Annotated in this window: 55 protein-coding genes (2 of these 55 cut by a window edge); 35 read left to right on the forward strand and 20 right to left on the reverse strand. The window is 69.0% G+C overall.

Translation table 11 applies throughout. The features are described 5' to 3' along the window. Positions 1 to 768: the 3' portion of a DMT family transporter gene (locus DYS74_RS09150; RefSeq protein ID WP_121533069.1), read on the forward strand. The gene continues 114 nt to the left of window position 1, outside the view; only the last 768 of its 882 coding nucleotides appear in the window; the start codon falls outside the window, past its left edge; its stop codon occupies positions 766 to 768. On the opposite strand, the gene DYS74_RS09155 is transcribed toward DYS74_RS09150, so the two are convergent. Beyond that, positions 765 to 1,475: an NUDIX hydrolase gene (locus DYS74_RS09155; protein ID WP_121533071.1), complete on the reverse strand. Its 711-nt coding sequence runs from the start codon at positions 1,473 to 1,475 to the stop codon at positions 765 to 767. The genes DYS74_RS09150 and DYS74_RS09155 overlap by 4 nt on opposite strands. Further along, on the reverse strand, positions 1,468 to 1,866 hold the full coding sequence (locus DYS74_RS09160; protein WP_121533073.1) for a DUF983 domain-containing protein: 399 nt from the start codon (positions 1,864 to 1,866) through the stop codon (positions 1,468 to 1,470). Before DYS74_RS09160 ends, DYS74_RS09155 begins: the two co-directional genes overlap by 8 nt. 190 nt (positions 1,867 to 2,056) lie before the next feature. Between DYS74_RS09160 and DYS74_RS09165 the strand changes: the two genes are divergently transcribed. The 4 genes from DYS74_RS09165 to DYS74_RS09180 all read left to right on the forward strand — a co-directional run bounded on the left by DYS74_RS09165 (position 2,057) and on the right by DYS74_RS09180 (position 4,510). After that, positions 2,057 to 2,899 (forward strand): EF-hand domain-containing protein, encoded by an 843-nt coding sequence (locus DYS74_RS09165; RefSeq protein WP_121533075.1) that lies wholly within the window; start codon positions 2,057 to 2,059, stop codon positions 2,897 to 2,899. Positions 2,900 to 2,989: 90 nt separating this feature from the next. Beyond that, positions 2,990 to 3,574, forward strand: a complete 585-nt coding sequence (locus DYS74_RS09170) for an RNA polymerase sigma factor (RefSeq protein ID WP_121533077.1) — start codon at positions 2,990 to 2,992, stop codon at positions 3,572 to 3,574. After that, on the forward strand, positions 3,567 to 3,950 hold the full coding sequence (locus DYS74_RS09175) for a dihydroorotate dehydrogenase (protein WP_147435482.1): 384 nt from the start codon (positions 3,567 to 3,569) through the stop codon (positions 3,948 to 3,950). Before DYS74_RS09170 ends, DYS74_RS09175 begins: the two co-directional genes overlap by 8 nt. Before the next feature lie 17 nt (positions 3,951 to 3,967). Beyond that, positions 3,968 to 4,510 (forward strand): periplasmic heavy metal sensor, encoded by a 543-nt coding sequence (locus DYS74_RS09180; RefSeq protein WP_183077490.1) that lies wholly within the window; start codon positions 3,968 to 3,970, stop codon positions 4,508 to 4,510. Between the two features lie 5 nt (positions 4,511 to 4,515). On the opposite strand, the gene DYS74_RS09185 is transcribed toward DYS74_RS09180, so the two are convergent. Continuing rightward, positions 4,516 to 5,928, reverse strand: coding sequence for a diguanylate cyclase (locus DYS74_RS09185; RefSeq protein ID WP_121533083.1), 1,413 nt, complete (start codon positions 5,926 to 5,928; stop codon positions 4,516 to 4,518). A gap of 93 nt (positions 5,929 to 6,021) precedes the next feature. Between DYS74_RS09185 and DYS74_RS09190 the strand changes: the two genes are divergently transcribed. The 7 genes from DYS74_RS09190 to dacB all read left to right on the forward strand — a co-directional run bounded on the left by DYS74_RS09190 (position 6,022) and on the right by dacB (position 12,677). Continuing rightward, the gene (locus DYS74_RS09190; RefSeq protein ID WP_121533085.1) at positions 6,022 to 6,300 is read left to right on the forward strand and encodes a DUF3572 domain-containing protein; all 279 of its coding nucleotides are present in this window, start codon (positions 6,022 to 6,024) and stop codon (positions 6,298 to 6,300) included. Between the two features lie 7 nt (positions 6,301 to 6,307). Then, a complete protein-coding gene (locus DYS74_RS09195; RefSeq protein ID WP_121533087.1) occupies positions 6,308 to 7,009 on the forward strand; it encodes an HAD family hydrolase in 702 nt (233 codons plus the stop codon). An 83-nt stretch (positions 7,010 to 7,092) separates the two neighbouring features. Continuing rightward, the gene (locus DYS74_RS09200; protein WP_121533089.1) at positions 7,093 to 8,817 is read left to right on the forward strand and encodes a DUF4153 domain-containing protein; all 1,725 of its coding nucleotides are present in this window, start codon (positions 7,093 to 7,095) and stop codon (positions 8,815 to 8,817) included. Between the two features lie 63 nt (positions 8,818 to 8,880). Further along, complete coding sequence (locus tag DYS74_RS09205) at positions 8,881 to 9,471, forward strand: heme NO-binding domain-containing protein (RefSeq protein WP_121533091.1); 591 nt, start codon at positions 8,881 to 8,883, stop codon at positions 9,469 to 9,471. Then, positions 9,468 to 10,502 carry a GGDEF domain-containing protein gene (locus tag DYS74_RS09210; RefSeq protein ID WP_245965247.1) on the forward strand — a complete coding sequence of 345 codons (1,035 nt, stop codon included), beginning with the start codon at positions 9,468 to 9,470 and terminating at the stop codon, positions 10,500 to 10,502. Before DYS74_RS09205 ends, DYS74_RS09210 begins: the two co-directional genes overlap by 4 nt. A 60-nt stretch (positions 10,503 to 10,562) precedes the next feature. Continuing rightward, the gene (locus tag DYS74_RS09215) at positions 10,563 to 11,171 is read left to right on the forward strand and encodes a nicotinate-nucleotide adenylyltransferase (protein WP_121533095.1); all 609 of its coding nucleotides are present in this window, start codon (positions 10,563 to 10,565) and stop codon (positions 11,169 to 11,171) included. A 90-nt stretch (positions 11,172 to 11,261) separates the two neighbouring features. Further along, a complete protein-coding gene (gene dacB / locus DYS74_RS09220) occupies positions 11,262 to 12,677 on the forward strand; it encodes a D-alanyl-D-alanine carboxypeptidase/D-alanyl-D-alanine endopeptidase (protein ID WP_245965248.1) in 1,416 nt (471 codons plus the stop codon). Here dacB and DYS74_RS09225 read toward each other — a convergent pair whose 3' ends face one another. Beyond that, positions 12,678 to 13,577 carry a type IV pili methyl-accepting chemotaxis transducer N-terminal domain-containing protein gene (locus DYS74_RS09225; protein WP_121533099.1) on the reverse strand — a complete coding sequence of 300 codons (900 nt, stop codon included), beginning with the start codon at positions 13,575 to 13,577 and terminating at the stop codon, positions 12,678 to 12,680. Between the two features lie 111 nt (positions 13,578 to 13,688). Further along, on the reverse strand, positions 13,689 to 14,111 hold the full coding sequence (locus DYS74_RS09230; protein ID WP_121533101.1) for a tellurite resistance TerB family protein: 423 nt from the start codon (positions 14,109 to 14,111) through the stop codon (positions 13,689 to 13,691). Positions 14,112 to 14,214: 103 nt separating this feature from the next. On the opposite strand from DYS74_RS09230, the gene DYS74_RS09235 reads away from it, so the two are divergent. Then, positions 14,215 to 15,825, forward strand: coding sequence for a lysine--tRNA ligase (locus DYS74_RS09235; RefSeq protein WP_121533103.1), 1,611 nt, complete (start codon positions 14,215 to 14,217; stop codon positions 15,823 to 15,825). A 33-nt stretch (positions 15,826 to 15,858) separates the two neighbouring features. On the opposite strand, the gene DYS74_RS09240 is transcribed toward DYS74_RS09235, so the two are convergent. Continuing rightward, entirely contained in the window at positions 15,859 to 16,773 is a 915-nt protein-coding gene (locus DYS74_RS09240) for a CHAD domain-containing protein (protein ID WP_183077491.1), read from the reverse strand. Between the two features lie 201 nt (positions 16,774 to 16,974). Here DYS74_RS09240 and DYS74_RS09245 point away from each other — a divergent pair, with 201 nt between their 5' ends. Further along, positions 16,975 to 19,263: a glycosyl hydrolase family 28-related protein gene (locus tag DYS74_RS09245; protein WP_121533107.1), complete on the forward strand. Its 2,289-nt coding sequence runs from the start codon at positions 16,975 to 16,977 to the stop codon at positions 19,261 to 19,263. A gap of 44 nt (positions 19,264 to 19,307) precedes the next feature. On the opposite strand, the gene DYS74_RS09250 is transcribed toward DYS74_RS09245, so the two are convergent. Next, on the reverse strand, positions 19,308 to 19,811 hold the full coding sequence (locus tag DYS74_RS09250; protein WP_394342951.1) for a HugZ family pyridoxamine 5'-phosphate oxidase: 504 nt from the start codon (positions 19,809 to 19,811) through the stop codon (positions 19,308 to 19,310). Between the two features lie 120 nt (positions 19,812 to 19,931). Between DYS74_RS09250 and DYS74_RS09255 the strand changes: the two genes are divergently transcribed. The 8 genes from DYS74_RS09255 (at position 19,932) to DYS74_RS09290 (ending at position 31,164) form a co-directional block, all read left to right on the forward strand. Further along, complete coding sequence (locus DYS74_RS09255) at positions 19,932 to 21,527, forward strand: SulP family inorganic anion transporter (RefSeq protein ID WP_220668838.1); 1,596 nt, start codon at positions 19,932 to 19,934, stop codon at positions 21,525 to 21,527. 392 nt (positions 21,528 to 21,919) lie between these two features. After that, complete coding sequence (gene acs / locus DYS74_RS09260; RefSeq protein ID WP_245965252.1) at positions 21,920 to 23,854, forward strand: acetate--CoA ligase; 1,935 nt, start codon at positions 21,920 to 21,922, stop codon at positions 23,852 to 23,854. A gap of 3 nt (positions 23,855 to 23,857) precedes the next feature. Then, positions 23,858 to 24,547, forward strand: coding sequence for an adenylate kinase (locus DYS74_RS09265; protein WP_121533113.1), 690 nt, complete (start codon positions 23,858 to 23,860; stop codon positions 24,545 to 24,547). Between the two features lie 206 nt (positions 24,548 to 24,753). Next, positions 24,754 to 25,062, forward strand: a complete 309-nt coding sequence (locus DYS74_RS09270) for a DUF485 domain-containing protein (RefSeq protein WP_121533115.1) — start codon at positions 24,754 to 24,756, stop codon at positions 25,060 to 25,062. Continuing rightward, on the forward strand, positions 25,059 to 26,792 hold the full coding sequence (locus DYS74_RS09275) for a cation acetate symporter (protein ID WP_121533117.1): 1,734 nt from the start codon (positions 25,059 to 25,061) through the stop codon (positions 26,790 to 26,792). Before DYS74_RS09270 ends, DYS74_RS09275 begins: the two co-directional genes overlap by 4 nt. A 58-nt stretch (positions 26,793 to 26,850) precedes the next feature. Then, entirely contained in the window at positions 26,851 to 28,677 is a 1,827-nt protein-coding gene (locus tag DYS74_RS09280; RefSeq protein ID WP_121533119.1) for a DUF294 nucleotidyltransferase-like domain-containing protein, read from the forward strand. Between the two features lie 13 nt (positions 28,678 to 28,690). Beyond that, positions 28,691 to 29,086, forward strand: coding sequence for a response regulator transcription factor (locus DYS74_RS09285; RefSeq protein ID WP_121533121.1), 396 nt, complete (start codon positions 28,691 to 28,693; stop codon positions 29,084 to 29,086). Further along, on the forward strand, positions 29,083 to 31,164 hold the full coding sequence (locus tag DYS74_RS09290) for a 3'-5' exonuclease (RefSeq protein WP_121533123.1): 2,082 nt from the start codon (positions 29,083 to 29,085) through the stop codon (positions 31,162 to 31,164). Before DYS74_RS09285 ends, DYS74_RS09290 begins: the two co-directional genes overlap by 4 nt. A gap of 146 nt (positions 31,165 to 31,310) precedes the next feature. Here the strand turns inward: DYS74_RS09290 and arsC are convergent, their stop codons facing one another. From arsC to DYS74_RS09305, 3 genes are read right to left on the reverse strand one after another with little or no spacing between them, the layout of a single operon-like run. After that, on the reverse strand, positions 31,311 to 31,652 hold the full coding sequence (gene arsC / locus DYS74_RS09295; protein WP_121533125.1) for an arsenate reductase (glutaredoxin): 342 nt from the start codon (positions 31,650 to 31,652) through the stop codon (positions 31,311 to 31,313). Continuing rightward, positions 31,643 to 32,701, reverse strand: a complete 1,059-nt coding sequence (locus tag DYS74_RS09300) for a quinone-dependent dihydroorotate dehydrogenase (RefSeq protein ID WP_121533127.1) — start codon at positions 32,699 to 32,701, stop codon at positions 31,643 to 31,645. Before DYS74_RS09300 ends, arsC begins: the two co-directional genes overlap by 10 nt. Beyond that, positions 32,698 to 33,036, reverse strand: coding sequence for a DUF952 domain-containing protein (locus tag DYS74_RS09305; protein WP_121533129.1), 339 nt, complete (start codon positions 33,034 to 33,036; stop codon positions 32,698 to 32,700). The genes DYS74_RS09300 and DYS74_RS09305 overlap by 4 nt, the downstream gene beginning before the upstream one ends. A gap of 171 nt (positions 33,037 to 33,207) precedes the next feature. On the opposite strand from DYS74_RS09305, the gene DYS74_RS09310 reads away from it, so the two are divergent. Next, positions 33,208 to 34,776 (forward strand): bifunctional metallophosphatase/5'-nucleotidase, encoded by a 1,569-nt coding sequence (locus DYS74_RS09310; RefSeq protein WP_121533131.1) that lies wholly within the window; start codon positions 33,208 to 33,210, stop codon positions 34,774 to 34,776. 142 nt (positions 34,777 to 34,918) lie between these two features. Further along, on the forward strand, positions 34,919 to 36,181 hold the full coding sequence (locus tag DYS74_RS09315) for a glycerate kinase type-2 family protein (protein WP_121533133.1): 1,263 nt from the start codon (positions 34,919 to 34,921) through the stop codon (positions 36,179 to 36,181). Here DYS74_RS09315 and DYS74_RS09320 read toward each other — a convergent pair whose 3' ends face one another. From DYS74_RS09320 to puuE, 3 genes are all read right to left on the reverse strand, one after another. Then, the gene (locus DYS74_RS09320; RefSeq protein ID WP_121533135.1) at positions 36,182 to 36,673 is read right to left on the reverse strand and encodes an ureidoglycolate lyase; all 492 of its coding nucleotides are present in this window, start codon (positions 36,671 to 36,673) and stop codon (positions 36,182 to 36,184) included. Between the two features lie 104 nt (positions 36,674 to 36,777). Next, entirely contained in the window at positions 36,778 to 37,608 is an 831-nt protein-coding gene (locus DYS74_RS09325; protein ID WP_121533136.1) for a bifunctional allantoicase/(S)-ureidoglycine aminohydrolase, read from the reverse strand. Beyond that, on the reverse strand, positions 37,605 to 39,020 hold the full coding sequence (gene puuE / locus DYS74_RS09330) for an allantoinase PuuE (RefSeq protein ID WP_121533138.1): 1,416 nt from the start codon (positions 39,018 to 39,020) through the stop codon (positions 37,605 to 37,607). Before puuE ends, DYS74_RS09325 begins: the two co-directional genes overlap by 4 nt. 114 nt (positions 39,021 to 39,134) lie before the next feature. Here puuE and uraH point away from each other — a divergent pair, with 114 nt between their 5' ends. From uraH to DYS74_RS09365, 7 genes are all read left to right on the forward strand, one after another. After that, entirely contained in the window at positions 39,135 to 39,491 is a 357-nt protein-coding gene (gene uraH, locus DYS74_RS09335; RefSeq protein ID WP_121533140.1) for a hydroxyisourate hydrolase, read from the forward strand. Positions 39,492 to 39,628: 137 nt separating this feature from the next. Then, positions 39,629 to 40,861, forward strand: a complete 1,233-nt coding sequence (locus DYS74_RS09340; protein WP_121533367.1) for a urate hydroxylase PuuD — start codon at positions 39,629 to 39,631, stop codon at positions 40,859 to 40,861. A gap of 194 nt (positions 40,862 to 41,055) precedes the next feature. Beyond that, entirely contained in the window at positions 41,056 to 41,685 is a 630-nt protein-coding gene (locus DYS74_RS09345; RefSeq protein WP_121533142.1) for an ATP-dependent Clp protease proteolytic subunit, read from the forward strand. Between the two features lie 113 nt (positions 41,686 to 41,798). Beyond that, complete coding sequence (gene clpX, locus DYS74_RS09350) at positions 41,799 to 43,067, forward strand: ATP-dependent Clp protease ATP-binding subunit ClpX (protein ID WP_121533144.1); 1,269 nt, start codon at positions 41,799 to 41,801, stop codon at positions 43,065 to 43,067. A 95-nt stretch (positions 43,068 to 43,162) separates the two neighbouring features. Next, positions 43,163 to 43,543, forward strand: a complete 381-nt coding sequence (locus DYS74_RS09355) for an NADH:ubiquinone oxidoreductase subunit NDUFA12 (protein WP_121533146.1) — start codon at positions 43,163 to 43,165, stop codon at positions 43,541 to 43,543. Positions 43,544 to 43,579: 36 nt separating this feature from the next. Then, the gene (mlaD, locus tag DYS74_RS09360; RefSeq protein WP_121533148.1) at positions 43,580 to 44,080 is read left to right on the forward strand and encodes an outer membrane lipid asymmetry maintenance protein MlaD; all 501 of its coding nucleotides are present in this window, start codon (positions 43,580 to 43,582) and stop codon (positions 44,078 to 44,080) included. Further along, complete coding sequence (locus DYS74_RS09365; RefSeq protein WP_121533150.1) at positions 44,077 to 44,454, forward strand: DUF2155 domain-containing protein; 378 nt, start codon at positions 44,077 to 44,079, stop codon at positions 44,452 to 44,454. Before mlaD ends, DYS74_RS09365 begins: the two co-directional genes overlap by 4 nt. Here the strand turns inward: DYS74_RS09365 and aat are convergent. The 3 genes from aat to accB all read right to left on the reverse strand — a co-directional run bounded on the left by aat (position 44,418) and on the right by accB (position 47,020). Beyond that, positions 44,418 to 45,056 (reverse strand): leucyl/phenylalanyl-tRNA--protein transferase, encoded by a 639-nt coding sequence (aat, locus tag DYS74_RS09370; protein WP_121533152.1) that lies wholly within the window; start codon positions 45,054 to 45,056, stop codon positions 44,418 to 44,420. The genes DYS74_RS09365 and aat overlap by 37 nt on opposite strands. Before the next feature lie 115 nt (positions 45,057 to 45,171). After that, a complete protein-coding gene (accC, locus tag DYS74_RS09375; protein WP_121533154.1) occupies positions 45,172 to 46,518 on the reverse strand; it encodes an acetyl-CoA carboxylase biotin carboxylase subunit in 1,347 nt (448 codons plus the stop codon). A 10-nt stretch (positions 46,519 to 46,528) separates the two neighbouring features. Then, complete coding sequence (accB, locus tag DYS74_RS09380; protein WP_121533156.1) at positions 46,529 to 47,020, reverse strand: acetyl-CoA carboxylase biotin carboxyl carrier protein; 492 nt, start codon at positions 47,018 to 47,020, stop codon at positions 46,529 to 46,531. 291 nt (positions 47,021 to 47,311) lie between these two features. On the opposite strand from accB, the gene DYS74_RS09385 reads away from it, so the two are divergent. Both DYS74_RS09385 and preA read left to right on the forward strand, forming a co-directional pair. Continuing rightward, positions 47,312 to 48,649, forward strand: a complete 1,338-nt coding sequence (locus tag DYS74_RS09385; protein ID WP_121533158.1) for an NAD(P)-dependent oxidoreductase — start codon at positions 47,312 to 47,314, stop codon at positions 48,647 to 48,649. 3 nt (positions 48,650 to 48,652) lie between these two features. Continuing rightward, entirely contained in the window at positions 48,653 to 49,972 is a 1,320-nt protein-coding gene (gene preA / locus DYS74_RS09390; protein ID WP_121533160.1) for an NAD-dependent dihydropyrimidine dehydrogenase subunit PreA, read from the forward strand. 6 nt (positions 49,973 to 49,978) lie between these two features. Here the strand turns inward: preA and DYS74_RS09395 are convergent, their stop codons facing one another. From DYS74_RS09395 to DYS74_RS09410, 4 genes are all read right to left on the reverse strand, one after another. Next, on the reverse strand, positions 49,979 to 50,578 hold the full coding sequence (locus DYS74_RS09395; protein WP_147435484.1) for a hypothetical protein: 600 nt from the start codon (positions 50,576 to 50,578) through the stop codon (positions 49,979 to 49,981). A gap of 105 nt (positions 50,579 to 50,683) precedes the next feature. After that, a complete protein-coding gene (locus tag DYS74_RS09400) occupies positions 50,684 to 51,295 on the reverse strand; it encodes a TetR family transcriptional regulator C-terminal domain-containing protein (RefSeq protein ID WP_121533369.1) in 612 nt (203 codons plus the stop codon). 142 nt (positions 51,296 to 51,437) lie between these two features. Next, positions 51,438 to 52,010: a DoxX family protein gene (locus tag DYS74_RS09405; RefSeq protein WP_121533164.1), complete on the reverse strand. Its 573-nt coding sequence runs from the start codon at positions 52,008 to 52,010 to the stop codon at positions 51,438 to 51,440. A gap of 150 nt (positions 52,011 to 52,160) precedes the next feature. Next, positions 52,161 to 52,742 (reverse strand): TetR/AcrR family transcriptional regulator, encoded by a 582-nt coding sequence (locus tag DYS74_RS09410; protein WP_121533166.1) that lies wholly within the window; start codon positions 52,740 to 52,742, stop codon positions 52,161 to 52,163. Positions 52,743 to 52,944: 202 nt separating this feature from the next. Between DYS74_RS09410 and DYS74_RS09415 the strand changes: the two genes are divergently transcribed. Together DYS74_RS09415 and hydA are read left to right on the forward strand one after the other, a co-directional pair. Beyond that, complete coding sequence (locus DYS74_RS09415) at positions 52,945 to 54,195, forward strand: Zn-dependent hydrolase (protein WP_121533168.1); 1,251 nt, start codon at positions 52,945 to 52,947, stop codon at positions 54,193 to 54,195. 80 nt (positions 54,196 to 54,275) lie between these two features. Then, positions 54,276 to 55,206, forward strand: partial view of a dihydropyrimidinase gene (gene hydA / locus DYS74_RS09420; protein WP_121533170.1) — the 5' portion only. It continues 524 nt past the right edge of the window; 931 of the gene's 1,455 nt are visible here — the first part of the coding sequence; the start codon lies at positions 54,276 to 54,278; the stop codon falls past the right edge of the window.

Consider the following 55,206-nt stretch of genomic DNA (forward strand, 5'->3'; position numbering starts at 1 on the left):
TTTCTCTTCGGGGCGCCGATCGCGGTCACCGCGGCGGTGCTGACGCTTGCGCTGAGCGGGCCGGTGCCACTGCCGGGCGGCCGCTTTGCCGCCTTCGTCGCGCTTGGCGGCGCGGCGCAGGTGGCGGGCACCTTCCTGACCGTGGCGCTGTTCCAGCTTCGCAACTTCGCCGTCGGCGTCGCCTTCACCAAGACCGAGACGGTGCAGGTCGCGCTGTTCTCGGCGCTGATCCTGGGCGAGGGGGTGAGCGGGCCCGGCTGGCTTGCCATCGCCATCGGTCTTGGCGGCGTGCTGCTGCTGTCGCGCGCGCCGAAGGGCGGGTTCTCGCCGCGCGCCACGGTCTATGGCATCCTGGCGGGCGGGCTCTTTGGCCTCAGCTCGATTTTCTACCGCGGCGCGACGCTCGAGCTGATGCCGGCGGGGGTCTTTGCCCGCGCCGTCGTCACGCTCGCCTGCGTCACCACGGTGCAGGCGCTTGGCATGGCGCTCTATCTGCGGCTGCGCGAACCCGGAGAGCTGGGGCGCGTGGTCGGCGCATGGCACCGCACGATCTGGGTGGGGGTGACGGGCGTTGCGGGCTCGGCCGGCTGGTTCACCGCCTTCGCGCTGCAAAACGCCGCCTATGTGCGCGCCTTCGGCCAGGTCGAGATCGTCTTCACCCTGCTCGTCTCGGCGCTGGTCTTCCGCGAGCGGCTGAGCGCGCGCGAGGGCGCGGGGATCGCCCTCGTCATCGGCTCGCTGCTGCTTCTGGTGCTGACGGGCCGCTAGTCGAGGCGCGCAAAGACCGAACGCGGCCCGCGGTTGTCGAAGAACGGCACCGCGAGCGGCGCCCGGCCGCCCGCGGTCTCGGTCAGATGCGCCTGCACCTCGGCCAGCACCACCTCGGTGATGAAGGGCAGATTCAGCTGCCGCGCCTCGGCCATCGGCACCCAGTGCAGGTGGCTCAGCTCGTCGCAGGCGCGCGAGAAATCGTCGGGGTCCGAGGCGATCTGCGCCGCATCGACGAGGAAGAAGCGCGCGTCGAAGCGGCGGGGCCGGCCGGGCGGGGTGATCGCGCGGAAGACGAAGCTCAGCGCCGCGGCCGAGGGCAGGTGCCCGGTCTCGGCAAAGCCCTGCCAGTCGGCGGGCACATCGCCGCTCCAGCGCCCCGGCGTGCCGAGGACGAGGCCGGTCTCTTCCCAAAGCTCGCGGATCGCGGCGACGGCGAGCGCCGGGCCGATGTCCGCGGGGGCATTCAGCGCCAGCCGGCGCGCCGAGGTCTCGGGCAGCGGCCGGGCCAGCGGGATGGAGGCATCGCCACGGTCGAGCGCGCCGCCCGGGAAGACGTATTTCGACGGCATGAAGGCAGCCCCTGCGCCGCGCATCCCCATCAGCACCGCGGGACCGCCCGGCGCGTCGCGGCGCACGACCAGCACCGTTGCCGCATCGCGCAGCGCGCTCTTGTCGATCGTCTGTTGCGGAGCCGCCTCAGTCATGGCGCAACTCTCCCTCTCCGAACCCGTGCATCCGCCGCGACCACTGGATCGCGACCATCATTCCCTTCATCCGCGGCAGGAGCGCGAGCGACAGCGCCACGCAGCCGGTGGCGAAGATCGCGATCATCACCAGCGGCTGCGGCCGGAAGGCGATGAAGGCCCACAGGATCGCGGGCGCCATCAGGTGCCCGACGATCAGGATCGTCAGATAGGCCGGCCCGTCATCGGCGCGCTGTGCGGTGAAATCCTCGCCGCAGGCGGGGCAGGCGGGGCGCACCGTCAGGTATCCCGACAGCAGCCGCCCCTCTCCGCAGGCCGGGCAGCGGCACATCAGCCCCCGCGCGATCGAACGGCCAAGCGGCCGGTCGTCTTCCTCGACAAAGGTCTCCATCGCGCGTCCTCCCCTCCGCGTTTTCTCCGTTATCGGCTGAAAGCGGCGTGCGGGGAAGCGCGAATGTCGGTGCCCCGTCGCGGCGCGCGTGGTCACGGATGCGCGAGCGGCGACGGAACTGCGGGGCTGTGGCGTTTGTCTGATATCGGCGGCCGGGACAGAGGGCCGCACGCGAACGCAGGAGAGAGCGATGAAACCGATGTTCAAGACGACGATCCTTGCCGGGCTTCTCGCCGGTGTGGCGCTTGGTGCCGCGGTGCCGGTCATGGCCCAGCAGTCGCCCGTGCCGCAGGCCCAGGTGCAGAACGGCACCGGCCCGGTCGGGCAGGGCCCGATGGGCCAGGGCAATGGCAATGGCCCGATGATGGGCAACGGCCCGATGGGGCAGGGTGGCCAGATGGGCGCGGGGCCGATGGGCAACGGCCCGATGATGACCGATGACGCTCCGCTGGGCGGCGCCTGGCCGCGCATCGATCTGAAGCAGTTCGACGCGAATGGCGACGGCAAGATCAGCCTCGACGAGATCCAGTCGGGCCGCAAGGCCGAGGCCGCGGCGCTCGATGCGAACGGCGACGGCAAGCTCAGCGCCGACGAGCTGGTGGCGGGCGAGATGCGCCGGATCCAGACCGGTGTCGAGGCCCGGGTGAAGGCGCGGATCGCCGCGCTCGATACCGATGGCGACGGGATGCTCTCGGCCGCGGAACTGGCGATGCCGCCGGCGCCCTCGAAGATGTTCGAGCGGCTCGACGCCAACAATGACGGCGTGCTCAGCGAGGACGAGCTCGCGGCGGCGGGGCCGCGGATGCAGCCCGGCATGATGCAGCAGGGCCCGGGCCAGATGGGGTCGCAGGGCGAGCGCATGGGCCGCATGGGTGGGCATGACTGTGATCTGCGCGGCGGTCGCGGCGATCGTGGCGGCATGATGGGCGCGCAGGGCGGTCCGCGTGACGGCAGCGGCCCGCGCTGGATGCAGCAGCAGGGCCAGGGCCCGCAGGGCAATGCTCCGGCGGCTCCGGCGCCCGAGGGCAACTGAGCCACAAGACCCCGGCTCCGGGCAGATCCCGGGGCCGGAGGCCTGTCGGAAATTGCACAGGTCATGGTTTCACGCTAGGCGTGGGGAAGCATGAACATGGCACTCGACGCGCTGGATGATGTCTCGGACGAGACCTTGCTGGTCCTCTATGGCAACGGGGACCGGGCGGCTGCGCGTGTGCTGACGTTGCGGATGGGGCCGCTTGCCTTCCGGGTCGCGCAGCGGATGCTGGGCGACCGGGCCGAGGCCGAGGATCTGGCACAGGAAGCCCTGTTGCGGCTGTGGAAGATCGCCCCCGAGTGGCGGACGGGCGAGGCGAAGGTCACGACCTGGCTGTACCGGGTGGTGACCAACCTCGCCACCGACCGGCTGCGCCGGCGCCGGGGCATCGGCCTTGAGGAGGCGCCGGAGGTGCCCGACGGGGCGGCCTCGGCGGTCGAGCAGATGATCGACGGGGATCGCGCCGCGGCGCTCGAGGCGGCGCTCGCGCAGCTGCCGGCGCGGCAGCGCCAGGCGGTGGTGCTGCGCCATCTCGAAGGATTGTCGAATCCCGAGATCGCGACAGCGATGGAAATCGGCGTGGAGGCCGTAGAAAGCTTGACGGCCCGTGGAAAGCGGGCGCTGGCGGCGATCCTGGCCGGCCGGCGAGAGGAACTGGGGTATGGCCATGACTGAGATGCGGAAGGACGACGACACGGCGCTGGATCTCTTCTTCGCCGAGGCGCGGCAGAGCGCGCCAGAGCCTTCGGCGGCGTTCCTGGGCCGGATTCTGACGGATGCCGAGGCGGTGCAGGCGGGCTTTCTCGCCGTGCCGGCGCAGCCCGCGGTGACGCGGGGGGCGCGCTTCGGGGTGCTGGGCACGGTGCTGGCGCTGTTCGGCGGCTGGGGCGGTCTTGGCGGCATGGCGACGGCGGCGGTGGCGGGCGTTTGGATCGGCTTTGCCGGGTCGGACACGCTGGCGCAGGTCGCGGGCTTCTCGGCGACGACCGAGGCCGCGACGGCAAGCGCGCTGCTCGCCGATGGCGATATCCTTGCCCTGGCGGCGGAATGAGGGGCGAGGAGGGCGCGATGATGGAAACCAACACCCAAGCGGGCGGGCCGAAGCTGGCGATGAAGGGCTGGGTCAAGGCGGTCTTCGTCCTTTCGGTCACGCTGAACCTGCTGGTGGCCGGGGTTGTCGTCGGCGGCTTCCTGGGCACCGAGCGGCACCCGCCGCGGCCGCCCGCGGGCGACGTGACGCTCGGGCCCCTGGGCGACGCCTTCTCGCGCGAGGACCGCGACGCGATGCGCCGCGCGGCCGAGCGCTCGGGCACCGATTTCGGCTCCATGCGCACCGCCTTCCGCGCCGACATGGACCGGCTGATCGCGGCGCTGAGCGCCGATCCCTGGGACGAGACGGCGGTGCGCAATGAGCTTGCCGGGATGCGGGCGCGCACGCTGCGGCGGATGGAGCTGGGCGAGCAGGTGATGCTCGAACGGCTCGAGACGATGACGGCCGAGGACCGCAAGGCCTATGCCGCGCGGCTGCGCGACCGCACCGACCGGATGGACCGCCGCATCGGCAAGCCCGATGGCCGGCCGCTGCCGCCGCCGCTGCCGCCCGAAGACTGAAGCGGTCAGGCCGCGGCGTCGCGGCGGAAGACGCTGACCTGGTTGCGCCCGCCGGCCTTCGATCCGAGAAGGGCCCGGTCGGCGCGCGAGATCAGCGCCTCGACCGGGGCGCTGTCGGACAGCGGATCGCAGGGCGCCAGCCCGATCGAGGCGGTGATCCGCACCGCACGGCCCTGGGCCTCGGGTTCGGGGAGTGCGATCGGCGCCTCGGAGATGGCGTGACACAGCCGCTCGGCCGCGGCCTGCGCCGCCTCGGGGGCGGTGTCGGGCAGCGCCACAAGGAACTCCTCGCCCCCGATGCGGGCGAGCAGGTCGACCTGGCGCAGCTGGGCGCGCAGCCGCTGCGCCACCTCGACCAGAACCGCATCCCCCGCCGCATGCCCCCAGGTGTCGTTGACCGCCTTGAAGCGGTCGAGGTCGAGCGCCATCACCGCGAAGGGGCGACCCGTCGCCTGGGCGCGATCGGCCATCCGCGCCAGTTGCGACATCGCGTAGCGGCGGTTGTGCAGCCCGGTGAGCGGGTCGGTCATCGCCAGCCGCAGCCCGTCGGTCAGGTGATCGCGCAGCCGCTCGTGCCGGCGCTTGCGGGCGAGCGCGCGGTCGATCCGCAGCGCCGCCTCCTGCGCCGCGAAGGGCGCGCCCATCACCTCGGGCACGAGGTCCGAGGCGCCGAGGTCGAGCGCCATCGCCGCGCTGTCGCGCGCCCCCTCGGGCAGGGCGATGCAGATCACCGCCTCGCGCGAGCGGCTGCGCGAGCGCAGCTCGGACATCAGCCGCAGGCCGTCGCCCGGCCGGCCGAGATCGGCCGAGATCACATAGGCGTCATAGCCCTGCGCGAGGGCCACGTCGCCAAGTGCATCCTCGCGCGCCACGACCTCCACCACCGCCCGGCCCAGATGCCGGGCGAGGAAGCGCTTCCAGCTTTGTGCCTCCTCGCGGGTGCTGCCGATCAGTGCGATTAGCGACCGGGTCTCGAACAGCGCCGGTCCCTCGGCAAAGCCCAGATCGCGGAAGGTGCGCTCGCGCAGCTTCAGCTCCTGATCCGCCTCGCGCGTGCGCAGCAGGCCGCGCAGCCGCGCCAGCAGGATCTGTTCGTCGAAGGGCTTCACCAGGTGGTCGGCAGCGCCGGCCTGCAGCGCCGCAAGGCGGGTGCGCGGGTCGGGGAAGGCGGTGATCATCAGCACCGGGATCTCGGCCGTGGCCGGGTCCGCCTTCAGCCGCGCCAGCACCTCGAGCCCGGTCATGTCCGGCAGGTGCACGTCGAGCAGGATCAGATCGGGCGCATACTGGCCGACAAGGCGCAGCGCTTCGGCGCCCGAACCGGCCTGCATCGTCTCGTAGCGCGCTGCGGACAGCTTCACCTTGAGAACGATCCGGTTGGTCGCTACATCGTCCACGATCAGGATGCGTCCTGCCATGGCTCCGTGCGCTCCTTCAGCTGTGCTCGACTGTCTGCCTGATTTCGGACAAAAAGGTTAACAAAACCTTTTCAAGGATTGGATCGGTTCATCATGCAGCACGATGCAGCACAGGTCACGGGAATTCGCGCGCTCGGCTGGCTCGCCGCCCAGGACGAACTTTTCGATGCGTTTCTCGCATCTTCCGGGGCGGACGTGTCCCAGGTGCGCGCCGCGGCGGCCGATCCGGCCTTCCTCGGCGCGGTGCTTGACTTCCTGTCGCAGCGCGACGACTGGGTGATCGACTGCGCCGCGGCGCTGGACCTTGCGCCGCAGGACATCGGTCTCGCGCGGGCGGTGCTGGGCGGGCGCGGCGGGATGCACTGGACCTGAGGGCACGATGGGCACGATCACCGGAGTGCTGTTCGACAAGGACGGCACGCTTTTCGATTTCGACGCGACCTGGGGGGCCTGGGCGCAGGGCATGGCGGTCGAGCTGGCCGAGGGCGATCCGGCGCTGGCCGCGCGGCTGGCGACGGCGATCGGCTTCGATCTGCAGGCCGCGCGGTTCGAGCGCGCCTCGCCGGTGATCGCGGGCACCGTGGCCGAGGTCGCGGCGCTGATGCTGCCGCTGCTGCCGCGCCACGATCTGCAAAGCCTTGTCGCCACGCTCGACCTCGGTGCGCAGCGCGCACCGCAGGTGCCGGCGGCCGATCTGCCGGCCTGCCTTGGCGGGCTGAAGGCGCGCGGGCTTCGGCTGGGCGTCGCGACGAACGATGCCGAGGCCTCGGCGCGGGTGCATCTGCAAAAGGCCGGGGTCGGGGCGCTTTTCGACTATGTCGCGGGCTATGACAGCGGTCATGGCGCGAAGCCCGGGGCAGGGCCGCTTCTGGCCTTTTCGGCGGCCTTCGACCTTGCCCCCGCAACTGTCGCGATGGTGGGCGACAGCCTGCACGACATGGCGGCGGCGCGGGCGGCGGGGATGCGCGCGGTGGGCGTGCTGAGCGGGCCCGCGACGCGCGCGGATCTCGCCGGGGCGGCCGATGTCGTGCTCGGCACCATCGCCGAGCTGGCCGACTGGCTCGACGCCGGCGCGCCCTGAGGCCGCCCGGCCGCTCTGGCCTTCGGCGGCGCGCGCGGCTAGTCTCCGCCGGATGCCGCCGGTGCGGCGACAGGGAGGGCTTCATGGTCAGGCGCGTGCAATTCATCCTTCTCGGGACGCTGGCGGGGCTGGCCTTCTGGCTGCTCTCGGACCTGCCGCTCGAGCTGCGCCAGAGCCGCGGTTTCCTGGTCGTCGCGGTGCTGGCCTTCAGCTTCTTCGGCGGTGCGCTGGCGATGCTGAGCGAGCTGGGCCTGCGCCGCGCGCTGCTGTCGGCGGCCGTGATCGCGGCACCGCTCGCCGGGCTTTCGGCGCTGAAATCGCTGGGCTTTGCCGATGTCGGGCAGATGCTCGACAGCAGCCACGTGCCGGTGGCGCTGGCGGTCGCGGGGCTCGTGCCGGTGCCTTTCGCGATCGCCATCGGTCTGGGCGGCCGGCGGGGCTGGTCGAACTATCGGGTGCTGTTCCTCGAAAGCTGGAACATCGTCGTGCGCTATGCGGGCGCCTGGCTTTTCGTCGCCGTGGTCTGGCTGGTGCTGTGGCTGCTGGCGGCGCTTCTGGATCTCGTCGGCATCGACGCGTTCTCGGCGCTTCTGGGCCGCGCGCCGGTGGTGTGGATCCTGTCGGGCGCGGTGCTGGGGCTGGCGCTCGCCGTGGTCACCGAGATGTCGGACATGGTCTCTCCCTATCTGCTGCTGCGCCTGCTGCGGCTGCTGTTGCCGCTGGTGCTGCTGGTCGAGATCGTCTTCGTCGCGGTGCTGCCGCTGCGCGGGCTCGCCCATCTCTTCGGGCAGTTCTCGGTCGTGGGCATCCTGATCTCGACCGCGCTTGCCTCGACCGCGCTCGTCACCATCGCCGTCGATCAGGACGATGAGGACGCGGTGCATGGGCCGCTGCTCGCCTGGGCCGGGCGCGGGCTCGCGCTGCTGCTGCCGGTGCTCGCCGGGCTGGTGGTCTGGGGGCTGGTGCTGCGGGTGCGCGAATACGGCTGGACGCCCGTGCGCGTGACCGGGGCGGGGGCGGCCGCGGTGATCGCGGGCTATGCGCTGTGCTATGCCGGCGCGGTGCTGAGCGGGCGCGGCTGGATGCGCCGGATCCGGCGCGCGAACATCGGCATGGCACTCGCCACGCTGGCGCTTGCCGTGCTTTGGCTGACGCCGCTGATCTCGCCCGAGGCGATCGCGGCGCGCGCGCAGCTGGCCCGCTTTGCCGAGGGCAAGATCGCGGTCGAGCAACTGCCGCTGTGGGAGATGGCACATGACTGGGGCCTGCCCGGGCAGCGCGCGCTCGCAAGCCTGCGCACGCAGGCGGGGGAACCGGGGCAGGAGCTGCTTGCCGACTGGCTGGCGCAGCTCGACCGGGCCGAGAATCGCTGGGATTTCGAACGCTATGCGCGCCCCGATGTCGCCGGCCGCGCGGTCGCGCTGCGCGAGGCGATCACCGTGCTGCCCGCGGGCGAGACGATGCCGACGGCGCTGTTGAACGAGATCGCGCGGCTTGGTGCCGATGACTGGGCCGCGGGCTGTGCCGGGCGCACGCCCGAAGGCCATCCGGGCTGCGTGCTGGTGATCGACGATTTCGTGCCGGCCCAGCCCGGACGCGAGGCGCTGTTGCTGCGCGTCGATGGCGTTCTGGCGCTGCACGAGACCGGCGCAAGCTGGAGCGTGGCGCGGGCGGTCTGGCTTGGCGGCGGAGTGCCGGCAAGCGGGGCGGCGATGATCGATTCGCTTTACGCCGCGGGCGGCGGTCCGGTCGCCACCGAACTGCGCGCGCTGCCGCTTGGCGGACAACAGCTGACGGTTCTGCCCTGACCTGCACCGGTTGGGATTTTGTTAAGGCCGTCGGGCTATGCTTCCTTCCGAACAGGAGGGATCATGTACGGTCTGATCAACAAAGCCCTGCAGGCGTTCCTGACGGAGAATTACGGGGCCGCGCTCTGGTCGCGGGTCGCGCATGCCCTCGGCCTCGGCCCCGAGGGGTTCGAGGCGATGCTGCGCTATGACGATCGCCTCACCGAGGAGCTGATCGACACCGCGGCCTGCGTGCTCGACAAGCCGCGGGCGGCGCTGCTCGAGGATGTCGGCGCCTTTCTCGCCACCATCGAGCCGCTGCGCCGGCTGCTGCGCTTCGGCGGTTCTGATTACTGGGAGTTCCTGTTCTCGCTCGACGAGCTGCAGGGGCGGGGGCTGATGACGCTGCCCGACCTCGAATTGCCGGAACTCTCGTTGCGCTCGGAAAGCGGCGGGCGCTTCGTGATCGAGGTGCGCGGCCCGATCGCCGGCTGGGGCGCGGTGATGGCGGGGCTGCTGCGCGCGATGGCCGATGATTACGGCGCGCTGGTGCTGATCGAGGCGGCCGCGCCCAGCGGGGGGCTCGAACGGGTGCAGGTGATGCTGCTCGAGGCGGCCTATGCCAGCGGGCGGCGCTTCGACCTGGCGTTGCCGCCGACGCGGGTGCCGGCATGAGCGGCGATCTCTCCCCCTGCATGTCGGTGCTGCAAGGCGGGCTGAGCCCCGCCGCGCTGGGCGAGTTGATGCCGATGTTCCTGTGGCTTGACCGGCACGGGGTGATCTGTGCGGCGGGGCCCACCTTGACGAAGATCCTCGGCCCCGGCCCGGTGGTCGGCACCGCCTTCGAGTCGCATTTCCACCTGCGCCGCGCTCGCGCCCGGCGGCACGAGCAGGACGAGACCCATCCGGGCGGGCGCAAGCTGATCCTGATGCTGCTCTCGCATCCCGAGATCGGCCTGCGCGGCACCGCGGTCGAGGTCGGTCCGGCAGGGGCGGAGGGGATGCTTCTGAACCTCACCTTCGGCATTCACCTGGCCGATGCGGTGCGCGAATTCGGCCTGACCGAGGGCGATTTCGCCACCTCCGATCTGGCGATCGAGCTTTTGTATCTGCGCGAGGCCAAGGCCGCTGTGATGGACGAGCTGCGGGCGCTGAACGGCCGGCTCGAGGAGGCGCGGCGCGCCGCCGAGCGGCAGGCGCTGACCGACCCGCTCACCGGGCTGGCGAACCGGCGTGCCTTTGACGGGGCGCTGCAGAAGGCGGTGCGGGCCCAGACCCAGGGCGGTGCGCCCTTCGCGCTCGTGCTGGTCGATCTTGACCATTTCAAGCAGGTCAACGACCGGATGGGCCATGCCGCGGGCGATCAGGTGCTGAACTGGGCCGCGGGGATCCTGACCGAGGAGGTGCGCCGCGGCGACGTGGTGGCGCGCACCGGCGGTGACGAATTCGTGCTGCTGCTGCGCGGCGCGATCGACCGCGCGGCGCTGCAGACGCTGGGCCGGCGGATGATCGCGCGGCTCGAGGAACCCTGTGTCGTCGACGGCACCCCCTGCCGGATCTCGGCCTCGATCGGCATCGCCTTCTCGCGCGATTACCCGGTGCCCGAGGCGGACCGGATGCTCGCCGATGCCGATGCGGCGCTTTACGATTCGAAGCGCGGCGGGCGGGGGCGCTGTTCGATCCATGCCGCGGGGGCGGCGGCCTGAGCCACAAGGCTGTCACATTCCGCTTCCCATTCCGGGCCGTGATCGGGTAGGGGGGGCTGCATGAGACAGGGCTTTCCCATCGCGTCACCGGGCATGCGGATCGGCATCCTGGGCGGATCCTTCGATCCGGCCCACGAAGGCCATGCGCATATCACCCGCGAGGCGCTGCGCCGCTTCGGTCTTGACCGGGTGTGGTGGCTGGTCAGCCCGGGCAACCCGTTGAAGGCGCATGGCCCGGCCCCGATCGCGCGACGCATGGCCGAGGCGCGGCGGGTGATGCCCGATCCGCGTGTCGACATCACCGATCTCGAGGCGCGGCTTGGCACCCGCTTTACCGCACAGACCCTGCGCCGGGTCACGGCGCTGTATCCGGGTGTGCATTTCGTCTGGCTGATGGGGGCGGACAACCTGCTGCAGCTCGACCGCTGGGACAACTGGCGCGCGATCCTGGGCCTGATGCCGGTGGGCGTGCTGGCGCGGCCGGGCGCGCGCTTCGTCGTGCGCCATGCCCGCGCCGCCCGCCTGTATGCGCCGATGCGGTTGCCCGAGGCCGAGGCGCGGCAGCTGCCCTTCGCGGCGCCGCCGGCCTGGTGTTTCCTGCAGATGCCGATGTCGGATCTGTCCTCCTCGGCGATCCGGGCGCAGGGCGCCTGGCGCGGGCGGGACTGAGCCTTGCAGCCGCGCGCGTCGGGGGGCAGTATGCCCGCCGAGACTCCCGATCACGGCGGCGGCAGGATGAAGATTTCACGGCGGGAAGCGATGACGGGCCTGGCGGCGCTTGGCCTGCTGGGCGGGCCGGCGCTTGGCCAGGGCACGGCGCTGCGGCCGGGCTCGGCCGAGGATCTGGTCGCGGCGGCGCAGCTCGGCGGCGAGGTCAGCTATGTCGTCGTCGATGCGCGCAGCGGGCGGGTGCTGGAACAGCGCGGCGCCGATCGCGGCATGCCGCCTGCCTCGACCGCGAAGACGATCACCTCGCTTTACGCGCTCGAGACGCTCGGGACGGACTACCGCTTCCGCACCCGGCTGATCGCGACCGGTCCGATTGCCGGCGGCAAGATCCAGGGCGATCTGGTGCTGGCGGGGGGCGGCGATCCGACGCTCGAGACCGACACGCTGGCCGAGATGGCGGCGCGGCTGGCGAAGGCGGGGGTGAGCGGTGTCACCGGGCGCTTCCTCGTCTGGGGCGGCGCGCTGCCCTATGCCGAGCAGATCGCCGACGACCAGCCGGTGCAGGTCGGCTACAACCCCGGGATTTCCGGGCTGATCCTGAATTACAACCGCGTCTATTTCGAATGGAAGCGCGCCGCGGGCGGCTATGCGCTGACGATGGATGCGCGGGGCGCGCGCAACGTGCCGCGGGTCTACAGCGCTGATGTCGGTCTCTCGACCCGGGCGGCGCCGCTCTTTACCTATGCGCGGCAGGGCGGCAAGGAGCACTGGACCGTGGCCTCGGGCAGCCTTGGCAAGGCCGGCAGCCGCTGGTTGCCGGTGCGCGATCCGGTGGCCTATGCGGGCGACGTGTTCCAGACGCTGGCCCGCGCGCAGGGCGTGCCGCTGCCGCCGCCGAAATCCGTCTCGACCTTGTCCGGCGGCACGGTGCTGGTCGAGCAGGTCTCGGACCCGCTGCCGGTGATCCTGCGCTCGATGATGAAATATTCGACCAACATCACCGCCGAGGCCGTCGGCATGACGACGAGCGTCGCGCGCGGCGTGCCGGCCGGCCGCGGCGCCTCGGGGGCGGCGATGAGCGAGTGGCTGCACGGCCGGCTGGGCGGCGGACAGGCGCGCTTCGTCGATCACTCGGGGCTGGGCGCCGACACGCGGATCTCGGCGATGGAGATGGTGCGGGCGGTGACGCTGCTTGGCCCGAAGGCGGGTCTGCGCGGGCTGATGAAGCCCTTCGCGCTGCGCGATGCGGGCGGCAAGCTGCAGCAGGGGCAGGCGCTGCGCGTCGATGCGAAGACCGGCACGCTGAACTTCGTCTCGACCCTGACCGGTTACATGACCGGGCCCGACGGCACCGATCTGGCCTTCGCGATCTTCACCGGCGACGTGGCGCGGCGTGCGCGTGCCGGCGCGAACGAGCAGCCGCAGGGCGGGCGGGCCTGGATCAGCCGTTCGAAGGTGCTGCAAAGCGCGCTTCTGGAACGCTGGGGCGCGCTTTACGGCAGCTGATCAGCGGTTCACGTAGAACCACACCACATCCTCGAGCTGCGGCAGCAGCAGCTCGTAATCGCGGGCGAGATCCTCGAGCGTGTCGAGATCCATCGGCTGGCCCTCGAGCGCGGGGTTCAGCATGCCGCGCATGTCCTGCCAGGTTTCCTGCACGGTATCGAGCGCGGTTTCGGCATCGGGGCCGGGCGGTGGCGCGATGCCGAGATCCGGATCGCCGCCGCGCAGCGTGCCGGCGCTGTCCTCGAACATCGTGACGCGGGTGTTGAGCGCGGTGACATGCGGGGCGGGGTCGATCCGGGCGATGCCGGCCGCGGTGATCAGGCAGGCCTCCTTCATCACCGCCTGCGACAGCGAGCGCTGGCGTGCGGCCATGTCGAGGGCGCGGGCCTCGGCGGCGCGGGTCGGGTCCTGTGCGCCGGTGGCGCCAAGCGCCGCGACAAGGTTCAGCGAGGCGGTGAGCAGCGCCGGTTCGGCCGCGGCGAGCGCGCCGATGCGTTCGGCCCCGGCATCGCCCGCAAGGATCTCGTCGATCACCGTCGAGACCGGCGCCCAGGCCAGACGGGCCTGGGTGATGGTCGAGCGCACCACCGGGTCGGAAACCGGCGGCAGCTGCATCGCCGGGCTGCCCTGTTCGAGCTGATCGAGGGTCGCGGCGAAGATGTCATGCGCCTCGACCAGGGCGAGTTCCTGGGTGCTGGGATCAAGCCCCAGCGACAGCAGGCAGGCGGCCGAGATCACCCGCTGTGACAGCAGCCGCTGCCGGCTGGCCATGTCGAGCTCGATGCGCAGGGTTTCCTCGGGGCTGCGCGCGCCGGCCGCGGCGAGGGGCAGGGGCGTGGTCAGCGCGATGGCGGCAAGCGCCAGCGCGCCGATGCGGAGGGGAAGGGGGGGCTTGGCCATGTCGCACTCCTCGCAAACCGGTGTGCGATGCGCATAGCAGCAGAGCGCAAGCGAACCGTTAACGGCCGCCCGCGCCCGCGCGAAAGAGGGCGAAAACTTTCGCCGGCCGGCTCAGAGCGTCAGGTGGCGCACCCGCGCGCCCCATTCGATCGCCACCGCATGCAGCCGGTCGATCGACAGCTCGCCGCGGATCTCCTCGAGCATGCGCAGTTCGGGCTGATGCAGCACGCCATCCGCCGCCGCGACGTCGCAGGCCAGTGCATAGGCGGTCTCGAAGAGCTTCTCGGGCAGGCCCGCCCGCACGAGGCCGAAGAGCGCCTCGATCCCCTCTTCCTCCTCGAAGAGCGAATAGACCGTCTGCGCCACCGGGCGGATGCGGTCGATGTCGTAATCGGCGAAGATCGGCATGTGGTTCACCATGCGCTCGATCGCGATGAGTTCGACGGTGCGGATGGTTTCATCCGAGGCCGACACCGCGACCATCACGGCGATCAGCGCGTCCTGCGGGGAAAGCGAGGAGAGGGGGTCGGTCACGGTCTGTCCTTTCATGGGTTTCGCCATGAATTATTGACGATGGCGCGCCCGTTCAATAGGTGAAGCGCGGATGGGCGCATGGTGTGCCCCGAAGAGGATGACGATGACCAACCTGCGCGACGCTGCGATGAACTCCAAAGCCTGGCCTTTCGAGGAAGCGCGCCGGGTGCTCAAACGTTACGAGAAGGCGCCGCCGGAAAAAGGCTACGTGCTGTTCGAGACCGGCTATGGCCCCTCGGGCCTGCCGCATATCGGCACGTTTGGCGAGGTCGCGCGCACCACGATGATCCGCCGCGCCTTCGAGATCATCTCGGACATCCCGACGAAGCTCTTGTGTTTCTCGGACGACATGGACGGCATGCGCAAGGTGCCCGAGAACGTGCCGAACCAGGACCTGCTGAAGGCGAACATCCAGAAGCCGCTGACCGCGGTGCCCGACCCGTTCGGCGAGTTCGACAGCTTCGGCAACCACAACAACGCCATGCTGCGCCGCTTCCTCGACACCTTCGGGTTCGAATACGAATTCGCCTCGGCCACGCAGTATTACAAGGCCGGCAAGTTCGACGACATGCTGCTGCGCTGCGCCGAGAAATACGATGACATCATGGCGATCATGCTGAAGTCGCTGCGCGAGGAACGCGCCTCGACCTATTCGTGCTTCCTGCCGATCCACCCGGAAACCGGTCGCGTGCTCTACGTGCCGATGAAGAACGTCGATGCCAAGGCCGGCACCGTGACCTTCGACGACGAGACCGGGCGGGAATGGACGCTGCCGGTGACCGGCGGTCACGTCAAGCTGCAGTGGAAGCCCGATTTCGGCATGCGCTGGGCTGCGCTCGGCGTCGATTTCGAGATGTACGGCAAGGACCACGCCACCAACACGCCGATCTATGACGGGATCTGCAAGGTGCTGGGCGGCCGCGCGCCCGAGCATTTCACCTATGAGCTGTTCCTTGATGCGAATGGCGAGAAGATCTCGAAGTCGAAGGGCAACGGGCTGACGATCGACGAATGGCTGACCTATGCCTCGACCGAAAGCCTGAGCTATTTCATGTACCAGAAGCCGAAGACCGCGAAGCGGCTGTGGTGGGACGTGATCCCGAAGGCGGTGGACGAGTATCACCAGCAGCTGCGCGCCTTCCCCGAGCAGCCGGTCGAGAAGCAGATCGACAACCCGGTGTGGCACATCCATGGTGGCAAGCCGCCGGTGTCGACGCTGGACGTGCCCTTCGCCATGCTGCTCAACCTGGCTTCGGTCTCGGGCGCGCATGACAAGGAAACGCTGTGGGGCTTCATCCGCCGCTACGCCCCCGAGGCGACGCCGGAAAGCCACCCCGACCTCGACGCGGCGGCGGGCTTTGCGGTGCGCTACTTCCAGGACTTCGTCGCGCCGACGCGGGCCTTCCGCCTGCCCACCGACAAGGAGCGCGCGGCGATGGAGGACCTCATCGGCCGGCTGAAGGCGCTGCCGGCGCAGGAGCTGCACGAGATCTTCCCGGACGAGGATCCGGCCGAGGGGCTGCAGACCATCGTCTTCGCCGTCGGCAAGGAGCATGACTTCGAGCCGCTGCGCGACTGGTTCACCGCGCTTTACGAGGTGCTTCTGGGCCAGAGCCAGGGGCCGCGTTTCGGCGGGTTCATCGCGCTCTACGGCGTGACGGAAACCATCGCGCGGATGGAAACCGCGCTCGCGGGCGGGCTCGCCAACGCCTGATCCGGGGCGGGGGACGGACCGGCCGCGGGCCGGTCAGTCCTCCGCTTCCTCGACCTCGGGCAGGGCCGGATCGCAGGCGTGATCCTCCTGCCGCCAGAGCGCATACCATGCCCCCCAGCGGGCGACGAGTGCCTCGGGCGCCTCGGCAAACAGTCGTTCTCCCAGAAAGAAGCTGAGCGTTTCCAGCCGCTTCTTCTCGTCCTCGATGCGGGTAGAGAGCGCCACCGCGGCCTCGGGCGAGAGGTGGTCGGGCATCGCGCGGGCCAGAACCGCAAGGTCGTGATGCTGGCCGAGCGCCTCGCCCAGCCGGTCGGCGATGTCGGCATGTGCGCTCATCATCTCGGGCCAGATCGGCAGCAGCAGCCGCGCCTGATACCAGTGATGCTTCACCCGCGACCGCCAGGCATGGAAATGCTCGTCATCGCCGTCGCGCGCGGCGCGCGCCATGCGCTTGCGCGCGTCGTGGAAGGTGGTGGCAAGGCCCGGGGCCAGCGCCTCCCAGCCCTTCTTCTCGAATTCCCAATGCGCGGCGCGGTCATGCACCTCGGCGATGCGCTCGCCAAAGGCGGCAAGGGCCGCCGTCGGGGGCGCGGCGGGCGGCTCGGGCGCGACCGAGGCCAGCATCTGCCGTGCGGCAAGCCCGGCGGCATCCTCGGCCGCGCCAAGGCGCAGCAGCGAGATCCGCATCACCTCGGCGTCGCGCAGCTCGGAAATTCCGGCGGCGGCGTCGCGCAGCACGGCATTCTCGCGGTGAAACCCCGGAAACACCGGCGCGACAAGGCGCAGCAGCCCGCGGGTCTTCTTGATGTGCTTGCGCAGCCCGTGCAGCAGCGAGCCTTCGCCGGGGGCGGCGGAGAGCCGGTCGAGCGCCGCGCGCAACTCATCGCGGGCGATATGGCGCACCGTCTTCGTGATGCGCGGGTCTTTCGGGTCGAACTGGAACGGCATGCGGGCCTCCTTGCAGCGACACCGGCCTAGCATGCGGCCATGGCCGTTCCGTGACAAGATGCTGCGTTGCAGCGACGTCACGGAAAGGGGCAGCGCACGCTGCTCTCGGCCTTCGTCAACCGTTTCGGCCTAGCTCTGGTCGCGCCCGGTGGTGGGCCGGTGCAGCCCCGGCGGGCGGGCCGGAACAAGGAGGATCCGCAGATGAACATGGCGATTACCGACGGGCTGGCGCTGATGCCGCCGGCCTTCGCGGAGGGGCTCGACGCGTGGTCGAGCGAGAATGGCACCGCGGGCTCGGCAAGCTACGACGGCGCGGTGAACGCGGCGCTGGTGCCGGCGGATGCGGATTTCGGCACCTGCCTCGAGCTGAGCAAGCTGCTGTCGGTGCAGAAGCTGCGCGCGATGGTGCACACCCCGATCGTGCCGGGCTGCTATCTGCGGATCCGCGCGCGGGTGAAGGCGGTCGCGGGCAACCTGCCCTCGGTGCGGATCGCGGGTTATGCGATGAGCGGGTCCGGCCATGTCGCGGGGCTGATCGAGACCGGTCCCGAGGTGGCGCTGCCGACCTATGGCACGGTCGTCACCGTCGAGGCGATCGTCGGCACCGGATCGCGCGGCGGGGTCGACATGCCCTGGGGGCTGGCGCCCGCCTATGGCCATTTCGGGCTCGACCTGACCGGGCTCAACGGCGGCGTGGTGCGGATCGAGGATCTGGTGATCGAGGACATCACCGAGGCCTTCCTGCGCGACATGATGGACTGGGTCGACGTACGCGACTATGGCGCCGCGGGCGACGGGGTGACGAATGACAAGGCGGCCTTCGAGGCGGCCGACGCCGCCGCGGCGGGGCGTTCGATCCTGGTGCCGGAGGGGACCTATTTCATCGGCGGCTCGGTCACCCTCACCGCGCCGATCCGCTTCGTCGGCACCGTCGTCACGCCGACCGAGGCGCGCTTTGCCCTGCGCGGCAGCTTCGACTTCCCGACCTATGCCGCGGCCTTCGGCGACGAGATGACGGGGTTCAAGAAGGCGCTGCAGGCGCTTTTCGGCTATACCGACCACAATGCGCTCGACCTGTGCGGGCGGCGGATCGAGGTGACGGAACCCATCGACGTCAAGGCGCTGTCGCCCGACATCAGCTCGTTCTCGAACCGGCGGGTGCTGCGCAACGGCCAGTTCAACGTCGTCGTGGGGCCGGCCTGGGACGACACCACCGTTACCTCGCAGGCGACCTATTCGACCGCGACGCCGCTGACGCTGACCAATGTCGGCAATATCGCCAATATCCCGGTCGGCGCGCGGGTCAGCGGCGCGGGCGTGGGCCGCGAGGTCTATGTGCGCGCGGTGAATGTCGCGGCGGGCTCGCTGACCCTGTCGCAGCCCTTCTTCGGCGGCTCGGGAACGCACAGCTACACCTTCACCCGCTACAAGTATGTCCTTGATTTCTCAGGGCTTGCGAAACTCGACCGGTTCAACATCGACGACATCGAGTTCCTGTGCAACGGCAAGGCAAGCTGCATCCTGCTGGCCCCCTCGGGCGAGATGTTCCAGATCCGCGACAGCTATGTGGTCAAGCCGAAGGATCGCGCCATCACCTCGATCGGGCATGGCTGTCAGGACCTGCTGGTCGACCGCTGCCAGTTCCTGTCGAACGAGGGGGCGATGGCGGCGACCGAGCGCAGCTCGATCGCGCTCAACGTCAATGCCAATGACAGCAAGATCCGCGAGAGCCGCTTCGTGCGCTTCCGCCACACCATGGTCCTGAACGGCTCGGGCCATCTGATCGTCGGCAACCACTGGTTCCAGGGCGACGACCTCGATGCCGCGCCGCGCCTGCCGGGGCTGATCTTCTGCCAGCCGAACGTGCAATCGGCAGTGACCGGCAATTACATCGACAATTCGACGATCGAATGGACGAACGAATATTCGGCCAACCCCGATTTCGGCGCCGAATATTCCTTCGGTGGGCTGACCGTCAGCGGCAACACCTTCGTCAGTATCGATGCCGCCCCCTGGTTCACCTGGTTCTCGGTCAAGCCCTATGGCAGCGGCCATTTCATCCAGGGGCTGAGCGTCGCGAACAACGTGTTCAAGGCGATCGACGGGGTGGTGACGCGGATCGACGGCGTCGACACCACCTTCGCCGCGCTCGACAACAGCCGGATGCGCAATGTCGTCTTCGAGGCGAACACCTTCAACGGCGTCACCCAGATGACGGTGAACCCGGTCAGCGTGCAGGTCGATCAGGCCAGCGCGCAGGCGGTCTGGACGGTGGCGGCGGGGGCCTATCTGCCCTTTGGGGGCTGGGCGCGCAACGTCGGCGCGCTCGTCGCCGAGGGGCCGATCACCAATGCCGCGGGCGGGCGGATCAACGGCATGCCCTATGTCACGGTCGAGCAGGGGGCGACCAAGCAGCTGGTCACCCTGACCTGGCAGGAGGCGGTGAAGGGGCGGGTGCACATCCGGCTGCGGATGGACAACCCGAACTGAGGCGCCCCTTCAGGGGGGATGCGGGCGCCTTCGGGCGCCCGTTTTCAGGCGAGGTCCTCGGCCGTCAGCCGGAAGGCGCGGCCGAAGCCGCCGTTCAGCGCACCGCCGATCAGGCGGAACTCGACGAAGAAGAAATCGCCGAGGTCGATGTAGATCTTCGCTTTCGGATGATCGGCCAGCCAGCGCGCCCGTGCCTCCGCCCGGCGCGGATCGCCGGCGGCGAGCGGCAGCGCCTCGGCCTGCAGGCTCAGCCGCGGATGGGTGAGCGGATCGCCCTTCGCCCCGGGCTCGCCCACCAGCACCGAGACCCGCGGATCGGCGCGCAGCGCCCGGGCATGGGCCGACAGCCCCGAGACGAGCGTCCACAGCCCGCCCTCGGGGCCCGATCCGAGCGCGATGCGGGTCACTGCCGGAAAGCCCGTTTCCGGGTCGATCACCCCGAGTGCGCCGAAGCGCGCGCCCGAGATCAGGCCGCGGGCGAGGGCGCGGGCCTCGTCATCGGTCGGGCGGATCGGGTCTGCGGGCGGAGCGGCGGGCATATCGGTCATCTGGCTTTCTCTTGACAATCGGTGGTGGCGGACGTCTGCTCGCGCCACATCAAGCGGTATGAAACGATGACAACCAACGCAAGCCTTACGGCGCGAGCGGGGGGTGACCCCCTGATTCCAATGTCCATCACGGCGCTGCGCGAGGGCTATGGCCCGGCGGCACTGCGCGCCGATGCGGTGGCCGGGCTGACGGTGGCGATTGTCGCGCTGCCGCTCTCCATGGCGATCGCCATCGCCTCGGGCGTCGGGCCCGAGCGCGGCCTGTTCACCGCCATCGTCGGTGGCTTCCTCGTGTCGCTCTTCGGCGGCTCGCGCTTCCAGATCGGCGGGCCGGCCGGCGCCTTCATCGTGCTGGTCAATGCCTGCGTGATGCAAACGGGCGTCGAGGGGCTGATGCTGGCCACGTTCCTGTCGGGGATCATGCTGACCGTGCTGGGGCTGCTGCGGCTTGGCTCGACCATCCGCTTCATGCCCTATCCGGTGACGGTGGGCTTCACCTCGGGCATTGGCGTCATCATCTTCGCCAGCCAGATCAAGGACATGATCGGTCTGCGCCTGAGCGGTGCCGAACCCGGCCCGATCGTGCCGAAGGTCGAGGCGCTGTGGGCCGCGCGCGCGACACTCAGCCCCGCGGCGGTCGGCGTGGCGCTGGCGACGGTGGGCGTGATCCTGGCGATCCAGCGCTTCCGTCCGCGCTGGCCGAGCCTGCTTCTGGGCATCGCGCTGGTCACCGCCGCCTCGGCGCTCCTCGGGCTGCCGGTCGAGACCATCGCCTCGAAATTCGGCGGTCTGCCGCGGCTTCTGCCGGCGCCACACCTGCCGCCGCTCAGCGCCGAGGCGGTGAGCGCGGCACTGCCCTGGGCGGCCTCCTTCACCCTTCTGGGCGCCATCGAGTCGCTGCTGTCGGCGATGGTGGCCGACGGCATGTCGGGCACGCTGCACCGCTCGAACATGGAGCTGGTGGCGCAGGGCATCGCCAACATGGGCGCGGCGATCTTCGGCGGTTTCTGCGTCACCGGCACGATCGCGCGCACCGCGACCAACGTGCGCTCGGGCGGGCGCACGCCGATGGCCGGCATGCTGCATGCGCTTTTCGTGCTGGCCTTCATGCTGATCGCGGCGCCGCTTGCGGGCTATATCCCGCTCGCGGCCCTTGCCGGGCTGCTGGGCATCGTCGCCTGGAACATGATCGAGCGGCACGAGTTCGCCGCGCTGACCCGGGTGTCGAAGGGCGATGCGCTGGTGCTTTGGGTGACCTTCCTCGTCGTCGTTTTCCGCGACCTTGCCGAGGGGATCGTGCTCGGCTTCGCGCTTGGCGGGCTGGTCTTCATCCGCCGCATGTCCGAGATGACCGGCCTGCGCGAGGGCGAGCCGGTGGTGCGCGACGCCGACACCCAGAGTGCCGACCTCGTCACCTATCACCTGCACGGGGCGGTGTTCTTCGGTTCGGTCGCGCGGCTTGGCACGGTGCTCGACCGCATCGCGCAGCGGCCGCGGGCGGTGCTGCTCGATGTTTCCGAGGTGACCTTCGTCGATTCGACCGGCGCGCGGATGATCCTGCAACTCGCGCAGAAGCTTTCCTCGCGCGGCGGGGCGCTGGTGATCGTCGGCGCGCGGCCTGCGGTCGAAACTGCGCTGAAGGCACAGGGGCTGACCGAGCCTGCGCTGCGCTATGCCGCCGATGCCGGGGCGGCGGGGGCGCTTCTTGCCCCCTGAGTCGCGGCAGGCGAATCACCTTCGGAACGGGCGTGGCAGGGGACTGCCGCGCCCGTTTGTTTTCTGCGCTGCGGCATGGCGACGCTGCGTTGCGGCTTTTCAGACGTGACGTCAGATCGCGACTCCGTGAACAGACAAGCGGTTGAAACAAAATGTCTATTTCTGGTCACTTTTCGTCACATTTACAAACTTACCGTATGCGCTGTGAAGTAATTTACAGAAAAATTCAATTATCATGAGGGCTTAACGGAAAGGGGCGTTCTGGTTTACAGTGGTCGCGGGTAGAACGCCTGCGGCCTCGGCTGTGGGCAGAGGGTGCGGCCGCAGGGCCGCTCGATTTCCAGGGAGGATTGGCTATGGCCGCTCAGGAACAGGCTGTCGTTGCGCCGGAGATGCGGGACATTCCGCCGGGCTTTGAGAACGCTCACGCGAACACGCAGAAATACCGCGAGATGTATCGCGAATCGGTCGAGAATCCCGATGCCTTCTGGGGCCGCGAGGGCAAACGCCTCGACTGGATGACCCCCTATACCAAGGTCAAGAACACCGATTTCACCTTCGGCAAGGTCTCGATCAAGTGGTTCGAGGATGGCGTTCTGAACGCCTCGGTGAACTGCATCGACCGCCACCTGAAGGATCGCGCGCTGCAGACCGCGATCATCTTCGAGCCCGATGATCCGAACGAACCTGCCGAGCACATCACCTACAAGGAGCTGTCCGAGAAGGTGAACCGGATGGCGAACGTGCTGCTCAGCCAGGGCATCATGCGCGGCGACCGCGTCGTCATCTACCTGCCGATGATCCCGGAAGCGGCCTATGCGATGCTCGCCTGTGCCCGCATCGGCGCGATCCATTCGATCGTCTTCGCCGGCTTCTCGCCCGACGCGCTCGCGAACCGCATCAACGACTGCGGTGCGAAGCTGGTCATCACCGCCGACAGCGCCCCGCGCGGCGGCCGCAAGACCCCGCTCAAGGCCAATACCGACGCGGCGCTGCTGCACTGCTCGGACAAGGTGCGCTGCCTCGTCGTCAAGCGCACCGGCGACCAGATCTCCTGGGTGCAGGGCCGCGACGTCGACCTTCTCTATCTGATGGATCACGTCTCGCCCGACTGCCCGCCGCGGCCGATGAACGCGGAAGATCCGCTCTTCATCCTCTACACCTCGGGCTCGACCGGCAAGCCGAAGGGCGTCGTGCACAGCACCGGCGGCTATCTCGTCTATGCCTCGATGACGCATCAGTACACCTTCGACTATCACGACGGCGACGTGTTCTGGTGCACCGCGGACGTGGGCTGGGTCACCGGCCACAGCTACATCGTCTATGGTCCGCTGGCGAATGGCGCGACCACGGTGATGTTCGAGGGCGTGCCGACCTATCCCGACGCCGGCCGGTTCTGGGCGGTGTGCGAGAAGCACAAGGTCAACCAGTTCTACACCGCGCCGACGGCGATCCGCTCGCTGATGGGGCAGGGCACCGAATGGGTCGACAAGTACGACCTCAGCTCGATCAAGGTCCTGGGCTCGGTCGGCGAGCCGATCAACCCCGAGGCCTGGGTCTGGTATGACCAGCACATCGGCAAGGGCCGCTGCCCCATCGTCGACACCTTCTGGCAGACCGAGACCGGCGGCCACATGCTGACCCCGCTGCCGGGCGCGACGCCGACGAAGCCCGGCTCGGCCACCAACCCGTTCTTCGGGGTGAAGCCGGTGGTTCTGGATCCGCAGACCGCGGTGCGCATCGGCGAGACCGAATGCGAGGGCGTGCTGTGCATCTCGGACAGCTGGCCGGGCCAGATGCGCACCCTCTGGGGCGATCACGAACGCTTCCAGGAGGCCTATTTCGCCCAGTATCGCGGCTATTACTTCACCGGCGACGGCTGCCGGCGCGACAAGGACGGCTATTACTGGATCACCGGCCGCGTCGATGACGTGATCAACGTCTCGGGGCACCGCATGGGCACGGCGGAAGTCGAGTCGGCGCTGGTGGCGCATCCGGCGGTGGCCGAGGCCGCGGTCGTGGGCTACCCGCACGAGCTCAAGGGCCAGGGCATCTACGCCTATGTCACCCTGATGAACGATCAGGAGCCCTCGGACGCGCTGCGCAAGGAGCTCGAGAAGTGGGTCCGCACCGAGATCGGCCCGATCGCCAAGCCCGACCTGATCCAGTGGGCGCCCGGCCTGCCGAAGACCCGCTCGGGCAAGATCATGCGCCGCATCCTGCGCAAGATCGCCGAGAACGACTATGGCAGCCTTGGCGACATCTCGACGCTCGCGGACCCCTCGGTGGTTCAGGAGCTGATCGACAACCGCATGAACCGGGGCTGAGGCATGGCAGAGACCGAAAACACTGTCGAGACCACCGCCGCGGTGCTGATCCTGCTGGGCCCGCCCGGCGCAGGCAAGGGCACGCAGGCGCGGATGCTGGAAGAGCGCTTCGGCCTGGTCCAGCTGTCGACCGGCGATCTGCTGCGCGCCGCCGTCGCCCAGGGCACGCCCGCGGGGCTCGCCGCCAAGGCGGTGATGGAAGCGGGCGGGCTCGTCTCGGACGAGATCGTGCTGGCCATCCTCAAGGACCGCATGGCCGAGCCCGACGTGGCGAAGGGCGTGATCCTTGACGGCTTTCCCCGCACCGCGGGGCAGGCCGAGGCGCTCGATACGCTTCTGGCCGATGCCGGCCAGAAGGTCACCGCAGCGGTGAGCCTCGAGGTCGACGACGAGGCGATGATCGCCCGCGTCGCCGGCCGCTACACCTGCGCAAGCTGTGGCGAGGGCTATCATGACGCCTTCAAGCAGCCCGCGGTGGCCGGGGTCTGTGACAAATGCGGCGGCACGGAGTTCAAGCGCCGGGCCGACGACACTGCCGAAACCGCGCGTGCCCGGCTGCAGGCCTATCACGCGCAGACGGCGCCGCTGATCGCCCATTACCGGGCGCTTGGCGTCCTCGAGGAGATCGACGCGATGGGCTCCATCGACGAGATCGCCGCGGGGCTCGGGTCGATCGTCGAGCGCGTCGCGTGACGAGAGCTGGCGCCTCCGCCTGGACGGAGGCGCCGGGACCACGGCTTCCGCCGGCACTGGACCGGCGGCGGCGCTGATCTGAAACGGTCTGTCAACGATGCGCGAAAGGGGCTTTCGCGTGCAGGATCGGCTTGTCCCGGCGTCGGGGCGGTCGAGGGGGCCTGCATCCCGCGCGCATCGCGTTCATCAAGGAGGAGGGAAACACAATGCAAGACACGATGCTGCAACGCATCGCAAACAGCCCGACCTACAAGGAGTTGCGCAGCAAGCGCCTCCGCTTCGGCTGGATGCTCACCATCCTGGTGCTGGTCGTCTATTACGGCTTCATCACCCTGATCGCCTTCCGCAAGGACATCCTGGCCACGCCGATCGGCGATGGCGTGATGTCCTGGGGCATTCCCGCCGGTTTCGGCGTGATCGTCTTCACCATCGTCGTCACGGCGATCTACGTCTTCCGCGCGAATGGCGAATACGACGAAATGACCGAGCAGGTGAAGCGCGAGGTGCTGAAATGAACCGACTGACCCAGGCCGGCCGGTCCCTCGGCCTCGCCGCCCTCATGCTGATGCCGGGCGCCGTCTTCGCGGCAGGCACCCTCGAGGGCGAGATCAAGCAGCAGCCCACGAACTGGACCGCGATCGGGATGTTCGCCGTCTTCGTGGTGATGACGCTGTTCATCACCAAGTGGGCGGCCGCGAAAACCAAGTCGGCGGCCGATTTCTACACCGCCGGCGGTGGCATCACCGGCTTCCAGAACGGGCTGGCGATCGCCGGTGACTACATGTCGGCGGCCTCCTTCCTCGGGATCTCGGCGGCGGTGATGACCTCGGGCTTCGACGGGCTGATCTATTCGATCGGCTTCCTCGTCGGCTGGCCGATCCTGACCTTCCTGATGGCCGAACGGCTGCGCAACCTCGGCAAGTTCACCTTCGCCGACGTGGCGGCCTTCCGCTTCGCCCAGACCCCGGTGCGCGTCTTCGCCGCGCTCTCGACCCTCGTCGTCGTGGCCTTCTACCTGATCGCGCAGATGGTCGGCGCGGGCCAGCTCATCAAGCTGCTGTTCGGCCTCGACTACCATTATGCCGTGATCATCGTCGGCGCGCTGATGATGGTCTATGTGCTCTTCGGCGGCATGACCGCCACTACCTGGGTGCAGATCATCAAGGCCTGCCTCCTGCTTGGCGGCGCGAGCTTCATGGCCTTCATGGTGATGTCGCACTTCGGCTTCAGCTTCGAGGGCCTGTTCGCGGAATCGGTGAAGGTCAAGTCCGAGCTGGCCGGCGCGGCCGGCAAGACCCCGGAAGAGGCGGCCAAGGCCGGTCTCTCGATCATGGGGCCGGGCAGCTTCGTGAAGGATCCGATCTCGGCGATCAGCTTCGGCATGGCGCTGATGTTCGGCACCGCCGGTCTGCCGCACATCCTGATGCGCTTCTTCACCGTTCCCTCGGCCAAGGAAGCGCGCAAGTCGGTGATGTGGGCGACCGTCTGGATCGGCTACTTCTACCTGCTGACCTTCATCATCGGCTTCGGCGCGATCGTCTTCGTGCTGACCAACCCCGACTTCCTCGAGCTGAAGGACGGCGTGAGCGGTCTCATCGGCGGCAACAACATGGCGGCCGTCCATCTGGCCCATGCGGTCGGCGGCAACATCTTCCTCGGCTTCATCTCGGCCGTGGCCTTCGCCACGATCCTTGCGGTGGTCGCGGGCCTGACGCTCTCGGGCGCCTCGGCGGTGTCGCATGACCTCTATTCGACGGTGTTCAAGAAGGGCAAGGCCGACAGCGCCTCGGAGCTGAAGGTCTCGCGCATCACCACTATCGCGCTCGGCATCGTCGCGGTCATCCTCGGCATCGCCTTCGAGAAGCAGAACATCGCCTTCATGGTGTCCCTGGCCTTCGCGATCGCGGCCTCGGCGAACTTCCCGGTGCTGTTCCTGTCGCTGCTGTGGAAGGGCATGACGACCCGCGGTGCGGTGATCGGCGGTCTGATCGGTCTCGTCTCCTCGGTGACGCTGACCGTGATCTCGCCCTCGGTGTGGGAAGCCACGCTCGGCCATGCCAAGGGCTCGGCGCCGTTCCCCTACACCTCGCCCGCGCTGTTCTCGATGGTGCTTGCCTTCGTCGGCGTCTGGTTCTTCTCGATCACCGACAAGAGCCGCCGCGCGGAAGAGGACAAGGCCGGCTATCTGGCGCAGCAGGTGCGCTCGGAAACCGGCATCGGTGCCGCCGAAGCTTCGGCACACTGATCCCGCCTGCATCCCGGCCTGCCCCTGACGGGGGCAGGCCACCCCGGGGAGGAAAGTCATGGACGCCGAAATCAAGGCCATCACCGCGTTTCTGGAAAGCGTCCATCCCTATGATACCCTGCCGCGTGACGAGCTGGCGTCTGTCGCCGGTTCCTTCCGCCGCATGGTCTTTCGCGCGAATTCGCTGATCTACGTGCATGACGCGCCGATCGGCGGGCTCTACCTGATCAAGCAGGGCGGGGTCGAGATCACCGACGGCAACGGCGCGCTAGTCTCGCTGCTCGGCCCGCGCAACTCGTTCGGCGAGCGCGGGCTGATGCGCGGCGGCATCGCCGTGACCCAGGCCCGCGCGACCGAGGATGCGATCATCCTCGTGCTGCCGGCGCCCACCTTCACCCGGCTGATCCGGACCTATCCGGCCTTCGAACGCTTCTTCAACCGCCGCCGCGGTGATCGGCCCGGGGCGGATCTGGCCACGCAGAAAGTGGCCGACCTGATCGCCCGTCGCCCGCTTGCCTGCGGCCCCGGGGCCACGGTGACCGAGGCTGCGCAGATGATGCGCGACGCGCAGGTCTCCTCGCTCGGCGTCACCGGCGCGGACGGGCAGCTGCTCGGCCTCGTCACCGTGCGCGACCTGTCGAACAAGGTGCTGGCCGAGGGGCGCGACCCGGCGACCCCGGTGAGCGAGGTGATGAGCGCCGATCCGGTCTCGCTGCCGCCCACCGCACTGGGCTCGGACATCCTGCACATCATGCTCGAGCGCCGCATCGGCCATCTGCCGATCACCGAGGAGGGGCGCTTCGTCGGCATGATCACCCAGACCGACCTGACCCGGTTCCAGGCGGTCAGCTCGGCGGTGCTGATCCGCGACGTGGTCTCCTCGGTCACGGTCGAGGAGATGGCGGCGGTGACCGCCCGCATCCCGCAGCTGCTGGTGCAGCTCGTCGGCAGCCACCAAAGCCACGAGGTGGTGACCCGCCTCGTCACGGACATCGCCGATGCCGTCACCCGCCGCCTGCTGGCGATGGCCGAGGCCACGCTCGGCCCGCCGCCGGTGCCCTATCTGTGGCTGGCCTGCGGCAGCCAGGGCCGGCAGGAGCAGACCGGCGTCAGCGATCAGGACAATTGCCTGATCCATGACGACAGCGCGACCGAGGAGGACAGTGCCTATTTCGCCGCCCTTGCGAAGATCGTCTCGGACGGGCTGAACGCCTGCGGCTATGTCTATTGCCCGGGCGAGATGATGGCCACCACCCCGCGCTGGTGCGCGCCGCTGCAGCGCTGGCGCGCCTATTTCCGCAGTTGGCTCGACACCCCAGACCCCGAGGCGCAGATGCTCGCCTCGGTGATGTTCGACCTGCGCCCGATCGGCGGCACGGCCCCGGGCCTGTTCCAGGCGCTGCAGGCCGAGACGCTGGAGCTTGCGGCACAGAACCCGATCTTCATCGCGCATCTGGTGTCGAACAGTCTCAAGCACACGCCGCCGCTCGGAATGCTGCGCGGCATCGCCACCATCCGCTCGGGCGAGCACCGCAACCACATCGACCTCAAGCATAATGGCGTGGTGCCGGTGACCGATCTGGCGCGGGTGCATGCGCTGCGCGGGCGGGTCACGGCGGCCAATACCCGCGCCCGGCTGCTCGGGGCGGAGGCGGCCGGGGTGATCTCGGCCGGCGATGCGCGCGACATGATCGAGGCCTATGACCTGATCGCGACGGTGCGGCTGGAAAATCAGGCCCACCTGATCCGCGCCGGCCGCAAGCCTGACAATTACCTCGCCCCCTCGGACCTGAGCGACCTCGAACGCTCGCATCTGCGCGACGCCTTCGTGGTGGTGCGCACGATGCAATCGGCGATCGCCCATGCCCGGCCGGCGATCGGTTGAGGAGGACGAACCCATGGCGGACGGAGCGCGCAAGCCGCGTGTGCTGATCATCGAGGACGAGGACAATATCGCGCTCGCGCTCGATTTCCTGATGAGCCGCGAGGGGTTCGAGCCGGCCCGTCTCGCCACCGGGGCGGGGGCGATCGAGCGGATCCGGCGCGAGCATCCCGATCTGGTGCTTCTTGACGTGATGCTGCCCGATGTCTCGGGCTACGAGATCTGTCAGGAGGTGCGGGCCGACGCGGATCTCGCCGATGTCCGGATCCTGCTGATGACGGCGCGGGGATCGGCCCTTGAGCGGCGCAAGGGGCTTGCGCTCGGGGCCGATGGATTCATCGCAAAGCCATTTGAAATCAATGAGCTGCGCGTCGAAGTTCAGAGGCTTCTCGGGGCGGGGGACGGGGGATGACGCTGTCCCGGCTCAGTCTGCGGCTGCGGGTCTTCCTGTTCTTTGCGGCGCTCGCGGCCGGGGGGCTCGCGGCGCTTGCCATCGGTGGCGGCGTCGCGCTGCGCGGGCTGTCCGATCCTGCCGCGGCCGCGGCGATCATCCGCGGCGGGGCGGTGGCGGCGGCCGTCCTCGTCGCGCTGCTCGTGCTGGTCGGCGCGCTCTTCGACCGCCACCTTGCCCGCCCGATCGAGCGCCTTGCGGGCGGCATCCGCGCCCGCACCGATGCCGAGATTGTCGCCGGGATCGATGCCGGCGCGGGGCGCTATCTCGGCGATCTCGCCCCCGCCGCGGCCGCGGTCACCGCCCGCCTCGCCGAGACCCGCTCGGCGCTGGCCGAGGCGGTGCAGCGCGAGACGACGCGGCTTGCGCAGGAAAAGGACCGGCTCGAGGCGCTTCTGTCCGACGTGCCGGTGGGGGTGCTCCTGTGCACGGCGGATCATCAGCTGGTCTTCTACAACGGCCAGGCGGTCGATCTGCTGGGCGGGGCCCATGCGCCGGGGCTCGACCGGCGCGTCTTCGATTATCTCGACGGCGCGCCGCTCGCCCATGCCCGCGAGCGGCTGCTGGCGACCGAGGACCCGGATGCGGCCTCGGACCTGCTCTGCGCGACGGTCGCCGACGGGCGGGTGCTGGCGGCGCGGATGCGGCTCCTGGCCGAGTCGGCGGATCACAGCCGCGCGGGCTATGTGCTGACGCTGCGCGATGTCTCGGCCGACCTGGCTGCGCATGCCCGGCGCGAGCAGCTGATCGACGAGCTCTTCGACCGCGTCCGCCGCCCCGCAGCCGCGGTGCAATCGCTGATCGGCCTGCTGGCCGAGGAGGCCGGTCCGACCGGGGCCGAGCGCGACCGGGTGCGGCTTGCGGCGCTCGAGGCTGCGGGCACGCTCGGCCGGGCGATCCACGCGCTTTCGGCGCGCCACGAGGCGAGCCGTGCCGACTGGTGGCCGCTCGCGCTTGTGCGCGCCTCGGACCTGGGCGAGGCGGTGCGGGTGCGGGTCGCGGCGGCCGGTGGCACGCTGCTGCCGGTCGCGGCGCCGCTTCTGCTGCGCTGCGAGGGGTTCGAGATGGTGGCGCTGCTCGCCGATCTGGCCGCCCATCTCTCCGACCGCGACGCGCTGCGGCTCGAGATCACCGAGGAGGGCGCGGGGGCGCTGGTCGCGCTCGAATGGGCGGGCGCGCCGGTCTCGGTGAGCGCGCTCGAGGCCTGGCTCGAGGCCCCGCTGCACGGTGTGGCCGAGGTCACCGGGAGGCGGGTGCTGGCGACGCATGCAAGCGAGATCTGGCCCGAGCGGCTGCCCGACGGCCGGGCGCGGCTGTGCCTGCCGCTGCGCGAGGCGCGCCGGGCGCTTGCCCGCCCCGTGCCGGTGCCGCGCAAGGTGGTCTATGATTTCGACCTGCTCACCCGTGCACGCGAGGCCGAGGTGGCGCAGACCCCGCTTGATGCGCTGACCTGCGTCGTCTTCGACACCGAGACGACCGGCCTCCTGCCGGCCGAGGGCGACGAGATCGTGCAGATCGCCGCGGTGCGGATCCTCAACGGCCGCCGGGTCGAGGGCGAGGTCTTCGACACGCTGGTGAACCCGGGCCGCCCGATCCCGGCCGCCTCGACCGCGGTGCATGGCATCACCGATGCGATGGTGGCCGACGCGCCCCCGGTCGCCGAGGTGCTGCGCCGCTTCCACCGCTTTGCCGAGGGCGCGGTTCTGGTCGCCCACAACGCCCCTTTCGACATGGACTTCCTGCGCCGCAAGGAATTCGTCGCGGGGCGGCTGTTCGACCATCCGGTGCTGGACACGGTGCTGCTTTCGGCGGTGGTGTTCGGCGCGCATGAGCCGCACAGTCTCGATGCGCTGACCCATCGGCTCGGCATCACCATCCCCGAGGAGGCGCGCCACACCGCGCTTGGCGACACGGTGGCGACGGCGGAGGCCTTTCTCAAGCTCTTGCCGGCGCTGAAGGCGCGCGGGCTCGTCACCTTCGGCGAGGTGGTGGCCGAGGTGCGCAAGCACGGCCGGCTGCTGCGCGACCTGAACGGCTGAGGGGCGCTGCCCCTCTTTCCCTGCGGGAAATTCACCCCGAGGTATTTGGGCCAAGATGAAAGCAGGGGCCGTGGCGCTTGCGTTTTTTCCGGGTGCAGATCCTCCGGGGGAGGCCGCAAGGCCGGGGGGCAGCGCCCCCCGCGCGCTCACAGGATGTCGAGCACCGCTTCCGGCGGGCGCCCGATCCGCGCGGCGCGGTCGGTGAGGACAAGCGGGCGTTCGATCAGCCGCGGATGGGCGGCGAGCGCGTCGAGGATCTCGGCCTCGGGCGCGGCCTTCGTCAGCCCGGCGGGCACATCGGCCTCTTTCCAGCGCAGAAGATCCGCCGCCGGGCGGCCGAGTTTTGCCAGTGCCGCGGCGAGTTCCGCGCGGGAGGGCGCGTCTTCGAGATAGAGCCGCACCGCGGGCGCAAACCCGCGGGCCAGCAGCAGAGCGAGCGTCTCGCGCGATTTCGAGCAGCGCGGGTTGTGCCAGATCGTCAGAGCCATGCGCCCCTCCCGGTGCCGACCGCCTCGGCGACCGAGGCGAAGCCGTCGCGGGCCAGAAGTGCGTCGAGGCCGCGGGCGATCTCGGGCACGAGCGACAGCCCGGCATAGACCATCGCCGAATAGACCTGCACCGCGCTCGCGCCGGCGCGGATCTTCTCGTAGGCCTGTTCGGCCGAGCCGATGCCGCCGACGCCGACGAGCGGCAGCCGGCCTTGCGTCAGCTGCGACAGGCGGGCGAGCACGCGGGTCGATTTCTCGAAGAGCGGCGCGCCCGACAGCCCGCCCGGCGCATCGGCCTGCGGGCTTGTCAGCCCCTCGCGCGACAGCGTCGTGTTCGTCGCGATGATGCCGTCGATGCCGGAAGTGAGCGCCACCTCGGCGATTTCCTCGAGCTCGGCGGGGGTAAGATCGGGGGCGATCTTCAGGAAGACGGGGATGCGGCGCTCGAGCTCGCCCCGCGCCGCGACGACGCCTTTCAGAAGGGCGCCCAGCGCCTCCTTGCCCTGCAGCTCGCGCAGCTTCTCGGTGTTGGGCGAGCTCACGTTCACCGTGGCGAAGTCGAGATGCGGGCCCGCGGTGCGCAGCACGGTGGCGAAATCGGCGGCGCGGTCGGCGCTGTCCTTGTTCGCGCCGAGGTTGAGGCCCACCGGAATCCCCGCCGGGCGCGCGGCGAGGCGGGCGGCGATCGCCTCCATCCCCTCGTTGTTGAAGCCGAAGCGGTTGATGACGGCGCGGTCCTCGGTCAGCCGCCACAGCCGGGGCTTGGGGTTGCCGGGCTGCGGGCGCGGGGTGGCGGCGCCGACCTCGAGAAAGCCGAAGCCCGCGCGCATCAGCTGCGGCAGGGCGACGGCGTTCTTGTCGAAGCCCGCGGCCAGCCCCACCGGATTGGGCAGTTTCAGCCCGGCGAGATCGGTGGCAAGTCGGGCGCAGTGCACCGGGCCCGGCAGCGGTGCCAGCCCCGCGCGCAGCGCCATCAGCGACAGCCCATGCGCGGTTTCCGGATCGAAGCGGTGCATCAGCGCAAGGCCCGTGCGTTCGACGAAATTCACAGCAGCACCTCGGGGAAGATATGGCCGGAGACGCCGAGCGGCAGGGAGGTGTCCCAGGCGACATCGGCAAGGGTGAGCGGGCGATAGAGATGCGGGAAGAGCGCGCCGCCGCGCGAGGGCTCCCATTTCAGCGCCGTGCCGAGCGGCTCGGCCGCGACCGCCACGAGGACGAGGTCGCTCTCCGTGGCGAAATGTTTCGCGGCGGTCTCGACGACCTGGGCGGAGGTCGAGAAATGGATGAACCCGTCGGCAAGGTCGACGGGGGCACCGGCGGTCTCGCCCGCGGCGCGGAAGGCATCCCATTCGGGGCGGCGGAAGATCTTGTAAATCAGCATGTCCTCTCATGCCCTCGGGCCGCGGGCCGGTCAATCCCGCGCAGCGCCGCAGGCCGGACTGTCACGCGGCTGTCAGCTGGCCAAAACAGGCTGATCCGCGTCAACGGCTTTGACTCGCAGGACCGTGTGACGCCACAGTAACGCCCATGTGACATTGTCCCGGAGGTTTTCATGAACGCCCGTCTTCTTGCCACGGTCGCCGCGCTTGCGCTCAGCGCGGGCACCGCGCAGGCCGAGTATACGCTGCACATCCTGCACACCAACGACCTGCACAGCCGCATCGAATCGATCAACAAATACGATTCCACCTGCAGCACCGAGGAGGAGGGCGAGGGCAAGTGCTTTGGCGGCATCGCACGGGTGGCGGCGAAGGTGGCCGAGATGCGCGCCGAGCTCGCCGGTCAGAACGTGCTGCTTCTCGATGCGGGCGACCAGTTCCAGGGCTCGCTGTTCTACACCACCTACAAGGGCAAGGACACGGCCGGGTTCATGAACGCGATCGGCTATCAGGCGATGGCAGTCGGCAACCACGAATTCGACGACGGCCCGGCGCAGCTGGCGGCTTTCACCGGCAGCATCGGGTTTCCGATGGTGTCGGGCAATCTCGATCTCAGCCGCTCGGACGAGCTGAAGGGCAAGATCCACAAGACGCTGGTGCTCGATGTCGGCGGCGAGAAGGTGGGGATCGTCTCGGCGCTGGCCGTCGACACGCCCGAGACCTCCTCGCCCGGGCCGAACGTGATCTTCCACGACGAGGCCGAGAGCCTGAAGGCGGATGTCGCGGCCCTTGAAGCCGAGGGGGTGACGAAGATCGTGGCGCTGACCCACACCGGCTTCGTCAAGGACAAGGCGCTCGCGGCCGCGGTGCCCGGCATCGACGCGATCGTCGGCGGCCACAGCCACACGCTCTTTGGCCCGGGCGGCGAGGCCTATCCGACGATGGTCGGCAATGTGCCGGTGGTCTCGGCCTATGCCTATTCGAAATATCTGGGCCATCTGGTGCTGACCTTCGACGACGCGGGCACCCTGACCGCCGCCTCGGGCGAGCCGATCCTGCTCGATGCTTCGGTGGTGCCCGATCCGAAGGTCGCGGCCGAGGTGGCCGAGATGGCCAAGCCCCTCGAGGAAGTGCGCGCCAAGGTGGTGGCCGAGGCCGCGGCCGAGATCGACGGCAGCCGTGACAGCTGCCGGGTGAAGGAATGCGAGATGGGCGACCTGATCGCCGAGGCGATGCTCGACCGGGTGAGGGATCAGGGCGTGACGATCGCGATCCAGAACGGCGGCGGCGTGCGCGCCTCGATCGACGCCGGGCCGGTGACGATGGGCGAGGTGCTGACCGTGCTGCCGTTCCAGAACACGCTGTCGACCTTCGAGGCGAAGGGATCGACGATCCGCGCGGCGCTGGAAAACGGGCTGAGCCAGGTCGAGGAGGGGGCGGGCCGCTTCCCGCAGGTCGCCGGGCTGAAATACACGTGGAGTGCCGAGAAGCCCGCGGGCAGCCGGCTGCTGTCGGTCGAGGTCGCGCAGGACGGGGGCTGGGTGCCGCTTGATCCCGAGACGGTCTATGGCGTGGTGACGAACAACTATGTCCGCAACGGCGGCGACGGGTTCAAGATGTTCGCGGCCGAGGGCATGAAGGCCTATGACTTCGGCCCGGATCTGGCCGATGTGACGGCGGAATATCTTGCGAAAGTCGGCCCTTACACGCCGAAGCTCGACGGGCGCATCACGCAGGAATGAGCCTGCGCACGCCGGAAGACGGGGGCCTCGGCCCCCTTTTTTTCTTGCGCGGCGGGGGCGTGCGGGCAAACCTGTGGCCCTGGAGGGATGCGATGACACGAGCGAAGACCTGCCTGACCACATCTTGCCGGAAGGCCTGTGCATGGCTGCGCTGACCCCGCCCGCGGCTCTGCGCGCGATGTTCGATGCGGCCGTGGCCGCGGCCGATCCGATGCGGGTGATCGCCGCCGCGCTGCCGCCGCGCCCGGGCGGGCGGGTGGTGGTGGTCGGTGCCGGCAAGGCCTCGGCGCGGATGGCCGAGGCGGTCGAGGCCGCCTGGGGCCCCTGCGAGGGGCTGGTCATCACCCGCTATGGCTATGGCCGGCCCTGCCGCGGCATCGAGATCGTCGAGGCGGCGCATCCGGTGCCCGACGCGGCGGGCGTCGCGGCGACGCGGCGGATGCTCGATCTGCTGGTCTCTCTGGGCGAGGGGGATTTCGTGCTGGCGCTGATCTCGGGCGGCGGCTCGGCGCTGCTGTGCGCGCCGGTGCCGGGGCTGACGCTGGCCGAGAAGCAGGCGGTGACGGCGGCGCTGCTGGCCTCGGGGGCGCCGATCGACCGGATCAACACCCTGCGCAAGCATCTGAGTGCGGTGAAGGGCGGGCAGCTCGCGGCCGCCGCCTGGCCCGCGCGGATGCTGGCGCTGGTGATTTCCGACGTGCCGGGCGACGACCTTGCCTTCATCGCCTCGGGGCCGACGGTGGGCGATGGCTCGACCGTCGAGGACGCCCGGGCGGTGCTGGCGCGCTATGGCATCGCGGTGCCAGAGGCGGTGCGCGCGGCGCTCTCGAAGGGCTCGGGGGTGCTCGCGCCGGGGGATGTGCGGTTGGCGCGCACCGAAACCCGGATCGTCGCGGCGCCGTCGCAGTCGCTTGCCGCCGCGGCGGAGGTCGCGCGGGCGGCGGGCTGCGCGGTGCGGATGCTCGGCGACGCGATCGAGGGCGAGGCGGCGGTGCAGGGCGCGGCGCAGGCGGCGCTGGCACGCCAGATCGCGGCGGCACGGCAGCCCGGCGACCCGCCGGTGGTGCTGCTCTCGGGCGGCGAATGCACGGTGACGCTGGCTGGCGCCGAGGGGCGCGGCGGGCCGAATGCGGAATTCGCGCTGGCGGCGTTGCTGGCGCTGGACGGCGCGCCGGGGATCTGGGCGATCGCCTGCGACACCGATGGCGTCGATGGCGCGGACGAGGTGGCGGGGGCGCTGATCGGGCCGGCGACGCAGGCCGAGGCGGCGGCGCGGGGGCTCGATGCGCGCGCGGCGCTTGCCCGCCACGATGCGCATGGCTTCTTCGGCGCGGCGGGGGCGCAGGTGGTGACCGGGCCGACGCTGACCAATGTCAACGATTTCCGCGCCGTGCTGATCGCCTGATCAGGGGGCGGTGACCGTCACCGGGGTGTCGAGGATCACCTCCTCGAGGTTCGCCGTGGTGCCGATCCGGTCGATCACCGCGAAAAGCCCGGGCTCGGCCAGCGGCGTCAGCACCCCGTGCCAGGTGCCGCGGCGGAAGTTGATCGCCTGCGCGCCCGAGGTGACGAAGGCGCGCGGCTGACCGGGGCGGCCGCCCACATCGGGGGCGACGATGACGAGGAACGGGTCCGCCGTCATCGGCACGAAGGCCTGGCTGCCCTCGGGGTGGCGCTCGAGCAGATCGAACGTATAGGGCAGGGCGCGCGGGATCGCCTTGAAGATCGAGATCCCCGGGCGGCCACCGGTCTCGGTGTCGAAATCGAGTGTCGCGCGGTCGTGGAAGCGGCCGCACATGCCGGCGTTGATGATCCGGTCGGGGGCGCCTTCGGCCTCCAGCACCTCGCCGAAGGGGGCGAAGGCCTCGGCGGTGAGGGGTTCGGTCATGATCTGCATGTCGGGCTCCGGTCCGGGCCGCCGGGGGCGTCGCGCCCCCGGACCCCCGCGAGGTATTTCGGGCAAGATGAAAGCGGGAACGAGGCCGATGGGCCCCGGCCCGGTCAGCGCGAAAACGGGCCGCGCAGCCGCGCGTGGCGGTTCACGTCCTTGTAGAGCAGGTAGCGGAACGGGCCGGGCCCCGCGGCATAGCAGGCCTGCGGGCAATAGGCGCGCAGCCACATGAAATCGCCCGCCTCGACCTCGACCCAGTCCTGGTTCAGCTTGTAGACCGCCTTCCCCTCGAGCACGTAGAGCCCGTGCTCCATGACATGGGTTTCCTCGAAGGGGATGAGCCCGCCGGGCTGGAAGGTGACGACGTTCACGTGCATGTCGTGGCGCAGGTCGGTCGGGTCGACGAAGCGGGTGGTGGCCCAGCGGCCCTGGGTGTCGGGCATCGCCACCGGGGCGATCTCGCGCTCGTTCGTCACGAAGGCCTCGGGCGCGGGCAGGCCGGGCGCGCGCTCGTAGAGCTTGCGGATCCAGTGGAAGCGCAGCGGATGGTCGGCGCCGTTCTTCACCCGCCACTCGGTGCCGGGCGGGATATAGGCATAGCCGCCCGCGGCGAGTTCGTATTCCTGCCCGTCGAGCGAGAGCCACATCTCGCCCTCGGTGACGAAGAGGACATGCTCGGCGCCGGGGTCGGCATCGGGCGCGTCCGAGCCGCCATCGGCGCCGACCTCCATCACATATTGGCTGAAGGTCTCGGAAAAGCCCGACATCGGCCGGGCGATGAGCCACAGCCGGGTGTCGGTCCAGCCCGGAAGATAGCTGGTGACGATGTCGGAGAAACAGCCTTTCGGGATCACCGCATAGGCCTCGGTGAAGATCGCGCGGCCGGTCATCAGCGCGCTTTGCGGCGGCAGGCCGCCTTTCGGGGCGTAATAACCGGTCACGGCAGCAACTCCTTCAGGCGCAGGGTGGCGATGCGTTCGACCTGACGGCAGGCCTCGGCGAATTCGGTCTCGGCATCATGGGCGAGGCGGCTTTCGAAGGCGGCGAGGATGCCGTCCTTCGTGTGGTCGCGCACGGCGATGATGAAGGGGAAGCCGAATTTCGCGGTATAGGCGGTGTTCAGCGCCTCGAAGCGGGCGCGCTCGGCGTCGGTCAGCGCGTCGAGCCCGGCCGAGGCCTGTTCGGCGGTGCTTTCGGCGGTGAGCCGCTTCGCCTGCGCAAGCTTGCCGGCGAGGTCCGGGTGGGCCTGCAGCACGCCGAGACGCTCGGCGGGAGTGGCGGTGCGGAACACCCGGGCGAGCGCATGCGCCAGCCCCACCGCGCTGTCATGCGCCGGGCCGAGTTCGAGCTCATAGGCGCGCTCGGCGATCCAGGGGCTGTGCTCGAAGATGCCGCCCCAGGCGGCGACGAAGCGGGCGCGGTCCATCTGCGAGGGGCGCTCGATGCGGTGATGCGGGTGGACGGCGGCCCAGTGCCGGGCGATGTCGCCGCGGCGGGCGAACCACACGCCCTCGTGCGCCTTGGCGTAATCGAGGAAGCGCTTCAGCCCGGCCATCTTGCCCGGGCGCCCGATCAGCCGGTTGTGCAGCCCGATCGAGAACATCTTGGCGCGGCCCTCGAGCCCCTCGGCATAGAGCGTGTCGAAGCTGTCCTTCAGATACTGGAAGAACATCTCGCCCTCGATCCAGCCCGGCGAGGTGGCGAAACGCATGTCGTTCGCCTCAAGCGTGTAGGGAATCACCAGCTGGTCGCGGTCGCCCACTTCGAGCCAATAGGGCAGGTCGTCGTCATAGGTGTCCGAGATCCAGTCGAAGCCGCCTTCCTCGGCGGTCAGGCGCACGGTGTTGGCCGAGCAGCGTCCGGTGTACCAGCCGCGCGGCCGCTCGCCCACCACCTCGGTGTGGAGCCGGATCGCCTCGGCGATCTGCCGGCGCTCCTCGGCCTCGGGCATGTCCTTGTGCTCGACCCATTTCAGCCCGTGCGAGGCAATCTCCCAGCCGGCGTCCTGCATCGCGGCAAGCTGTTCGGGGTTGCGCGCAAGCGCCGTCGCGACGCCATAGATCGTCACCGGGATCTGCATCGCGGTGAACAGCCGGTGCAGCCGCCAGAACCCGGCACGGGCGCCGTATTCATAGATCGATTCCATGTTCCAGTGGCGCTGCCCGGGCCACATCGCGGCGCCGGCGACGTCCGACAGGAACGCTTCCGACGCGGCATCGCCGTGCAGGATGCAGTTCTCGCCGCCTTCTTCGTAGTTCAGCACCAGCGAGATCGCGACGCGCGCGCCGCCGGGCCATTGCGCATCGGGTGGATTGGGGCCGTAGCCGCGCATGTCGCGGGGATAGCGGATCATCTGAGCCTCCGGGAATTTTTCGGGCGCGATCAAAGGACGATTGCCGGGCGGGCGCAAGGGGGTGCTTGCCGGCGCCGGGGACGCGCGCCATAGTCGGCGCAAAGGAGAGCCGCGATGACCGGATATCTGACCACCCATGTTCTCGACACCGCGCGCGGCTGCCCGGCCGAGGGGATCCGCATCGCGCTCTACCGCATCGAGGCGGGCGAGCGCGAGCAGATCGCCGAGGCGATGACCAACGCCGACGGGCGCACCGATGCGCCGATCCTGCCGGTGCAGGCCTTCGCGACCGGGGTCTACGAGCTGGTCTTCGAGGTCGGCGACTATCTGCGCGAAACCGGGCAGGCCGGGGCGGCGCCGCTGTTCCTCGACCATGTGCCGATCCGCTTCGGCATTTCCGAGCCCGCGGCGCATTACCATGTGCCGCTGCTGCTCTCGCCCTTCGGCTATTCGACCTATCGCGGCAGCTGATCTGACATCTGCCTGATTTTCCGGCGCCGGCGCCCGTTTGCGGGGCGCGCGTCCGAGGGGGGCGGGCTCAGGCCCGCCGAGGCTTGCGTGGGTGGGGGCGCAGGCCGATGCTGTCGGAAAAAGAACACGGGGACATGATGTTCGACTATACCTTCCTGCTCGAGTGGGCGCAGTTCGCGGTGCGCTGGCTGCATGTCGTCACCGCCATCGCCTGGATCGGGTCGTCCTTCTACTTCATCGCGCTGGACCTTGGCCTGCGGCCCGAGCCGGGCGCGCCGAAGGGGGTGACCGGGGCCGCCTGGCAGGTGCATGGCGGCGGTTTCTACCACATCCAGAAATACATGGTGGCGCCCGAGCGGATGCCCGACGAGCTGACCTGGTTCAAATGGGAAAGCTACATGACCTGGGTGTCGGGCTTTGCCATGCTGATGCTGCTTTATTGGGCGCAATCGCAGTTCTACCTGATCGACCCGCGGGTGATGGATCTGCCGACCTGGGGCGCGATCGCGATCTCGGCGGGCTCGCTGACGATCGGCTGGATCCTCTATGACCTGCTGTGCAAGTCGAAGCTCGGCGAGAACAGCACCACGCTGATGGTGCTGCTCTATGTCATCCTGGTGGCGATGGCCTGGGGCTATACGCAGGTGTTCTCGGGCCGCGCGGCGCTTTTGCACCTTGGCGCCTTCACCGCGACGATCATGACCGCGAACGTGTTCCTGATCATCATGCCGAACCAGCGCATCGTGGTGGCCGATCTGAAGGCCGGCCGCACCCCCGATCCGAAATACGGCAAGATCGCCAAGCAGCGCTCGACGCATAACAACTACCTGACGCTGCCGGTGGTGTTCCTGATGCTGTCGAACCATTACCCGCTGGCCTTCGCGAGCGAGTACAACTGGCTGATCGCCTCGCTGGTGTTCCTGATGGGGGTGACGATCCGGCACTTCTTCAACACCCATCACGCGCACAAGGGCGCGCCGTGGTGGACCTGGGGCGTGACCGTGGTGCTGTTCCTGATCTGCGTCTGGCTCTCGACCTTCACCGGCACCGGCGAGGGCGACGACACGGAAGCGGCGCTGAGCCCGATCGAGGCGCGCTTCGCGCAGGCCGCGGGCTTCGATCAGGTGACCGACATCGTTCTGGGCCGCTGCTCGATGTGCCACGCGACCGAGCCGGGCGGCTTTGACGCCATCACCCGCGCACCGAAGGGCGTGCATCTGGAGACCCCGGCGCAGATCGCGCGGGCCGCGCATCAGATCTATGTGCAGGCGGGGCTGACCCATGCCATGCCGCCGGGCAACCTGAGCTTCATGGAAGCCTCGGAGCGCAAGGTGATCCGCGACTGGTACGAGGCCGCCACCCGCGGCTGAGCCGCGCCTTACGGTCCGTTTTCGCGCCCGCCCCACCCGGGGCGGGCGTTTTGCTGTCGGCCGCAGGAGGCAGCTTTGCCGCGCTTGCGGCATCAACTGTTGCCGGCTGCCCTTGCAGCGTCCAGCCCGCGCCACTAAGACTCGGGTAAAGTTCCGCGTTCATCGTGACGCAAGACCGCAGGGAAGGCTGAGGAATGAAGGATCCGATCGACCTCTACATGAACACGCTGGTGCCGATGGTGGTCGAACAGACCTCGCGTGGCGAGCGTGCCTATGACATCTACTCGCGCCTGCTGAAGGAGCGGATCATCTTCCTCGCGGGCCCGGTGCATGACGCCATGTCGACGCTGATCTGCGCGCAGCTGCTGTTCCTCGAGGCGGAGAACCCGACCAAGGAAATCGCGATGTACATCAACAGCCCGGGCGGCGTGGTGACCTCGGGGCTGTCGATCTACGACACGATGCAGTACATCCGGCCGAAGGTCTCGACGCTCGTCATCGGCCAGGCGGCCTCGATGGGCTCGCTGCTGCTGCAGGCCGGCGAGAAGGGCATGCGCTTCTCGCTGCCGAACTCGCGCGTGATGGTGCACCAGCCCTCGGGCGGCTATCAGGGCCAGGCCACCGACATCATGATCCACGCCCAGGAGACGCAGAAGCTGAAGCGCCGCCTGAACGAGATCTACGTCAAGCACACCGGCAACGATTACGAGACCGTCGAGGCGGCGCTCGAGCGCGACAACTTCATGTCGGCCGAGGATGCGAAGGCCTGGGGCCTGATCGACGACATCCTCGAAAGCCGCGGCAAGGCCGAGGCGGAGAAGTGATCTTGCCCCGCGGCGGGGCAGGATTTTTGACATTGTGATGACCATGGGGCTGCCCTAAACTTCAGGGGCGGCCCACCAGGGACCCGCGTTCCGGGCCAGAGCAGAGGAAGACGATGGCGAACAATTCCGGCTCCGACAGCAAGAACACGCTCTATTGCTCGTTCTGCGGCAAGAGCCAGCACGAGGTGCGCAAGCTGATCGCGGGCCCGACCGTGTTCATCTGCGACGAATGCGTCGAGCTGTGCATGGACATCATCCGCGAGGAGACGAAGAGCTCGGGGCTCAAGTCGACCGACGGGGTGCCCACGCCGCGCGACATCTGCAAGGTGCTCGACGATTACGTGATCGGTCAGATGCATGCCAAGCGCGTGCTCTCGGTCGCGGTGCACAACCATTACAAGCGGCTGAACAACAGCGCGAAGTCCGACATCGAGCTGTCGAAGTCGAACATCCTGCTGATCGGCCCGACCGGCTGCGGCAAGACGCTGCTGGCGCAGACGCTGGCGCGCATCCTCGATGTGCCCTTTACCATGGCCGATGCGACGACGCTGACGGAGGCCGGCTATGTCGGCGAGGATGTCGAGAACATCATCCTGAAGCTGCTGCAGGCCAGCGAATACAACGTCGAGCGGGCGCAGCGCGGCATCGTCTACATCGACGAGGTCGACAAGATCACCCGCAAGTCGGACAACCCCTCGATCACCCGCGACGTCTCGGGCGAGGGCGTGCAGCAGGCGCTCCTGAAGATCATGGAAGGCACCGTCGCCTCCGTGCCGCCGCAGGGCGGGCGCAAGCACCCGCAGCAGGAATTCCTGCAGGTCGACACGACGAACATCCTGTTCATCTGCGGCGGCGCCTTTGCCGGCCTCGACCGGATCATCGCGCAGCGCGGCAAGGGTTCGGCCATGGGCTTCGGCGCCGCGGTCAAGGGCCCCGACGAGCGCTCGGCGGGCGAGCTCTTCAAGGAGCTGGAACCCGAGGATCTGCTGAAGTTCGGCCTGATCCCGGAATTCGTCGGCCGTCTGCCGGTGATCGCCACGCTCGAGGATCTCGATGAAGAGGCGCTGGTCACCATCCTGACCGAGCCGAAGAACGCGCTGGTGAAGCAGTATCAGCGGCTCTTCGACATCGAGGGCGTGAAGCTGAGCTTCACCCCGGATGCGCTGAGCGCCATCGCCAAGCGCGCGATCAAGCGCAAGACCGGCGCGCGCGGGCTGCGCTCGATCATGGAAGACATCCTACTCGACACGATGTTCGAACTGCCGGGCATGACCGGCGTGCAGGAGGTCGTGGTGAACGAGGAGGCGGTCGAGACCGCCGAGGCGAAACCGCTGCTGATCTACGCGGAAAACGCGAAGAAAGAGCCGAAGAGCGCCGGCTGAGCGCAGGGGCGGGCAAAGGCCCGCCCTTTTCGCAAGCGGCTCTGGACCTTGCCGCGCAACTGGCTATAAACGGGCAAAAGCCCGCGGAGGATGGCATGAACTTTCTGCTTCGCATTTTTACCTGGTGGAACCGGTCCCAGACCTCGGGGATCCGGCTGTTCACGGCCCGCAAGGGCGTGAAGGTGGGCGAGGACGCGGAAGGCAACGTCTATTACCAGACGGCCGACGGCAAGCGCCGCTGGGTGATCTACAACGGCGAGATCGAGGCGAGCCGGATTCCGCCGGAATGGCATGGCTGGATCCACTTCACCTGGGACGAGCCGCCGACCAAGGTCGCCGTCGCGCACAAGCCGTGGGAGCTGCCGCATCTGGCGAACCGCACCGGCACCGACGCGGCCTATGTTCCGGCGGGCTCGATTCGCCGCGACGCGCCGGTCGAGCGGCGCGATTACGAGGCCTGGCAGCCGGCCGAATGAGGCCGGGCCCGGTCGGGCATCCCTGCGGGAGAGATCATGAGCGAGAATCGCGTTGAAGTGCTGACCGGGGCGGTCGTTCTGGCCGTCGCCGTCGGTTTCCTGTTCTGGGCCGGCAAGGGGCACAGCTTCGGCACCGCCGCGGGCAGCTATCCGCTGCATGCCTCCTTCCGCTCGGTCGAGGGCGTGACGCCGGGCACCGACGTGCGCATGGCAGGCGTCAAGATCGGCACCGTCACCGACATCCGGCTCGACACCAAGACCTTCTTTGCCGACACCACTGTGGCGATCAACAAGGGCGTCGAGCTGCCCGACGATTCGCAGATCATCGTGGCCTCGGAAGGGCTGATGGGCGGTTCGTTCATCGAGATCCTCCCGGGCGGCAGCGTCGACAATTTCGCCCCGGGCGACGAGATCCTCGATACCCAGGGCGCGGTTTCGACGCTTGGCCTGCTGATGAAATTCGTCGGCGGTGGCGCGGACAAACCCAAGGACGCGACCGGCACCGATGCCGGCGCCGATCCCGGGGCCGTGCAATGATCGCGCCCCTGCGCGCCGCGGTGCTGGCCCTTGCGCTTGGCGCGACGGCGGCCGTTGCGCAGGATGCGGCCGACGGGTTGGCCGAAGCGAATGGCGCGGTGCTGCGCGGGCTCGACAAGGTCTCGGCGACCTCGTCGGACATCGTGCTGTCGGTCGGCCAGACCGTCGATTTCGGCCATCTCAAGGTGACGCTGAAGGAATGCCGCTATCCGGCGGATGACCCCTCGTCGAACGCCTATGCCTATCTCGTCATCACCGATCCGAATGCCGCGCAGCCGGTCTTCGAGGGCTGGATGATCGCCGACAGCCCGGCGCTTTCGGCGCTCGACCACCAGCGCTATGACGTCTGGGTCATGCGCTGCAAGACCGACTGAGCATCGGGCACCGGCACGGCGGTGAAATCCGCAGTGTGGCTCAGCGCCTCGGCCAGCCGGCGGCGATACTCGAGCCGGGGGATCTCGACCCCACCCAGGCTTGCCAGATGCGGCGTCAGATATTGCGTGTCGAAGAGGGAAAACCCGCTCTGCCGCAGCCGGTCGACGGTGTAGGTCAGCGCCACCTTCGAGGCATCGGGCACGCGCGAGAACATGCTCTCGCCGAAGAAGGCACCGCCCAGCGTCACCCCGAACACGCCGCCGACCAGCGCCTCGCCGCGCCAGACCTCGAGCGAATGCGCATACCCCATCGCGAAGAGCGCGTCGTAGAGGGTGAAGAGCGGGGCGTTGATCCAGGTTTCCTCGCGCGCCGCGCAGGCCTCGACCACCGCACGAAAGGCGGTGTCGATGCGGATCTCGAAGCCGCCGCGGCGGATCGTGCGGGCAAGCGAGCGCGAGACGTGGAAACCGTCGAGCGGCAGGATGCCGCGGGCGCGGGGCTCGAACCAGAACAGCTCCGGATCGTCGCGGCTTTGCGCCATCGGGAAGATGCCCCGGGCATAGCCCGAAAGCAGCATTCCTGCCGTCAGTTCCTGCGCCATCGCATCCCCCCGCGTTGCCCCTGCACAATGGGCCGGAATCGGGGCGGGTTCAAACGGGTTCGCGCAAAGAAAAACGCCCCCTTGCGGGGGCGTCTCATGGTCTTTGGCGGATCGCTCAGCCGTAGGTCTTCTTCAGCCACTTCTCGAGCCAGTGGATCGAGTAGTCGCCCTTCAGGATGTCGGGCTCCTGCAGCAGCGCGGTGAACAGCGGCACCGTGGTGTCGACGCCATCGACGATCAGCTCGCTCAGCGCGCGGCTGAGACGCGCCAACGCCTCCTGCCGGTCACGCCCGTGCACGATCAGCTTGCCGATCAGGCTGTCGTAATAGGGCGGGATCTTGTAGCCGTCATAGAGTGCCGAGTCGACGCGCACGCCCAGACCGCCCGGGGCGTGATACTGGGTGATGCGGCCGGGGCAGGGGGCGAAGTTCGGCATCCGCTCGGCGTTGATCCGGACCTCGATCGCGGCGCCGCGGATCTTCAGGTCTTCCTGACGGAATTCCATCTTCTCGCCGGCTGCGACGCGGATCTGTTCGCGCACGAGATCGACGCCGAAGATCGCCTCGGTCACCGGATGTTCCACCTGCAGGCGGGTGTTCATCTCGATGAAGTAGAACTCGCCGTCCTCGAACAGGAACTCGATCGTGCCGGCGCCGGAGTAGCCGAGTTGCGCCATCGCGTCGGCGCAGATCTTGCCGATCTTGGTGCGCTGCTCGGGGGTGATGATGGGGCCGGGGGCCTCTTCCAGCACCTTCTGGTGGCGGCGCTGCAGCGAGCAGTCGCGCTCGCCCAGATGCACGGCGCGGCCCTTGCCGTCGCCGAAGACCTGGATCTCGATGTGACGCGGCTTCTGGAGATATTTCTCCATGTAGACCTCGTCATTGCCGAAGGCGGCCTTGGCCTCGGAACGCGCGGTGCGGAAGGCGATCTCGAGGTCGGCCTCGGTCTCGGCGACCTTCATGCCACGCCCGCCGCCGCCGGCGGTGGCCTTGATGATCACCGGATAGCCGATCTCGGCCGCGGTGCGCTTGGCCTCGTCGACGTCATGCACGCCACCGGCCGAGCCCGGAACCACCGGGATGCCCAGCTTCTTCGCGGTTTCCTTGGCGGTGATCTTGTCGCCCATGATGCGGATATGTTCCGCCGAGGGGCCGATGAAGGTGATGCCGTGATCCTCGAGCACCTGCACGAAGTTCGCGTTTTCCGAAAGGAAGCCATAGCCCGGGTGGATCGCCTGGGCGCCGGTGATCTCGCAGGCGGCGACGATCGCCGGGATCGAGAGATAGCTCTCGGAGGACGGCGGCGGCCCGATGCAGACGCTTTCGTCGGCCATGCGCACATGCATGGCGTCGGCGTCTGCGGTCGAGTGCACCGCGACCGAGGCGATCCCCATCTCGCGGCAGGCGCGGATCACCCGCAGGGCGATCTCGCCCCGGTTGGCGATCAGGATCTTGTCGAACATGGGCATGCCCTCACTCGACGATCATCAGCGCCGAGCCGTATTCGACCGGCGTGCCGTCGTCGACGAGGATGCGCTTGACCGTGCCCGAATGCGGCGCCGGGATGTGGTTCATCGTCTTCATCGCCTCGACGATCAGCAGGGTCTGGCCTTCCTTGACCGTGTCGCCGACCTTGACGAAGGCATTGGCGCCAGGTTCCGGCGCCAGATAGGCGGTGCCGACCATCGGCGAGGTCACGGCGCCAGGCAGCGAGGCCGGATCGGCATCGGCCACGGCGGCGGGGGCGGCGGGGGCTGCAACCGCAACCGGCGCGGCGGCGGGGGCCGCGTAGACGGGGGCGGGGGCCGCGGCGATCACCGTCGCCTGCTTCACCACGCGCACTTCGAGGCTGTCATCCTCGCCGTATTCCCGCACAACCGAGATTTCGGTGAGGTCGTTGCTGTTCAGGAGCTCGGCGAGCGCCTGAATGAAAGCCACGTCGTTTTCATGGGATTGTTTGGTCATGCCGTCCTCAAAGGATGCTGTCAGGTTCTGGTCGGCCCGGTCGTTTGGTGCCGGGCGCCCCGGTATCAGGACCGCCTTATACGCCAGCCGGGCCGGGGAGGAAAGCGCGAACGACTGACGCGGCGGCAGGCCGGAGCCGGGCGATTTCGCCCTTTTTTTCGGCGATGACGCGCCGGCTGCCTTGCGCGCGGGCAAATGCGCCCGGATGCGGCGGCGCGGCGTATTTTACCACTTGATAAAATTTTTGCCCGTGCAAGCGTGGGGACAATAACAAAGCCAGGGAGGTCCAAGGTGACCAACAGCCAGTTCACGCCCGGGGTCGCGCCCGGGCGGCTTTCGCCCGAGCGCTATGCGGCGAATTTCCAGGATGTCGCGCCGCCGCTCACCGCCCATGCGGCCGCGGTGGCGGCGGATCGGTGCTATTTCTGCCATGACGCGCCCTGCGCCACGGCCTGCCCGACGACGATCGACATTCCGCTCTTCATCCGGCAGATCGCGACCGGCACGCCCGAGGCGGCGGCGAAGACGATCTTCTCGCAAAACATCCTCGGCGGCATGTGCGCCCGCGTCTGCCCGACCGAGACCCTGTGCGAGGGCGCCTGCGTGCGGATGGAGGCCGAGGGCAAGCCGGTCGAGATCGGCCTGCTGCAGCGCTTTGCCACCGATACGCTGCTGGAGAAGCAGGGCCATCCCTTCACCGCCGGCGCCCCCACCGGGCACTCGGTCGCGGTGGTGGGCGGCGGGCCCGCGGGGCTTGCCTGTGCGCACCGTCTTGCGCTCAAGGGCCACAAGGTGACGATCTACGAGGCAAAGCCGAAGCTGGGCGGGCTCGATGAATACGGCATCGCCGCCTACAAGGCGCCCGAGGATTTCGCCGCGCGCGAGGTCGCCTGGCTGTTGCAGGTGGGCGGCATCGAGGTGGTGACGAACTGGGCGCTCGGCCGGGCGGGCGATGGCACGCTCGACGATCTTCTGGGCCGGCACGACGCCGTCTTCCTGGGCATCGGGTTGTCGGGCGTGAACGCGCTGAGCCTGCCGGGGGGCGAGCTTGCGACGCCGGCGACCGAGTTCATCGCGGCGCTGCGGCAGGCCGACGACCTTGCCACCCTGCCGGTCGGGCGCAAGGTGGTGGTGATCGGCGGCGGCATGACCGCGGTCGATGCGGCGGTGCAGGCAAAGCTTCTGGGCGCCGAGACCTCGACCATCGTCTATCGCCGCGCGCAGGCCGAGATGCCGGCCTCGGTGCACGAGCAGGAGCACGCCGCGACGCATGGCGTGCGGATCATCTGCAACGCCGCGCCGGTGGCGATCCATGCCGTCGCGGGCGGGCTCGAGGTCGAGTTCGCGCGCACCGAGACCGGCGGCGCCGGGCTGCGGATGCTCGACGACACCTTCCGGCTGAAGGCGGATCAGGTGCTCTCGGCGATCGGCCAGACGCTTGGCGCGCTGCCCGAGGGGGTTAAGACGGCCGGGCCGAAGATCGGCACCGACGGGGCAGGGCGCACGAGTCTTGCGCGGGTCTGGGCGGGCGGCGACTGCGCGCCCGCGGGCGAGGACCTGACGGTGAATGCCGTCGCGCAGGGGCGCGATGCGGCCGAAGACATCCACTCTTTCCTGATGGGGGCCTGACAGATGGCGGACCTGCGCAGCAACTTCATCGGCATCAAGTCGCCGAACCCGTTCTGGCTCGCCTCGGCGCCGCCGACCGACAAGGAATACAACGTCCGCCGCGCCTATGAGGCGGGCTGGGGCGGCGTCGTGTGGAAGACCCTCGGCGCCGAGGGGCCGCCCGTCGTCAACGTCTCGGGGCCGCGCTATGGCGTGATCTATGGCGGCGACCGGCGGGTGATGGGGATCAACAACATCGAGCTGATCACCGACCGCCCGCTCGAGGTCAACCTGCGCGAGATCAAGTCGGTCAAGCGCGACTATCCCGACCGGGCGCTCGTCGTGTCGCTGATGGTGCCCTGCGACGAGGAGAGCTGGAAGGCGATCCTCGCCCATGTCGAGGACACCGGCGCCGACGGGGTCGAGCTGAACTTCGGCTGCCCGCATGGCATGGCCGAGCGCGGCATGGGCTCGGCGGTGGGGCAGGTGCCCGAATACATCGAGATGGTGACCCGCTGGGTGAAGCAATATTCGCGCATGCCCTGCATCGTGAAGCTGACGCCCAACGTGACCTCGATCCTGCCGCCGGCGCTCGCCGCCAAGCGCGGCGGGGCGGATGCGGTCAGCCTGATCAACACGGTGAAATCGGTGACCTCGGTCAATCTCGACGATTTCTGCCCCGAGCCGATGATCGACGGCAAGGGCACGCATGGCGGCTATTGCGGCCCGGCGGTGAAGCCGATCGCGCTGAACATGGTGGGCGAGATCGCGCGCTATGCCGAAACCCGCGGCCTGCCGATCTCGGGCATCGGCGGCGTCACTACCTGGCGCGACGCGGCCGAGTTCCTGGCGATGGGGGCGGGCAACGTGCAGGTCTGCACCGCGGCGATGACCTATGGCTTCAAGGTGGTGCAGGAGATGATCTCGGGCCTGTCGGACTACATGGACAGGAAGGGCTTCACCTCGGTCGAGGAGATCGTCGGGCGCGCGGTGCCGAATTTCTCGGAATGGCAGCACCTGAACCTGAACCACGTCACCAAGGCGGTGATCGACCAGGAGGACTGCATCAAGTGCGGGCGCTGCTATGCCGCCTGCGAGGACACCTCGCACCAGGCGATCGCCATGGGCGAGGATCGCACCTTCACCGTGAAGGACGAGGAATGCGTCGCCTGCAACCTCTGCGTCGATGTCTGTCCGGTCGATTGCATCAGCATGAAGACCCTGCCGCTTGGCACGGTGGACCCGCGCACCGGGCGCAAGGTTGCGCCCTATGCGAACTGGACGACCCATCCGAACAACCCGGGGTCGTCGAACTACACCTGCGGCATCACCGCCGCGGAGTGACCGCGATCAGCGCGTCACGTCGAGGCTCGGCCCCGGCGTGGCGGCGCCCCTGACCTCGGCCCCGAGCGGCCAGGCGCCCTGCGGCACGACCGCGGGGCGCTCGTCTGACGGTGCGGCGGCGCCGGTCGCCTGCGTCAGCGCGACGGCGGCCCGCGTCGGATCGGCCTGCACCTCTCCGGCGGCAGCGACGTCCTCGCCCGGGCTTGCCCCGGCGGCGATATCCTCGGCCTGCAGCCGGCCGGGGCCGGCGCGCAGCGCGGCCGCCTGTGCCTCGAGTGGCGTGACCTCGAAGGCCGGGGGCGGCCCTGTCGGCGCGTCGGGGTCCGGCGCGGCCTCGATCCGTGGCACGATGGCGGGGGCGCCGGCGCGCCCGGTCTCGCTGTCGTCGCCCCCGGGCGTGTCCGCGCCGGCCTGCCGCGACAGCAGCCGCAGCTGCGCCAGAAACTCCCTGCCATTGCCGGTGTCGACATTCGCGCTCATCCCGCCCGCGGTGTCGGCGGTGATGCTGGCCGCCTCGACCGTCGTGGCGGGGGCGGCCTTCGGTGCTGCCGGAACCAGCTGCGGCGACCAGCCGATCTGGGGCAGCATTCCGGAAATCCGGTCCATTCCAAATCTCCTCGCCCAATTCCCCCACAGACTCACTGTGCTCCGCCGGGGTTATCCAAGCGTAAATCCGGGGCGGTAAATTCTACGAATGAGTTAACGGGGCGCTCAGGGGGCGAGCAGCCGCTCGAACAGGGTGTCGAGGAAGCGGCCGGCCTCGTCGAGCGGGTCGCGCCCGGGGCCGAGCACGGCGCGCACCTGCACGTCGAAATCGGCGTAATGCTGGGTCAGCGCCCAGATCGAGAAGATCAGGTGATAGGGATCGACGGGGGCGATGCGGCCTGCCTCGGACCAGGCGCGGATCACCGCGGCCTTCTCGTCGACAAGCTCCTTCAGCTCGCTGCCCAGAAGCGCGCTCATCCGCGGCGCGCCCTGCAGCACCTCGTTGGCGAAGAGGCGGCTTTCGCGCGGCATCTCGCGGCTCATCTCGAGCTTGCGGTGCATGTAGGCCATGATCTCGGCCCTGGGCTCGCCCGCCGGGTCCATCGCCCGCAGCGGCGCCAGCCAGACATCGAGCAGTCCGCTCAGCAGCTCGACATGGATCGCCTCCTTCGAGGGGAAGTAGTAGAGTAGGTTCGGCTTCGACAGCCCCGCCGCCTGGGCGATCTGGTCGAGCGTCGCGCCACGGAAGCCCTGCGCCGAGAACACTTCGAGCGCGGCCTCGAGGATCGTCTCGATGTTGCGGCGCTGAATGCGGGTGCGCGGACGCTGGGGCGTGATCTCGGCCAAGTTCTCTCCTCCGGATCCTCGCGGTATACTTCAGGACGCCGGGGGGTTCAACGCATCGGGTCTGCCGCGGCAAAGCCAAGGACCGGAGGCGGGGGCCTCCGGTCCTGAACGGTGCTGAAACCGGCGGGCGGGATCAGAACTCGCGCCCGAGCTTGCGGTCGATCGACCAGGCGCCGCCGCCAAACGCCGCGATCAGCGCCGCGCCGGCCGCCCAGAACAGCGAGGCGAGATAGGCCTTTTCCTGCACCTGCTCGAGGAAGGCCGCGCCGCCGTCCTTGAGCAGCCGCGCCGCGCCGGCATCGGTCAGCAGCCCGGCATTGTCCCTGAGATAGGCGATGCCCTCGGCCGTGAGGAAGGCCTCGCCATAGGGGTGGGTGTAGTGGAACCACAGCGTGATCAGCAGCATCACCGCATTCGCGAGCGCGATCGGGCGGGTCAGCAGCCCGACGGCGATCAGCATGCCGCCGAAGAACTGCATCGCGGCGAGCAGCGGCGAGAAGAGCCAGCCCGGGTGAAAGCCGAGCGCCTCGACGAAGCCCGACTGGGCGAGGGGCGCCACGATCTTCGGCCAGCCCTCGTAGATCAGCGTGCCGCCGATCACGATGCGGAACACCGCCCAGCCGGCGGGTTCGGCGATGCCGGCATAGAACGGGGCGAGGAAGGGCAGAACCAGCCGTTCGCGGGAGAGGGGGAAGAGGTCAGCCATTTGTGCCTCCATGACACGTGTCCAGTTTTCTGACAGCCGGACTGTGCCATCGACGCGGCGCGCACACTAGGCACGCGGCGGCGCAGATCCTGTGCTGCGCCGCTCAGAAGTATCTGATTTCACTTGATCCAGATCATGGCTTCGGCTGGGTCAGGACGGCGGCAGGGCGCCGATGCCGCGCAGGATGATCTCCTTGACCGAGGCCTTGGCCGCGGTCCAGTCCGCTTCGCTCAGCGGGCCGCCGTTCAGCACCTCGATCTGGTGACCGAAATCGGCGTAATGCTGGGTCGAGGCCCAGAGCATGTACAGCAGGTGCTCGGGGTTCACCTCGGCCATCTTGCCCTCGGCGATCCAGCGCCGGATCACCGCCGCGCGCCCCGCCGTCCAGTCGCGCAGCGTGGTCTCCAGATAGTCCTGGATCACCGGCGCGCCATGCATCACCTCCGATGCCCAGACCTTCGAGCCGTTCGCATGCCGGCGCGAGATCTCGAGTTTGGCGTCGATATAGGCGCCGATGCCCTCGGCCGGGCCCGCGGCATCGTCCATCACATTCGCCGCGGTCAGCCAGATCCGGAAGATGCGCTCGACCACGGCGCGATAGAGCGCCTCCTTGGTGGCGAAATAGTAATGCAGGTTGGCCTTCGGCAGCCCCGCCATGTCGGCGATCAGCTGCATCGTCGCGCCGCCGAAGCCCGCTTCGGCGAAGACGGTCTCGGCCGCCTTCAGGATCATTTCCTCGTTCGCCTTGCGGTTCGCGGTGCGGCGCCCATTTTTTGGGCGTCCGGATGCTGTCGTTTCGTTCACGGCGCCCCCTGCGGCGGAAATCTTGTTGACCGGATGGTCAGGACGTGGCTCCCTCAACCTGACCATACGGTCAGAAAAAGATTCGTCGCAAGAGGGCAAGACGCCCCGCAGTCGACAGGGAGTTCGCAAGATGTCTGCACCCGGAGAAAACCTCCGCATCAATTCCGCACGCCTGTGGGACAGCCTGATGGAGATGGCGAAGATCGGCCCCGGCGTGGCCGGCGGCAACAACCGCCAGACCCTGACCGACGCCGACGCCGAGGGCCGCGCGCTGTTCCAGAGTTGGTGCGAGGCCGCGGGCCTGACGATGGGCGTCGACAAGATGGGCACGATGTTCATGCGCCGCGAGGGCACCGAGCCCGACGCGCTTCCGGTCTATATCGGCTCGCATCTCGACACCCAGCCGACGGGCGGCAAGTATGACGGCGTGCTGGGCGTTCTGGCCGGGCTCGAGACGCTGCGCACGATGAACGATCTGGGGATCAAGACGAAGCATCCGATCGTGCTGACGAACTGGGCGAACGAGGAGGGGGCGCGCTTTGCCCCGGCGATGCTCGCCTCGGGCGTCTTCGCGGGCGTGCATACGCTCGACTACGCCTATGGCCGCAAGGATCTCGAGGGCAAGACCTATGGCGCCGAGCTCGAGCGCATCGGCTGGAAGGGCGGCGAAGAGGTCGGCGCGCGCAAGATGCACGCCTATTTCGAATATCACATCGAACAGGGCCCGATCCTCGAGGCCGAGGAGAAGACGATCGGCGTCGTCACCCATTGCCAGGGGCTGTGGTGGCTCGAGTTCACCCTGACCGGCAAGGAGGCGCATACCGGCTCGACCCCGATGGCGATGCGGGTGAACGCGGGCCTCGCGATGGCGCGGATCTTCGAGATGGTGCAGGAGGTGACGATGGCCGCCCAGCCGAACGCCGTGGGCGGCGTCGGGCAGGTGACCTTCTCGCCGAATTCGCGCAACGTCCTGCCCGGCACGGTGGTCTTCACCGTCGACATCCGCACCGTCGATCAGGAAAAGCTCGACGCCATGCGCGCCGCGATCGAGACCCGCGCCGCGGCGATCTGCGCCGAGCTGGGCGTCGGCTGTGCGGTCGAGGCGGTGGGCCATTTCGACCCGGTGACCTTCACCCCCGAGCTGGTGGGCCGGGTCCGCGCCGCGGCGGAAAAGCTTGGCTACAGCCACATGGACATCGTCTCGGGGGCCGGCCACGATGCCTGCTGGGCCGCCAAGGTGGCGCCGACCACGATGATCATGTGCCCCTGCGTCGATGGTCTGAGCCACAACGAGGCCGAGGAGATCAGCTCCGACTGGGCCGCCGCCGGCGCGGATGTGCTGCTGCATGCGGTGCTCGAGACGGCGGAAGTCGTCGCCTGAGAAAACGGCCGGGGGCGCCGCCCCCGGACCCCCGAGGTATTTGGGCCAAGATGAAAGCAACGGCTTTCAGGGAGCTATTCATGACCACCACAGTCATCAAGAACGGAACCGTCGTCACCGCCGATCTGACCTACAAGGCGGACGTGCTGATCGAGGGCGGCAAGATCATCGGGATCGGGCCGGATCTGGCGGGCGACGAGGTGCTCGAGGCCGAGGGCTGCTATGTCATGCCCGGCGGCATCGACCCGCACACCCACCTGGAATTCCCCTTCATGGGGACCTTCTCGGCCGATGATTTCGACTATGGCACGCGTGCGGCGCTGGCGGGCGGCACGACGATGGTCGTCGATTTTGCGGTGCCGGCGCCGGGGCAGAGCCTGCTCGACGCCTACAAGGCCTGGCACAACAAGTCGGCGCGGGCGCGCTGTGACTATTCCTTCCACATGGCGGTGACCTGGTGGGGCGAGCAGGTCTTCGAGGAGATGAAGGAGGTCGTCGGCCTCGGCATCAACACCTTCAAGCATTTCATGGCCTACAAGGGCTCGCTGATGGTGAATGACGACGAGCTCTTCGCCTCGTTCAAGCGCTGTGCCGAGCTCGGGGCGATCCCGCTCGTGCATGCCGAGAACGGCGATATCGTCGCCGAGATGTCGGCGAAGCTTTTGGCCGAGGGCAACACCGGGCCCGAGGCGCATGCCTATTCGCGCCCCTCCCAGGTCGAGGGCGAGGCGACGAACCGCGCGATCATGATCGCCGACATGGCGGGGGTGCCGCTTTACGTCGTGCACACCTCCTGCGAGGAGGCGCACGAGGCGATCCGTCGCGCCAAGATGAACGGCAAGCGGGTCTGGGGCGAGCCGCTGATCCAGCATCTGACGCTTGACGAGAGCGAATATGCGAACCCCGACTGGGATCACGCCGCGGGCCGGGTGATGTCGCCGCCCTTCCGCAACAAGAAGCATCAGGACAGCCTCTGGGCCGGGCTCGCGTCCGGCACGCTGAGCTGTGTCG

The organism is Paenirhodobacter hankyongi (assembly GCF_003664585.1).
Taxonomy (GTDB): Bacteria; Pseudomonadota; Alphaproteobacteria; order Rhodobacterales; family Rhodobacteraceae; genus Rhodobacter; species Rhodobacter hankyongi.

Bases quoted from the DNA above. Each gene is read 5' to 3' on its own strand.
- DYS74_RS09155 (WP_121533071.1), bottom strand. From the start codon at position 1,475: ATGACTGAGGCGGCTCCGCAACAGACGATCGACAAGAGCGCGCTGCGC.
- DYS74_RS09160 (WP_121533073.1), bottom strand. From the start codon at position 1,866: ATGGAGACCTTTGTCGAGGAAGACGACCGGCCGCTTGGCCGTTCGATC.
- DYS74_RS09165 (WP_121533075.1), top strand. From the start codon at position 2,057: ATGAAACCGATGTTCAAGACGACGATCCTTGCCGGGCTTCTCGCCGGT.
- DYS74_RS09170 (WP_121533077.1), top strand. From the start codon at position 2,990: ATGAACATGGCACTCGACGCGCTGGATGATGTCTCGGACGAGACCTTG.
- DYS74_RS09175 (WP_147435482.1), top strand. From the start codon at position 3,567: ATGACTGAGATGCGGAAGGACGACGACACGGCGCTGGATCTCTTCTTC.
- DYS74_RS09180 (WP_183077490.1), top strand. From the start codon at position 3,968: ATGATGGAAACCAACACCCAAGCGGGCGGGCCGAAGCTGGCGATGAAG.
- DYS74_RS09185 (WP_121533083.1), bottom strand. From the start codon at position 5,928: ATGGCAGGACGCATCCTGATCGTGGACGATGTAGCGACCAACCGGATC.
- DYS74_RS09190 (WP_121533085.1), top strand. From the start codon at position 6,022: ATGCAGCACGATGCAGCACAGGTCACGGGAATTCGCGCGCTCGGCTGG.
- DYS74_RS09195 (WP_121533087.1), top strand. From the start codon at position 6,308: ATGGGCACGATCACCGGAGTGCTGTTCGACAAGGACGGCACGCTTTTC.
- DYS74_RS09200 (WP_121533089.1), top strand. From the start codon at position 7,093: ATGGTCAGGCGCGTGCAATTCATCCTTCTCGGGACGCTGGCGGGGCTG.
- DYS74_RS09205 (WP_121533091.1), top strand. From the start codon at position 8,881: ATGTACGGTCTGATCAACAAAGCCCTGCAGGCGTTCCTGACGGAGAAT.
- DYS74_RS09210 (WP_245965247.1), top strand. From the start codon at position 9,468: ATGAGCGGCGATCTCTCCCCCTGCATGTCGGTGCTGCAAGGCGGGCTG.
- DYS74_RS09215 (WP_121533095.1), top strand. From the start codon at position 10,563: ATGAGACAGGGCTTTCCCATCGCGTCACCGGGCATGCGGATCGGCATC.
- dacB (WP_245965248.1), top strand. From the start codon at position 11,262: ATGACGGGCCTGGCGGCGCTTGGCCTGCTGGGCGGGCCGGCGCTTGGC.
- DYS74_RS09225 (WP_121533099.1), bottom strand. From the start codon at position 13,577: ATGGCCAAGCCCCCCCTTCCCCTCCGCATCGGCGCGCTGGCGCTTGCC.
- DYS74_RS09235 (WP_121533103.1), top strand. From the start codon at position 14,215: ATGACCAACCTGCGCGACGCTGCGATGAACTCCAAAGCCTGGCCTTTC.
- DYS74_RS09240 (WP_183077491.1), bottom strand. From the start codon at position 16,773: ATGCCGTTCCAGTTCGACCCGAAAGACCCGCGCATCACGAAGACGGTG.
- DYS74_RS09245 (WP_121533107.1), top strand. From the start codon at position 16,975: ATGAACATGGCGATTACCGACGGGCTGGCGCTGATGCCGCCGGCCTTC.
- DYS74_RS09250 (WP_394342951.1), bottom strand. From the start codon at position 19,811: ATGACCGATATGCCCGCCGCTCCGCCCGCAGACCCGATCCGCCCGACC.
- DYS74_RS09255 (WP_220668838.1), top strand. From the start codon at position 19,932: ATGTCCATCACGGCGCTGCGCGAGGGCTATGGCCCGGCGGCACTGCGC.
- acs (WP_245965252.1), top strand. From the start codon at position 21,920: ATGCGGGACATTCCGCCGGGCTTTGAGAACGCTCACGCGAACACGCAG.
- DYS74_RS09265 (WP_121533113.1), top strand. From the start codon at position 23,858: ATGGCAGAGACCGAAAACACTGTCGAGACCACCGCCGCGGTGCTGATC.
- DYS74_RS09270 (WP_121533115.1), top strand. From the start codon at position 24,754: ATGCAAGACACGATGCTGCAACGCATCGCAAACAGCCCGACCTACAAG.
- DYS74_RS09275 (WP_121533117.1), top strand. From the start codon at position 25,059: ATGAACCGACTGACCCAGGCCGGCCGGTCCCTCGGCCTCGCCGCCCTC.
- DYS74_RS09280 (WP_121533119.1), top strand. From the start codon at position 26,851: ATGGACGCCGAAATCAAGGCCATCACCGCGTTTCTGGAAAGCGTCCAT.
- DYS74_RS09285 (WP_121533121.1), top strand. From the start codon at position 28,691: ATGGCGGACGGAGCGCGCAAGCCGCGTGTGCTGATCATCGAGGACGAG.
- DYS74_RS09290 (WP_121533123.1), top strand. From the start codon at position 29,083: ATGACGCTGTCCCGGCTCAGTCTGCGGCTGCGGGTCTTCCTGTTCTTT.
- arsC (WP_121533125.1), bottom strand. From the start codon at position 31,652: ATGGCTCTGACGATCTGGCACAACCCGCGCTGCTCGAAATCGCGCGAG.
- DYS74_RS09305 (WP_121533129.1), bottom strand. From the start codon at position 33,036: ATGCTGATTTACAAGATCTTCCGCCGCCCCGAATGGGATGCCTTCCGC.
- DYS74_RS09310 (WP_121533131.1), top strand. From the start codon at position 33,208: ATGAACGCCCGTCTTCTTGCCACGGTCGCCGCGCTTGCGCTCAGCGCG.
- DYS74_RS09315 (WP_121533133.1), top strand. From the start codon at position 34,919: ATGGCTGCGCTGACCCCGCCCGCGGCTCTGCGCGCGATGTTCGATGCG.
- DYS74_RS09320 (WP_121533135.1), bottom strand. From the start codon at position 36,673: ATGCAGATCATGACCGAACCCCTCACCGCCGAGGCCTTCGCCCCCTTC.
- puuE (WP_121533138.1), bottom strand. From the start codon at position 39,020: ATGATCCGCTATCCCCGCGACATGCGCGGCTACGGCCCCAATCCACCC.
- uraH (WP_121533140.1), top strand. From the start codon at position 39,135: ATGACCGGATATCTGACCACCCATGTTCTCGACACCGCGCGCGGCTGC.
- DYS74_RS09340 (WP_121533367.1), top strand. From the start codon at position 39,629: ATGTTCGACTATACCTTCCTGCTCGAGTGGGCGCAGTTCGCGGTGCGC.
- DYS74_RS09345 (WP_121533142.1), top strand. From the start codon at position 41,056: ATGAAGGATCCGATCGACCTCTACATGAACACGCTGGTGCCGATGGTG.
- clpX (WP_121533144.1), top strand. From the start codon at position 41,799: ATGGCGAACAATTCCGGCTCCGACAGCAAGAACACGCTCTATTGCTCG.
- DYS74_RS09355 (WP_121533146.1), top strand. From the start codon at position 43,163: ATGAACTTTCTGCTTCGCATTTTTACCTGGTGGAACCGGTCCCAGACC.
- mlaD (WP_121533148.1), top strand. From the start codon at position 43,580: ATGAGCGAGAATCGCGTTGAAGTGCTGACCGGGGCGGTCGTTCTGGCC.
- DYS74_RS09365 (WP_121533150.1), top strand. From the start codon at position 44,077: ATGATCGCGCCCCTGCGCGCCGCGGTGCTGGCCCTTGCGCTTGGCGCG.
- aat (WP_121533152.1), bottom strand. From the start codon at position 45,056: ATGGCGCAGGAACTGACGGCAGGAATGCTGCTTTCGGGCTATGCCCGG.
- accC (WP_121533154.1), bottom strand. From the start codon at position 46,518: ATGTTCGACAAGATCCTGATCGCCAACCGGGGCGAGATCGCCCTGCGG.
- accB (WP_121533156.1), bottom strand. From the start codon at position 47,020: ATGACCAAACAATCCCATGAAAACGACGTGGCTTTCATTCAGGCGCTC.
- preA (WP_121533160.1), top strand. From the start codon at position 48,653: ATGGCGGACCTGCGCAGCAACTTCATCGGCATCAAGTCGCCGAACCCG.
- DYS74_RS09395 (WP_147435484.1), bottom strand. From the start codon at position 50,578: ATGGACCGGATTTCCGGAATGCTGCCCCAGATCGGCTGGTCGCCGCAG.
- DYS74_RS09405 (WP_121533164.1), bottom strand. From the start codon at position 52,010: ATGGCTGACCTCTTCCCCCTCTCCCGCGAACGGCTGGTTCTGCCCTTC.
- DYS74_RS09410 (WP_121533166.1), bottom strand. From the start codon at position 52,742: ATGATCCTGAAGGCGGCCGAGACCGTCTTCGCCGAAGCGGGCTTCGGC.
- DYS74_RS09415 (WP_121533168.1), top strand. From the start codon at position 52,945: ATGTCTGCACCCGGAGAAAACCTCCGCATCAATTCCGCACGCCTGTGG.